Here is a 43886-nt window from a genome sequence, read left to right as displayed (position 1 = left end):
CAAGTACGCCGCCTTTCTGGCCACCAATACCCTCTCCGTGATTGATACGGGCGTGCTGGCCCATCAGATACCGGGCGGCATGATTTCCAATCTGATCAGTCAGTTAAAAGAAATGAAGGCCCTCGACCGTCTCCAGGAAGTATATGATGAAATCCCGCGCACCCGCAAGGAATCCGGGACCGTGCCGCTCGTGACCCCGACTTCCCAGATCGTGGGTGTGCAGGCCGTCATGAATGTCCTCTACGGCAGATACAAGATGGTCACGACGCAATTCAAGGACCTGATGTACGGTCTCTACGGCCAGACTCCCACACCCATAGACCCCGAGGTGCAGAAAAAGGTGCTCAAGGGCTACAAAAAGGGACAAACCCCCGTTACGGGCCGTCCGGCAGACTATATCGCCCCGGAACTCGAAGATGCCAGAAAGAAATTAGGAGACTTGGCCAAAACGGATGAAGACTTGCTTATCTACGCCCTCTATCCGGCCACGGGTGAGCAATTTTTGAGACGGAAATACGGGCGGGAGGAAAAGTCGGCGACCGACACACCATAACTATAAAGATATACATGGGCGCAGCCTGCTGTGCCCCTTTCCATACCCCATCCTGAAGCTACAGGCTTTTTGTAGTCGTTAAGAGATTGCTCTGGGCTGTTTCGGCATGGGTTCCGCTTACGGTGTCATCCGTTCTGCGGCCTGGGAATCGGCTCCGGCTTTCGGGTAGCCTCGATGACGGGCTCGGCCAATAACGATGCAATGGCTGCGGATGGATTTCGTTTCAATCACGCCGGCGGCATTCCGGCCGGCATCACGAGCGGGCAGCCCTTAGTCATCAGGGTGGCCAGCAAACCCATCCCCTCCATCGGCAAGGTTCAGAAACCATTGATATATCAGGTCAGGCCAGAGAGATCAGCGTCAAGGGAAGGCACGATGTGGCAACGATCCCGCGCATCGTGCCCGTCTGCGAAGCGATGGTGGATATAGTGCTTGCTGATCATCTGTTGAGACAGAAAGCGATAGAGGGATGAAGAAAATTCAGATTGGCATTATCGGCGGCACGCGGGACATGGGTAAATGGTTCGCCGATTATTTGACGGCTCAGGGATATCGAGGTGTTGCAGCAAGGCGCCAGCCGTCCCTGGCCGTCGGGGCACGGCAAGCCGTGCCCCGATTCAAAGCCAGGATCAGTCTAATTTGATGGCGTCTCTTGTTTTCTGCTTTCTTTTGCTATCCTTTTCGTCAAACTCCTTCATGCAGCTGCTCTCTTTCCCTTGGATCATAGAACATTCCAGGTAATTGGCAATTTCCACAACGCAGCCTCTTATGGCCTTCGCGGTGGGAGTTTTTGCCTTTTCGCCGATATTTCCGGAGAAGAAGCTCAGGTTCAGACCCAGCCGCATGCCCGTGGATTCGGAGGTGGCTTCAACGGTTCTCACATCGGCGATTTCGCCGGTGTTCGTATCCATCACCTTTAAGTCAACGGCCATATAGGCCTTGCCCTTGTTGCCGCCGACGGAAACTCCCATCAGGGAAAACCCGGCATCCTTGCCGCCCGTATTCTCTTCAAAAGAGGTTACGGTTGCTGAGATGAGCCACCGGGCGCCTGTCAGCTTGCCGATCTCCGGGGCGGTCTCTTTCCGTACCAGGCCGGAAGCACCCAGCTTCTGTTCGCTGACGACGCCTTCCAGTTCCTTCCGTTCGACGATGGTAAAGGATTTCGTGCTGGCCAGTTCAGCGATCAGCATATCCTGGAGCTCCGACCCCATGCCGCCATGCCACCAGCCCGCATGGGTGTTGTTCGTGAACCGCAGCACGCCGATCCGGGGTTTTTCGGCTGCCAGAGTGCCGGAAATAACAACAAAGGTGAGTAAAAATACAATCAGCGCCATCATTCTTTTCTTCATGAACCATACCTCCTTATATCAAAGCTCAATAGAAATCATTTATTTTTAAGCTGTGCTTTTAATTTTTCCTGATTTTTAATCGCCTCGGTAACTCTGACAAGAGCCAAGGTAATATCGTCATCAGGCTTTCCGAGCAATTTATCAGCCTTTTTATACAGCGGCAGCGCCGCAACAACATCACCCCTGCTTTCGGCGCATACGCCTAAATTATAGGTAATAGACGCCGAATTGGACGCAATTGTATCCGCCTCTCCCCATAGTTCACAGGCGGCGTCTAATCGTTTTTTCCCCGCGTAATCAATCCCCAGTTTCAGCTTGTCCTTTGCCGCAGATGAACTTATGCCATCCGTTGAACTCATTAATTTTATTTCGCGGACAACATAATAGGGGGCAATATCTTTACGAAATTCAGCTTTAGCCATGGTTATTGACTGCCCTATCAGCTCACTGCCGGCTTTCGCCGGTGTGCCATCGGTACATCCGTTTGATGTTGCTGAGCCATTAATATCACGGGTATAAATTATTTTTCCGGTTTGCACTTCAATTAACTTCGGAGTGAAGGCAAAATAGCCGGATCTCTTGACGCAATCGACATTCCATTTCCTCCAATGGAGACATGCACCCTGGGAGCAATTTCCTTTAGCATCGCAATTCTGCGCGTACCGTGTACATTCTTGCCTTGTTTCTGTATATGGGCCTTCCGTGGAATTATTTTGCGTAACGGCGCCTGTATATACGCCTTGAGCGCCGATCAGTTTGCCAACCTCGGCTGCGGTGTTGGCATCAACCATGCCGCTTTGACCCAATTTCATTTCTTTCATTATCTTATCCAAGGCATTCCTATCAACCAATGTGAAGTAATTTTTCCCGTCTATGCTTATACTGCCCAAAACACCCTCCACTTCCGATGTGATCTGCTGTCCCCCCTTACCGCTAAATGGCAGTACCGCAACTGTTTTTGTGAGTGACGCCTCATGATATGCGGCAGGCTGAAGCATGGTGATCGGTATCTTTGTCGCGCAGCCGTTAATCAATAGAAAAACACCGATAAGAAAGATAATTTTTCCGGAAATATATGAACGCTGTAATCGAATCATTGCCATAGCACCCTCCTGATTAATATTTCTGACATTATTTTTGGTAACTTACGGTTAATGAATAGGGTGAAAAATTGCTGACGGTAAAATTACCCTTTTGTTTAATGCTATTGGCCAGATAGAGCGTATTTTCCGGATATTTTACGGTAAATTCACCCATGCCCGTTTCCTCCACTCCTGATACCCAGACAATGTTCTGCAGGAGGCTTTTTATGTCCATGTTCGTATCGCTGTCCGTAACGCCGGCTACCTTGACCCGGATGCTCTTGACATTACTCTGGGTAAACTGGGCCAACTTGTCGAGAATCTTCGGAGTTACCTTTTCCGTCAGGCTGGTCATGCCCTTGGCCGTCGCGTCTTCCACGTTGCCCGCCAGGCCTTTGCCCTCTTCAACTCCGGACGTAATGATTTCCATGTTGCCGGTTTTGCTGCTTTTTGCCACGATCCGGTAGTTCAGCCGGACGGTAACGTTATTGAAAGGCATGGCGATACCATAGCCGATGTCTTCGCCTTTTCTCGTCGAGACGGTATAGTCTATACTGCCGATGATGATGATGTTGGACAGGAACTTGTACATCATGCTGCGTACGGCCAAGGTGCTGCCGCTTTTTACCGCCCTTTCTATCTCCGCAGCGTCCATGGTCTGGGTGGGAGCAACGTCAGTCACTGTGTAGCCCTGTCCGATGATTTTATCAATCAGGGTTTCCGAGAGGATATTGGTCTCCTGGTACTCATCTACCCCTCTACCGGCGCGTGGTTTCCGCGCTGGTATGAAAAGCGCGACGGAACTATTCAGCGCTAAACTGGACACCGCCTGTTCGGCCTTGGCCGGTTCGACACAGGCGTTTATGTTCACAGTAAGAGTCTCACCCTTACTCGCCTCGTTTAAGACTTTATAACTTCTTACCACTCCGGCAACTTGTGTTTTCATTACGTCTTCGACGAGTATAAAGTTCTGCACAAAACTCTGGGCCTTAACGGCGGTGCCTACCACCTGCTCAATCGCCGCCCACTTGGCCCGGGCCACGGCTTCCATCTTGGCCGAAGGGACGTCGCTTTTGATGATCAGGGCTTCGCCCTGCGTGTTGACACACTTCTCCGCAGCATGTGCAATTGCGGAGGTTAAAACCAGCACGACCAGGACCAAAATCACTTCTTTAAGTTTGCCCATCAGCATCTCTCCTTTCTATGTCTCCCCACTCTTTCCAAGATAGCCGAAAAATTCTCAAAAGTAAAATTATATCTCCATATTTTCTGGAAGTTTCCCAGCGGGGCAGGAATTACTTGCCGACGCAGAAGCGGGAGAATATCTCCTGCAGGATTTCTTCGTTTGTCGTTCTGGCGACGATTTCACTCAGGCTGGTTAGGGCGTCGCGGAGGTCTATAGCCACAAGTTCGGGGGGAAGATTATTTTTGGCGCCTTCCCTGGCCTGAGATAGAAAGGCGACTGTTCTCTCCAGGGCGGTTTTATGGCGGATATTGGCAATCATGACCTCCGTATGCCGGTTGCCGGAAACGCCAAGGACGATGCGGTGAATAGCCTCTTTAAGCTGATCCAGGCCGTCACCGTATTTGGCCGATATGCGTAAAACATCTACTTCCGGCAGTATCGCCCGGACTTGTTGCATATCCAGCATCTGGGGAAGGTCATTCTTGTTAACCACCAACAGGAGGTTGTGGCCAAGAAGCCCAGCCATGATCGTTCGATCTTCCTCGGTCAGGCCGGCGCTGCCGTCTATGATCACTAAAACCAGATCGGCGGTGGCAAGTTTTTCCCGCACCAGTGCGATGCCTTCCGCTTCGATGATGTTCTCAGCGGCCCTGAGGCCGGCAGTGTCGGTAAGCTTTACCGCCAACCCGTTGATATTGATGAATTCCTCGATAAAGTCGCGGGTGGTGCCGGGCAAGTGTGTGACGATGGCCCTCTTTTCACCCAAAAGGCTGTTCAGGAGGCTCGATTTGCCCACATTTGGTTTGCCGGCGATCACTACGTCAACGCCGTCGCGGACGATCTTCCCCTGCTCATATGTTGCCAGCAGGGTTTGCAGCTTTCCGATGATACTGGTGAGGGTGTCGGCTGCACAGGCCAGGATATTATAATCACTGGAGATTTCGTCGGCAGGGAAGTCAAGGGCCGCTTCCAGTCCGGCCAGCGCTGCGACAAGCTGCCCGCGCAGATCGTCAATTGTTTTCGACAGCCGACCCTTGAGATGGGATAAGGCCAACTCGCTCCCCCGCCGGGTTTTAGCCATGATTAGATCCTGCACGGCTTCCGCCTGCGCCAGATCGAGACGATTATTCAGGAAAGCCCGTTTCGTAAACTCACCGGGCGCAGCCGGACGACAGCCGGCGGCAATTACAGCGCTGAAGACGGATTGCAGAATGAAGTATCCGCCGTGGCAATGTATTTCCAGCGTGTCTTCGCCTGTGTAGGAGTGGGGGTTTTTCATCAGGGTGAGAAGCACTTCATCAAGCAGCTCGCCAGAGTCAGGGGCGATAATATCCCCATGATAAAGACGTCGGCTCTCGAAATTATTCAATTGTTTTCGTGGTTTGAAGAGCAAACGGGCGACGGCCTCCGCCTGGGAACCACTGACGCGGATGATCCCGATGCCCCCCGTGCCGAGCGGGGTTGCGATAGCCGCGATAGTATCTTCCAAGGCGACGTCAATCCTTATTTGCCGGCACGATGATGATTTTTCGATATTCGCCTTCGCCCCGGCTCTTGGTGGTAATGCCCAAATCATCCTGCAAGGCCATATGGATAATGCGACGATTGTGGGCGTTTAGATAGTTAAGAGTTACCGCTTTCCTGGTCTTTTTTACCTTCTCGCCAATCTTGGCGGCGAGCTCGGTCAGTGATTCTTCCCGCCGCTGACGATAAGATTCCGTATCTACGATGATCATCTTCCGGCCATTCCCGGACTTATGCACCGCCTTGTTGACGATGTATTGCAGGGCGTCAAGATTCTGTCCGCGCCGACCGATCAGCAGTCCATCGCCATTACCCGTGATGTTGAGGATGATTTTCTCTCCTGTTTCCAGGGTTGTTACCGGGCAATCAAGGTTCATGTGGGACAGGATGCCCTCGAGGATCGTCTTGGCGCGGGCGGCCGTCTTACCTTCGGTTAGTTCTGTTTCCGGGAAAGGTGCGGCGGGAGACTTAGGGGATGAATCTGCCGGCATTTTCGCCGCTTTAACCGGAGACGGGGTTTCCGATCTCACCGCGGGGCTGTTCAGCTCCTCCTCCAGGGACAGCAAGGAGGCCTTGATCTTTGCTTTTTTGCCTCCCAGCAGACCGAGAAATCCGGAAGTTCCTTCCGCAATAATTTCTATGTTAAGTTTCCCGCGGGAAACCTGCCATTCATTACAGGCCCTCTCGATGGCTTCATCTATTGTTTTACCTTCAAATTCCAGTACTTGCATATCATTGCCTCGTCCCGTTTCAGGCGGGTTGCTTATTGATGTAATATTGCTGCCCGATGCTGATAATATTGTTGAATAACCAGTAGATTACCAGTCCGGAGGGGAAATTCAAAAACATCACCGTAAAAATGATCGGCATGAAAAGCATTATTTTGGCCTGCATCGGATCGCCCGCCGGAGGCGTCATCTTCTGTTGCACAAACATGGTGGCCCCCATGATGATCGGGGTAATGTAATAGGGATCTTTAGCGGAGAGATCCTGTATCCACCAGATCAAGGGGGAGTGACGCAGTTCGATGGCAAAAAGAAGCGTCTTGTAGAGGCCGAAAAAAACGGGGATCTGGATAACCATCGGGAGACAGCCGCCCAGGGGGTTAACTTTGTGAGACTTGTAAAGGGCCATCATCTCCTGGCTGATGCGGGCCTTATCGTCTTTATATTTTTCGCGCATTTCGGCTATTTTGGGTTGCAGCTTTTGCATTTCTTTCATGGACCGATAGCTCTTGTTGCCCAGCGGCCAGAAAATAATTTTGATAATTAACGTCAGCAGGATAATGGCGATCCCGTAATTATGGATGAAGTTATTATAGATAAACTTAAGGGAGATCAAAAGGGGCATGGCGAGCCACTTGAGCCAATCGCCGAAGTCAATGGCGTTTTCCAGCCCCGCGTTACTGGCCGAAAGGAGACTGTGGTCCTTGGGGCCCAGATAAAGGGAGTAGCTGTTAGATCCCGTTTGCCCCGGCGGTATGAGGGTTTTTGGCGATTTCAGAGTCACGCTGACAGTATTCTGGGCATCCTTGGTCAGAGATAGCGTGGTCAGGGAAGGGGTCTGGGGAATCATTGCGGCGATGAAATATTTAGTTTCAAATCCTCCCCAGGAAACATCAGGTCCCATGGTCTTGGAGGACGCCATTTTCTTAAGATCTTCGCGCTCAATATTTTTAGCCACCATGGAAACCGGTCCGTCATGGCCATATTCATCCGGTTTGGCATTCTGATCTATGAGTTCGTGCCAGTTGAGGCTGGTCACCTGGTTTACCGCGTTGTTCGTCAGGTTGGTGGTCCTTACTTCCAGGTCGAAATTATACTTTCCGCGATGAAACCGGTATATCTTTTCGACCTTAAGGAGACCGGGATATTCCAGGGTAAATATTAATTGTCCGCCCTCGTCGGGGTTCTGGGCGGCGTTTGCCGCCCCCCGGGCTTCATAAAGAGCATTATCGGGAATGTTGAAATCGGACCCGCCAAAGGAGACGGTGAGTGGGGCGGGAAGGTCGGCTCTAGTCTTTACCAGTTCGATAAGCTTGGCATTTTTATCAATGCTGGTCCGGTATTTTTTCAACTGGAACGATTTTAAGGCGGCGCCGCGGGTGGAAAAGACGGCGCTGTATTCGTCCGTTTCCAGGGGAATATTTTTATCATCAATACCTTGCCGCTGTTGCAGGGAAACGATGCCTGCGGGCACCGCGTTTATTGAAGTTGCGGCGCGACTGGCCACCACATTGATCGTCCCTTTATCGGCGACGGTTGCGGCCTGTTCTTGAGTCGCTGCCGGTTTCTTGGGCGGCGGCGGGGGTTTAACGAAAAAGGCCTGGTAAATATACAAGACCGCAAATGACAGAGCGATGGCGAGAATACTCTTTTTATCCATTATATTAAACTCCTCCGATTTTTATTGACTGGCTCCTCAAGTAGTTGCCAAATTTATTTCACTGGATCGTAACCACCGGGATGGAAGGGGTGACAACGAAAAATACGTCGGGCGGAGAAAAGCAACCCCTTGAGCGGGCCATGGCGTCTGATCGCAGTGATGGCATATTCGGAACAGGTAGGATAAAAACGGCAACAAGGTATTAGCAAGGGAGAAATACAGAGCTGGTAAACCCTTATAGAGCAGATGAAAATCCTGCCTGCTATCCTGGTAATCATTCTCTATTCGGTGACCTTAATTGGACACAAGGACTGCTAATTCCTTGCAAACATCCTGATAACTCAGGCGGGGCATGCCCTTTTTGCCGATGACGACGATGTCTCGAGAGGCGACCAGCCAGGTTTTATTCAACCGGAAGAACTCTCTTATCAGCCGTTTTATCCTGTTACGACGAACGGCATCACCGACCTTCTTGCTAACCGTTATTCCTAACCTTCCGTATCCCAACTCGTTTTTCTGAGCGACGATGGTGAAGTGGTGCGTGTAAGTCCTCGTCCCCTTTTGATATATTGACAAATATTCCAGTCTCTTGCGAATCTTCTCATCCGGGCGAAAGGCATTTATTCCCATGGTAACAAGAGCCTTTCCAAGAGCATAGAGGTTCTCTTTTTGCTTCTGTTGCGGCTAAACGGCCAGTTTCTTCCTGCCTTTGGCCCGTCGTCTGTTCAGGACCAGTCGTCCCCCTTTGGTGGCCATGCGCACGAGAAAGCCGTGCGTCCTTTTTCTTTTGGTATTGGAAAAATTCGTTAAATTCTTCTTCATATACTGCTCCCATCTAATTTTATGAGCTGCTTTAGAACATAGTCGCCATTAATTGTCAAGGTCGAAGTGGGGTCTTTAAATAACTTGCAAAGTATGCTCTAAGTAAATATGTATGGATAAAGCAATTGAGAACGTGATATGTACGCGCAGTTACGATGTGCCTGATGCGGATAGTCGTGTTAGAGACGTACCTGATCTATAATAAACTAATAAAAATTAATATGTTACTATTCAGGGGGTAGAAATGAAAAACAGGAAATATTTTTTTGAGGTGTTGTTTTTGTGCTTGCTGTTGATTATGCAACTCGCAGCTTGTGGCAAAGGAGGGGATGATGCCGCTCCGGCGCCGACGCCGGGGACGCCTTTCATAACTTCCGATCTATCCGGTACTTGGTACCTCTATGCGACGAATGGCGCCAGCGTCGGCGCTTCACCTGCAGAAAACATCGTGGCCGGGAATCTTAGGGGTAAGCTGATTCTTGACTCACTCGGACAGGTAGTCTTAGGAGGGTCTTTCACCCGCTCTAATAACCAATCAGCTAGTACCACGGGAGGATTATTCGGCATTGACAGCTCAGGAGTATTAAGCGGTAGTGCCACCACCAACCTGGGGGTCAATTTTTATGTCGGGTCCGGCAAGATGGATGCATCAAAGAATATAATGTTTTTTGTTCTCAGTACAAATTATGGGGAAGATGACCTGGTTGCGGCAATTCGACTAACGGGAGGTTTTTCATCTATAGATTTAGCCGCTACCTGGTATGTATTTAGTGCTGGCGGTGATCATGGTCTAATAACGGTGACTAACGCGAGCGATGGGATAAAGGCAACTATTGCTGAACCGGGGGGAAAGGGATTTTTTGCTATCGATGGCAACGGATTATTGAACGACACATACCCCGCTACAAGTTTAGTTGCCACGAGCCCCGGCACCGATCTTTCCTTAAAACAAGGTATGATGAACTACTATGATAAGGATATCATGTTTTTTGTTGCCGGTACCGATTCTTCTAATTTTGACCTGGTTACGGCAATTCGAGCGGGAGGAACTTTTACCGCCGCAGACTTGTCCGGCACGTGGTACATCAATGGCGCCAGCAGCAAAGGTACTGACAGCACTAAAAAGGCCACTCTCAGAGGCGCAATTACCTTCGACTCGTCGGGAAATGTAACGGGTGGCTCTTATACACGTTCGGATACGGGAGGGACGGTTTCCTTTACCGGGGGGACAGTCACTATTGACAATGCCGGGGTTTTAATTGTTGGTAGCGCCACTACAGACACAGATGGCATTATTAACTTCACTTCCGGAAAGATGAATGCAGCGAAGGGAAAGATGTCTCTTGCTGGTATTGCCAATATCAGCGGCGATAAAGATTTTCTTTTTTGTATAAAAGGCAATTAATTGGAGATGTTGGCTGTGATAAACAATAGCACGTTGAAGTGCAATAAGCTTTTCGAGGCGATGTATGGTTGCCTGTTAAGCGTGCTGCTGCTGCTGCTGCTTTCAGGTTGTGGGAGTGGCAGCGATAAGACATACAGCATTTCGGGCCGGATTACGTCCGCCGGGTCAGCGCTGGCCGGCGTAACGGTAATTCTGGCCGGTGACACTTCAATGAGCGTAACGACAGATTCAAATGGTTATTATGCCTTTAGCGGAGTGCCTGGCGGCACGTTCACGATAACGCCCACATTGACGGGATCACCTTTTCGCCCGCTATTCCGTCCTGCTTGGCTGAACGGCATTGACGGCACGGGATTCGATTTTGCTGTTCATTTTATTGGCAAGATGGCAACGGCGACCCACACGGTTTATACAAAGGACGACGGTACGGTTTGGGCATGGGGCAATAACAATAATGGGCAGCTGGGCGATGGGAGCGTAACGGCGAAAAACACCCCGGTGCAGATTAGCGGGCTGTCGGATATTATATCCGTTGCGGCGGGCTCCGGTCACACCGCGGCCCTGAAAAACGACGGCACAGTCTGGGCGTGGGGCAATAACAGCAATGGACAACTGGGTGATGGGAGCATGGCGTCAAGAAACACCCCGGCGCAGATAAACGGGTTGTCGAGTATGACGGCCATAGCGGCAGGAGATAGCCACACCGTGGCCCTGAAAAACGACGGCACGGTATGGGCATGGGGCAATAACATTAATGGCCAGTTGGGCGATGGGAGCACGACTCAAAGAAATACCCCGGTACAGGTAAGTGGGCTGACGAGTATAACAGCCATAGCGGCAGGTTCCGGTCACACCGTGGCGCTGAAAAACGACGGCACGGTCTGGGCGTGGGGGAATAATAGTAGTGGACAGCTGGGCGATGGCAGTGCGACGTTAAAAAAAAACCCGGTGCAGGTAATAGGACTCAGCGGAATGTCTATTGGAACGGTGACCGCCATCGCTGCCGGTTATGATCACACAGTGGTCTTGAAGAATGACGGCACGGTCTGGGCATGGGGGAATAATGCCACTGGTCAACTTGGCAACGGGAACATTCAGCCGAGCAGTACCCCGGTGCAGGTAAACGGACTTTCGGGGGTGACAGCCGTGGCCGCAGGCTTTGGCCACACTATGGCCCTGAAAAGCGATGGCACGGTCTGGACATGGGGAAATAACTACAAGGGTCAGCTTGGTAATGGCCTTACGAATGGTGTTGCGATTGACAGCGCCACCCCGGTAGCGGTAAGCGGCCTGTCGGGTGTGACGGATATTGCCGCTGGCTATGAAGGCTCGGTAGCCTTGAAGGGCGCCTTAACGGGTGACGGCACGGTCTGGGCATGGGGCAGCAATGTTTATGGTCAGCTTGGCAACGGGCTAACGGTTGATAGCGCCACCCCGGTGCGGACAAGTCTACCATAGCGGGCTTAAGATGAAAAGCAGGGTGAAAGGAGCTAACTTCCCGTCGAATAGGTGGCCAAGTAGTCAAGCCATTGTTTTTCTTCTATTTCTAAGTATGGCCGGCATTTTCTCCGTTCCGTCCTCATGGGCCGCAGATAACCTGGCTATTTGTTCCCCCGATCGGTCGGATTGCGAACGGCCTCAAGCGATTCCCGGCGCAGACCTGAAGCTGGACATGAGTTATCTAAAGGGATACGTCGGCGATACAGGCAAGATACTGACTTCTCCAGTGCGCTGGGATGACAGGGAGTGGTACACTGCGGCCTTGGTCTTGTCCGTGACAGCCGGCTTGTATGCCTATGATCAGGATCTCAAGGACTGGGTGCAGAGGCGGAGGAACAGGACCACCGACGACCTTGCCAAGGTATTCACACCTTTCGGCAATGGTCTGTATACTCTCCCGGCTGCCGGGTTTATTTATCTCTACGGGGAGGTACAGGAGAGCGAAAAAGCAAAACGGATCGGTCTGTTAGGAGCAGAAAGCATCGTTTTGGCCGGGGTCTTCACCGGGGTAGTCAAAATTGCCGGGCATAGGCATCGCCCGAATACGGGCGACCAGTATAACCGCTGGGACGGACCGGGATTATCAACTGATAACCTGTCTTTTCCTTCCGAGCATGTTAGCGCGGCCTTTGCCCTGGCAACGGTTGTTGCCGGAGAGAGTGACGGCCCCTATGTCGCTCCCGCGGCCTATGGGATGGCATCACTGGTGGCACTGGCTCGTGTGAATGACAACGAACATTGGAGTTCAGATGTCTTTCTTGGCGCCGCAGTTGGCTATTTTACCGCCCGCGCCGTTCTCCGTTATCACAAGAAAAAGAATAGCCCTTTGGCGCTGCTACCCGATGTCAGTGGCGACCGTTATGGGATTTTGATGTTATACCGATATTGAAATTAACTTGAGAGAGGGGGAATCGTGATCGCCTATCTGCAGAGACGGATAAGCAGTTTTGCTTGTGCCATCAAGGGCGCGGCGTTCTTGATCCGCTCTCAGCCCCACGCCCGGATCCATTTGGCGGCTACGGGGGCCGTGTTCGTCCTGGGACTCGCTCTCAATCTCCAGCGGCTGGAGTGGTGTCTCCTGATAATTGCCATCATAATTGTCTGGGTTGCCGAAGGGATGAATACTGCCCTGGAGGCCATCGCTGATGCCGTTCACCCTGCCCACCACCCGCTCATCGGTCGGGCGAAGGATGTTGCCGCCGCCGCGGTGCTGATTTCCGCCGTGGGAGCCGTTTTAATCGGAATTCTCATCTTCGGCAACCACGTCAAGGTCTGGTTCTAACGCGTAGGATAGGCAGCCACGACGATGATTGCGGTGGTCTCTGTCCCCGTGTTTTTCAGGCCGTGTCTGTCCCCGGCGGGAATCCAGACGGCGTCACCGGCCTTGACTTCCTGTTCGTCCTCACCCACTCTCATGAGACCGCCGCCGTACAGGATAAAGTATATCTCCTCCACGGGGTCAATATGCTCTTCCAGTTCATTACCGGATGGGACGACAGCGTAGGCAAAAAACTCCATGCTCTTGAGAAGGCTGCTCGTCAGCACCATCCTGGCCATGCCACCCCCATGGGCTATATAGGTTGTGGCGATGGCTTCCGGACCATTGATATTTCGGACAATCATATTCCCTCTTTCTTCCCGTTGATAGGTTAATTATAACTGCTTTCTATCAGAAAGCTACTCTTATCTTACTAAACACGCATAGGATGGCCGGGGAGGAGACATAATTATTATCTTTACCCTCCGGTTTATCCTATTGCCGGGCCGCCCCGCTCGCCCGTGCCGATGCGCACGCATTCACCCAGATCGAGCACGAAGATTTTGCCGTCGCCCATCTCACCCGTGTGCGCCCCTTTGGTGATGGCACCGATGGTTGGTTCGACGAAATCCTCGTTCACGGCGATTTCCAGTTTGACCTTTTTCAGCAGGGTACCCACCTCTTTGGCCCCGCGATAAATCTCCGTGACGCCTTTTTGTCTTCCCCGTCCCAGGACATTGGTGACGGTCAGTAAATTTACATCTATCTCCTCCAGGGCGTGGATCACTTCGTCAAGCTTATGGGGCTGAATTATCGCAATAATTAATTTCATGGTATTTTCCTCCTCCTATTCCAGTACCGTATAGGCCGATTCATTGTGCTGCGTCAAATCGAGACCGATAAGCTCGTCTTTTCTCTCCACCCTCATGCCGACCAGGGCATCTATGAGCTTGAAGAGTACCCAGGTAACTGCCACCGCGTAGGTTGCCGCGACAATTACGAGCAATACCTGAACGAGAAACTGATGCAGGCCACCAAAAAAGAGTCCGTCGGCGCCGACTGCGTTAATAGCTTTTTCGGCGAATAGCCCCGTGGCAATCGTCCCCCAGATGCCGCCGACACCGTGTACGCCGAAGACATCGAGGGCATCATCATATCCGAAACGGGCCTTTATCCGGGTAATGGCAAAGAAACAGAAAACGCTGACTATGATGCCGATGAAGATGGCGTTCAGCGGAGAAACGAAACCGCAGGCAGGGGTAATTGCTACCATGCCGGCCACGGCGCCCGTTACGGTGCCGAGCAGTGTGGGCGCTCCATGCTTGTGCCATTCGATGATGGCCCAGGTAAGGCCGGCGGCGGCGGTGGCCGTATTGGTAGTGACGAAGGCATTGGCGGCGAGGCCGTTGGCGGCCAACGCGCTGCCGGCGTTGAATCCGAACCACCCAAACCATAACATGCCCGCTCCCATAACCGTCCAGGGCAGATTATGCGGTCGGTAGCCCTGCTTATCGGAACCGATTCTTTTGCCGATCAAGATACACATGACCAGCGCGGAAACGCCGGAACTGACGTGGACGACAATTCCGCCGGCAAAATCCAGGCCTCCCAGGTCGCGCAGCCACCCGCCTGTGCCCCATACCCAATGGGCAAGGGGATCGTAGACCAGTGTTGACCAAAGGATGGTAAATAAGAGAAAAGCAGAAAACTTGATCCTTTCCGCAAAGGCCCCGATTATCAGCGCGGGGGTGATAATCGCGAACATGGCCTGAAAGATCATAAAAACCTGGTGGGGTATCGTGGCGGCGTAGTCCGCATTGGGTTGCCCGCCCACACCCTGGAGGCCAAGCCAGGCCAGGCCTCCGATGATGCCGAGGCCAGTATCGGGTCCAAAAGCCAGCGAATAGCCGTAAAGAACCCATTGCAGGCTGATCACGCACATGATGATGAAGCACTGCATGATGATGGACAGGACATTTTTCCTTCTCGCCAGGCCTCCGTAGAAAAAGGCCAGCCCCACGGTCATCAGCAGAACGAGCGCGCTCGAGATTAAAACCCATGCTGTATCACCTGAATTCATAATTATTTCCTCCCCTGGAATTGTTTGCTTTCAATGAGCAAATAGGATGCCAGATTACATATATTAGTAAATTATTGAATATATTATATATTTATAAATAGGTTGTTTATTTTAGGCGAATAAAAGAAACAATTTTGTATCGCAATTTGTTTTTTAAACTAAATTGTAGATAGAGATTTGTTTTGACAACATAGCTGAATTTCAGCATAGTGCAAAGACTTATAATGACTCGGTGGGCGTTAGGCTATCCGGACAAAAATATTAAATTAACTTAGGAAAAGGGGAAAACATGTCAGAAAACAGAGGTATCGAGGCAATCATCAAGACCAACAAGGGCGTTATCCGCTTGCAGCTTTTTGCAGATAAGGCACCGCTTACGGTGGCCAATTTTGTCAATCTGGTCCAGCGCGGGTTCTATAACAACCTTAAATTCCATCGCGTTATCAGCGACTTCATGATTCAGGGCGGATGTCCGCAGGGCACCGGAACCGGTGGACCGGGCTACAAGTTCCGCGACGAGTTCAGCCCGGGACTGCGCCACGACAGACCGGGCATATTATCCATGGCCAATTCCGGCCCGAACACCAATGGCAGTCAATTCTTTATTACCCATGTGCCCACGCCCTGGCTCGACGGCCACCACTCGGTGTTTGGGGCGATTGTCGGGGAGGAGGACATGCAGGTGGTAAACAGCATCTCCCAGAATGACCGCATTGACGGCATTACGATTGATGGTGACGTAGCGCCGCTTCTGGCCGCATTTAAGCCCGATCTGACCGCTTGGAACGATAAGCTGAACAAAAGTTGACGATATTACGCGATTTTATGCTCGAAATACTTGACCACGACTGATTTATAATTTATAAGTGAGCGACTCTTTCTGGAGGGGATGAAAATGATTGTTCGCTTCTGGGGCGCGCGCGGGTCTATCCCCGTTTCCGGCAGGGAATATTTGAAGTACGGTGGAGACACCACCTGTTTGGAAATCAGGACCAAGGATGATGAAATAATCGTTATTGACGCTGGTTCCGGCATTCGTAGATTGGGAAACCGCTTGATAGCCGAAAACCGTAATCATTTCGCCTTGCTTTTTACTCACGCCCATTGGGACCATCTCATGGGATTTCCTTTTTTCAAACCGATCTATGTGGCCGGGACGAGTATTGCCGTGTACGGGTGTCCCTTTGTCCAGACTTCAATCAAGCAAATGATTGCCAACATCATGCTCCCTCCCTATTTTCCCGTTGATTTTTCCGATCTTAAAGCTGACATTAATTACCATGAAACCTGCGATACAATTTTTACGCATCAGGCCGTGCAAGTAACCACGATTTCCCTGAGTCATCCCAATCAAGGCATCGGCTACAAATTTTTCGAAAATGGGAAAAACTTTATCTTCCTTACGGATAACGAACTTGGTCATCGGCACCCGGGCGGCTTGGCCTATGAAGATTACGTTGCCTTTTCTTATAAGGCCGATGTCCTTGTTCATGATGCGGAATATCGGGAGGAGGATTACCGGATAACCAGAGGCTGGGGGCATTCCGTCTATAAGCAGGCCTTGCAATTGGCGATTGATGCCCAGGTAACAAAATTTGGTTTATTCCATCATAACCAGGAAAGATCTGATGCCGCCGTAGACGAAATCGTGGCGGATTGTCGTCGGATCGTCAAGGAACAAAGGGCTTCGCTGGAGTGCTTTGCCGTACACCAGGACATGGAGCTCTCCATATAACTCTCTTATGACAGGCTTTCTTTTTCACCAGCAGGACTATATCCGCTGCTTCTACGGGACAGCCTTGATCATCATGGCGGCGGTCTGCTTTGTCATCAAGCAGGTGGCCGAGGCAATCAGTCAAACCTTTCATCGTCCCGGCGACATGGTGGCACGCTACGGGGGAGAGGAATTTGCCGTGATCATGTCCGGGACGGGCCTTCACGACGCCCTTGCCATGGCCCAGGCGGTTCGCGCCGCCGTGGAGGCATTGGGCATTCCCCACGGCAGTTCTACAGTTGTCCCGGTGGTCACCTTGAGCCTGGGTGTCGCCACCATCAAACCGCAAAAGGAAATGAGTTTCGACGTGCTGGTGGCCGCAGCCGACCAAGCCCTTTACCATGCCAAGAGCAGGGGGCGCAATCAGGTGCAGATAAGCGTCGTTTGAAACATAATGGTCAGATGCGTCCGTAATCGTCAGCCAGCCGTTCGATATCGTCTTCTCCGAAATAATCTCCCGTCTGGATCTCGATAAAGGCCATATCCTCTGAGCCCTGGTTCCGGATACGATGCCAGGCGCCACGGGTAATATCAATGGCCTGACCGGTTGCCAGATTGAGATCTGCCCCGTCCAGGGTAACGACGCCGGTGCCGTGGAGGACGAACCAGTGTTCGGCGCGTCTTTGATGGCGTTGCAGGCTTAAACGCTGACCGGGATAAACGACGATCCGCTTTACCTTGTGATCAGCTTCGTCGGACAGCACCTCATAAAACCCCCAGGGACGGCAGTCTTTTTCCATTTTTCTTTCCTCATTTTTATAAGTCGAATTCAGCCAGGATGATTGTATGGTCGGATGGTTTTTCCGCCAGCCTCGGCTTCAGATCAATGGAGCAGCCCAGCGATCTTTCCGCCAGGGGCCGCGTGGCCAGGATATGGTCAATCCGCCAACCCAATCCTCGGGCGACCGAACCGGCGACGCGGTAGTCAAAAAAAGTGTATTGTCCCGGCTGGTCGGGGTGATGCTTCCGGAAAATGTCCAAGAGGCCCCATGCTTTAACATCGGCAAAGGCGTCCCACACCTCGGGCGTGAAACAGACATGGCCCAGAAGCCTTTTGGGGTCGTGGACATCAATGGCTTCCGGCGCCACGTTTAAATCGCCGCACCAGATGAGCGGGGTGTCCGGCGAACCCGATTTTTCCAGGAAAGCCCGCAGACGTCGGAACCATTCCAGCTTGTAGGCAAAATGCGGGCTCTCCTTGTCCCGGCCTTGGGGGACGTAGGTGTTCAGGACTGTAACCCTTGGGAAAGTGCAGCTTATCAGGCGTTCTCCATCCGCCGGGCCGCTATCGTCAAAACCGCAGGACACCGCCTCAGGCGCCAGCAGGGAAGCTATCGCCACGCCATTGTATTGCTTTGTGCCGCGGAACGTAACATGATAGCCGCACTTCTCAAATTCTTCAGCAGGAAATTTTGCGTCCTCCACTTTTGTCTCCTGCATGCAGAACACATCGGGATGATTCTGCAGCAGCCAGGGGATAACTACATGCAGACGTGAACGTAAGGAGTTAACATTGTAGGTGGCGATCTTAAAAGTTCCCAAGGGCTACCTCGCAGGCGATAGGGACTCAGCTACCTCCCCAATCGTCCCTAAGATTTTTGGTACGGGTCTGCAATAGCATGAACAAAGTAATTATTTCAAGCCTTATGCTCCGGATCAATCTGCCCTGCCGAATTATCTTGACAAGCTTGTCCGGTAAAACTTATCCTCACCGTCGTCTGGAGTGCCCGAGGTGGTGCATGCATCGGAGCCAGGTATAATAAATTGATGTCAGGCAAAAACTACGTGGATAAAACTACTAACCAAAATATTGATATTGATCCTGCTTTCCAGCAACTCTGCGATCTTGTCGGTCGCGGGGAGAGAAAAATAGTCATTGGCGGTCTCCAGTCGGCGGCCAAGGCCTTCATCCTCGCCCGGTTTTTCCGCCGGATGGCGCAACCCTTGTTCGTGATCAGTCCGACGGAAAAAGAAGCCCTCGCAGTCCATCAGGATTTGGCCTTCTTTCTGGGTGAGGAGCAATTATTTTATTATCCTCCCTGGGATGTACGCTCCACGGACATGTTTTCTTTTCAGGCCGACGACTCGCTGCGGCGGATGGAGCTATTAGGTCATCTTTCCCGGAAAAAAACAGCCGTATTTGTTCTGCCTCTCCAGGCGCTCATGCAAATGGTTTTGCCGGTGCGGGCCTGGTTTGATTACGTGGAGACAATAGCGCTGGGGGACATGCGGGACAGAGATCAACTCGTGGAGAAGTTAATTGCGGGGGGATACAAGCGGGTCTCACTGGTGGAGGGAAAAGGGGAATTCGGCGTGCGCGGCAGCGTCCTGGACATCTTCCCAACGACGGCAGCAAATCCCCTGCGACTGGAATTTCTGGGGGACGAACTGGAATCTATCCGCATTTTTTCTACCGCTACACAGCGTTCGGCCGGAGAATTATGCGATTTTACACTCTTCCCGGCCGCGGAAATCATCCTTACCGCCGCCGCTAAGCAGTTGGCGGTGGCCAATATCAGGCGCCGAGCAAATGAGCTGGAACTTTCGGCGCTGATAAAAAATCGGCTCGTGGAGGCCGTGGCCGATGGCTTTTCCTCATCCATAAATCCTTTGTTTTTGCCGCTTTTCTACGCCTCCGCCGATCAGGACGGGGCAGGCCGGGAAGAATTGCCAGGGGTATTATTTGATTACCTGCCCCCGGGCGCCTGTCTAATTATGGATGATTACTTCGCCTTGCAGCAGGCGGAAGTCGCAATTGAAAATGAAATGGATCGCCTCCTGTTAAAAGCCGACCGGGAAGAATCATTTTACCTCGAAAAAAAATCATCTTATCTGCTCGCCGGTGATCTGTGGGCGCACTTGGCAGATTATCCGCAAATATTCATTGACGGCATTCATCCCGGCGGCAGTGGCGGGGGGGAGGGTGTGCCTTGCCGGGAGGTAAAGTTTATTTCGGAAAGGAATACGCTTGACCGCACTGACTGGAAGCTGCATGCCGCAGCCGAGGCCGGTCCCCTGGGCTTTCTGGTGGAGCATCTGAAAAAGCATGTGGCAGAAGGGGCGCTCGTGGTTTTCTTGTGCCTCGGGGCGGAAGAGGCGCAGCGCATGGCCCATCTGCTCTCCCAGCATGACCTGACGGTAAGTTGCGACGGTGCTGCGGCTTCGTTCTGGACTGGGGACAGTACGCATGGGAACAGATTTGAAATCAGCCCCCTTCCCCCGCATCATGGTCAGGGAAAAGTAATCATCTTAGACGGCAAACTGTCGGGCGGTTTTCATTTGCCGGCCTGGAAATTAGTCGTGCTGACGGAAGAGGAGCTCTTCGGCAGAAAGATTGCCCGGCGCAAGACCAGACCTCTCCGGGAGGGATATTTCCTCCAGTCGTTCGGCGAGCTTAATGACGGCGATTATGCCGTCCACACGGAGCACGGCGTCGGCCTCTACCGGGGCCTGCAAAAACTCAGCATCAACGGGCTGGAAAACGACTTTCTCGTGCTTTCGTATCAGGGCGGCGATAAGCTGTATATCCCCGTCTATCGTCTCGACGTCCTCCAGAGATATATAGGTCCCAGCGGTTACCTGCCGCAGTTGGACAAGCTGGGCGGCAATTCCTGGGAGGCGGTCAAAGAGAAAATCAAGAAGTCCGTGCGCGAAATGGCCGAGGAACTCGCCGCCATCTACGGTGCGCGGCAGGTGCTGGAAGGGCATTCTTTCTCCCTGCCCGGCGGATTGTATGATGAATTTTGCACGGGTTTTGAATTTGAAGAGACGCCGGATCAGGCCAAGGCGATCGAAGATATGGAGGCCGACCTGGCGGATGCCAAACCCATGGACCGCCTGATTTGCGGCGATGCGGGTTTCGGCAAGACGGAGGTGGCGATCCGGGCAGCATTTCTGGTTGCCATGGAAGGAAAGCAGGTGGCCGTGCTGGTTCCTACGACCATCCTGGCCGAACAGCACTATCAGACTTTTTCCCGGCGATTAAAGGACTGGCCGATTCGCGTGGAGGTCATAAACCGCTTTAAGACCAAGGCGGAACAGCAAAAAATCGTGGCGGCGCTCAAGGAAGGGGCGGTGGACATTGTGCTCGGCACCCATCGCCTTTTACAGCGGGATATTGACTTCAAGGATCTGGGCCTGGTAGTTATAGACGAGGAACAGCAGTTCGGAGTAGCCCACAAGGAAAAACTCAAGAAGCTCCGCACCCTTGTGGATGTGCTGACCCTGACGGCGACTCCCATTCCGCGCACCCTCCATTTATCCATGGCCGGTATCCGCGATCTGACCGTCATCAACACCCCTCCGGAAGATCGTCTGCCCATTAAAACCTATCTTATGGAATTTGACGAAGAAGTGATCAAGGGGGCGATTGAGGCGGAACTGGCGCGCGGGGGGCAGGTTTTCTTCCTGCATGACCGCGTGCGATCCATATATACGATGGCGCGTTTGGTGGAAAAAATTGTCCCGGCAGCGAGGGTCAGCGTCGTGCACGGTCGCATGAAACCGCAGGAAATTGAGGCGGTGATGACCGGGTTTGTCCGGGGTGATAACGATGTCCTGGTATGCACGACGATCATCGGCGCCGGCCTCGATATTCCCACGGCCAATACCATCATTATCAATCGCGCCGACCGGTTCGGGCTCGCGCAACTTTACCAGATCAAGGGCCGGGTAGGCCGGGCGAAGGAAGAGGGGCAGGCATATTTGCTGATTCCCCAAGGCATGATGCTTTCCAGCGACGCCCGCCGCAGACTGCAGGCGATCATGGATTTTTCTGAACACGGGTCCGGCTTCCGCATCTCCTACCAGGATCTGGAGATCCGCGGCGGCGGGAATATCCTGGGGGCCTCCCAATCAGGCCAAATGTCGGCGGTAGGTTATGAGCTCTACACGGAACTGATGGAACAGACCTTGCGGGAGGTCAAGGGGCAGGAGATACAAAAGGAGGAGCGGAAGCCGGAAATCCACCTGGGGGTGGCGGCCTTCATCCCGGAAGAATATATGGCCGATATGCGCCAGCGTCTGATTACCTATAAAAGATTGTCCATGGCGGAGACGGACGCCGAGCTGGGCGCGATCAAAGAGGAACTTGCTGATTGTTACGGATTTATTCCTGCTCAGGTGAGCAATCTGTTGGAGGTGCTGGGCATAAAAAATCTTCTGCAACAGTTGCGTGGTAAAAAGATGGGCTATGATAACAAAAATATGATAGTTTCTTTCCATCAGGAGAGCAATGTGGATCCGGCCCGGATTCTTAAACTGGCCCGGGAAAAATGGCCGGCGCTCAGGTTGACGCGCGACCTGCAATTATATATTCCCCTGCCCGATCTTAAGGAAAATGAGATATTGAGGGAAGCGAAGGGGATACTAAGGCAGTTGAATGCGGGGCAAAGGACGGCTTAAATCTTTTTGTCATTCTGGGCTTGACCAGGAATCTGAGAGTTTTTTATGTAATTCTGGATATCGGCTCGCGTGCCCTTTAGGGTATTCGCCGGTAGGAGGGGGTAGCGTGAAGAAATTTATAAGTTTATGGTTCCTGGCGGTAATCCTGGCTGCGTCATCGCTGCAGGCCGAATCTGTGGATAGGATTGTGGCCGTGGTCAATGAAGATATTATTATCCTGTCGGAATTGAACACTGCCTTCGAGCCTTACCGGAAGAGAATTGAAGACACATACAAGGGGGCGGAGCGGGATACGGCCCTCGCCGAATCCAGGAAAGCTTTCCTGAACAGGCTTATTGACGCCAGTCTAATTGAACAGGAAGCGAGAAAAAACGGCATTTCCGTCAAGGACGAAGAGGTGACGGCGGCGATCAAGGATATGGCTGACCGCAGGAACGTCGCCTTGGATGATTTAGCCAAAGAGCTGGCGAAGGAAGGCTTATCATTAAGCGCTTACAAGAAAGACGTCCGGGAGCAGATGGTCCGGATGCGTCTCTTAAGGCGGGAGATTAAATCCAGATTGATGGTGACGGATCAAGAGATAGGCGAATATTATCGCGTTCATCGCAGCGATTATGAAGGCCGGGAAGCGGTTCGCATCCAGCAGATTTTACTCACTTTGCCCAAAGACGCAGGGGGTGAGGCCAGGGAAAAGATGAGAAAGGCGGCCGAAGAGATAAGCGGGCGGCTGAAGAACGGCGAACCTTTCGAGATCCTGGCGGCCAGTATTGCCTCGGGACCAGCCGCCGGCGGCGGTGATTTGGGCTTTATCGAGAGGGGGATGGTGCTTCCGGAAGTGGAAAAAGCCGCTTTTGCTCTGGATAAAGGCGCGGTCAGCGGCATCATTGAGTCCCCGGCCGGTTTTCATATCATCAGGGCGCTCGACAAGCGGGGTGGCGGTCTCAAGCCGATCGAGGAGGTGCGCGAAGAGATTCAGGGACGCATTGAAGAACAGAAGATGATGAAAAAATTCGATGAATGGCTGGCCGCGCTGCGCAAAAAGTCGCTGATCGAAATCAAACTTTGATCATCTCCCTGATCCCCGTACTATTGTTCTTGAAGAATGCTATAGGTCATAAAGCCGCCTGACAAATTATATACTTCTTCATAACCTTTCTGCATCAAAATTCTCACGGCCACATAGGAACGAATGCCCACGCCGCAGTATACGGCGATCTTACTGCCCTGCGGCGCCTCGCCGAGCCGTGCCCGCAAATCATCCAGGGGGATATTAACGGCGCCGCTGACCATACCACGCTGGCACTCTTCGGCCGTTCTCACGTCGAGCAGGAAAACATCGTCGCCCATCGAGGCAATCTTGTTCCAATTTATCGTTTTCACTTTGCCCGACAACACATTTTCTGCCACAAACCCGGCCATGTTCACTGCGTCCTTGGCGGAGGAATAGGGTGGTGCATAACAATGCTCGTAACTTGTCAAATCATAAACCGTACCTTGCTTTGAGATGTAAGCCGAGATCACGTCAATGCTCCTGTCCACACCTTCCAAACCTGCCGCCTGCGCCCCCAGAATTTTGCCGTCGGTCGGCGAGAAAAGAAGTTTGAGAGTAATGGCGGAAGCGCCGGGATAATAGCCGGCGTGGCTGCCGGGATGAATGATTACCGATTCATAAGGTATCTGTTCGGCATCCAGCACTTTGGCCGTAAGGCCGGTAACGGCCACCGTCACGGCAAATATTTTTACTGCCGCCGTACCTAACGTACCGTAATATTTTTTGTTATTTCCTTCGACAATATTATCCGCCACCATTCTGCCCTGTTTGTTAGCCGGACCGGCAAGGGCCGCAACATATTTCTTACCCGTCAGGGGGTTCATAAATTCTATGGCGTCGCCGATGGCATAGATATCTTCATCGGATGTCTGCAGGAATTCGTTGACACTGATCCCCCGGCCGACAGCCAAACCAGCTTCCGTGGCCAGCTTTGTTTCCGGCCTTACCCCCACGGCAAAGATGACCAAATCCGTCACAATTTCCCGTCCACTTGTCAGTAAGGTAACAACTTTACCGGCGTTATCGGCAAAGGATTTTACACCGTTAGACAAACAAAGTGCTATTCCTCTTTCTCGCAGATTTTTATGGATCAGGGCGGCAATTTCCATATCCGCAGTATTCATTACCTGCGGCAGGGCCTCGGCAAGGGTTATCTGAAGTCCTGCCTCCGCCAGATTTTCGGCCATTTCCAATCCGATGGGGCCGCCTCCGACGACAAGCGCGGTTTTAGGTTTATTGTTCTCAAGGAAATCCCGAATTTTATCGGTATCGCCGAGCGTGCGCAACGTGAAGATTTTTTCGTGCTCTATCCCCGGCAATGGGGGCCGCAATGGTTCTGCGCCGGGTGCCAAAATCAGCTTATCATAGCTCTCCTCGTAGATCCGTTCTGAGGCTAAATCCTTTACCATTATTTTTTTTGCTGCCCGATTAAGGGACAGAACCTCATGAGCTACGCGCACATCAACTTGGAATTGCTTGGAAAAAGCGGCGGGAGTCTGTATTATCAGTGCCGCCCGGTCTTTGATTACACCGCCAATGTAGTAAGGCAGGCCGCAATTGGCAAAGGAGATATATTCCCCTTTTTCAAAGACAATAATTTCCGCTTCCTCAGCAAGACGCCGCAGTCTGGCAGCGGCGGACATGCCGCCGGCGACGCCACCTACAATAATTATTTTCCGAGCAATACGCTTATGGCCCAGCATCATTATTCTCCTCCACCTGTTTTCATTTCCGGCAACAGGGGTAATGGAAATAATTGCGGATGTCAATAGTAACGTTTCTGGCCACCCAGTCAGTTAAAATATCCATTGACAAGCAAAAATAGCCCCCCTATACTTCGATCCCTTACAAGCAATGTCTCAGCCAATTTGTCATCGTCGTTATGAGTGAAGATTTTCTTAAGCCACTGGTCCAAACATCCGGGAATTATCCCGGCACTGCAAATGAGATTGAGCAAAATGTCAGATAATAGCAAAAAAGGGGCCGATTTTTATATCTGGTTCGATACGGAATATTCAGACCTCGATCTGGAGAGGGCGCAACTGCTTCAAGTTTCCGCTTTGATTACGGATGCTTCATTGCGACGCGTTGTTCCTCAGGTAAATGATGTAATATTGCCCGTCCGGCTGCTGATGGGTGAAAAACCGAGCCCATGGGTCGAGCAAAATCTCCCGGACCTGGTTATTGCATGTCGCTCTGAATTGGCAGTAGATCTTGCCGAAGCGGACAACCAGCTTGCCGCCTATGTAGATGCGGTTGTCGGTCCTCCGGCAGCGAACGAAAGGGAGAGGCCTTTCCTGGCAGGTAACAGCATCCATGCCGACTGGTGGCTGGTGCACCACTTTCTCCCCCGTTTCCGGAGCAGGCTCCATTACCGCCATCTTGATGTAACCTCCTTCAAGTTGGAATGGCAGCGGATCCACCCTGATATTGAATTTGAAAAAGAGAATTCGGATATCGTCCGAAAATATTTTCCCGAGGCGGTTCTGCCGGCTGCGGGAACCCGTCACGATGCCTACTATGACCTGCAGGCTTCCATCGCGGAGCTGGCTTTTTACCGGCGCCATTTTTTAAGACAGGAAAATATCGAACCTCGATCAATGGGATGATTTCTACATTACTAATTATGCGGCAAATACAGGCCCGTTATAAGGATGAAGAACCTGATGTTTCCTGAATATCCTCCAACATCGGAACTTCTTCTTGCTGGAGTTCTTTTACATGCGGTGTATCCCAGCCAACCACAGATCCGGATTTTATTTTAGAGAAATAAGGAGAAAGTGTAGTCCCCGGCATGGTTCTTACGTTATCTCCAATCTGTATTGGTCCAATTCCGGTGCCTGAGGCCAATTTACAATTGCTGCCTATTTCAATCAGTCCATAGCGGAATTTACCATTGCCTTCATAAATATGAACCGTAAGCCGGCTCAACGCCCCCAGGAGAGTATTATCAGCGATAAAAATCAGCTCCGGACGGAAGTGGTCAAACCAGACCATCTGCATTATTTCCGTACCTTTCCCAATATGCACACCCATCCAGCGGCAAAATATGTTTTTCCGGGGAGTTCCTTTCAGCAGGTAAGATACGATGCCCTGAAATACAAGCAAAACTCTCCTGCCGAACGGAAGGTTAAGGACTCGCCAATTGATCGCATTCGGTTCTTCCGGAGACCCCAGCCCGGAAATTGTATAGTGCCTTCTTACGGGGCGAAAAAACTTTTCTAAATTTTCCCTCCCTTCCTTTGTTTGGGGATTTAACATCTGCACGGCAACTCCCTTGCCGCCGGAGGTTTTACTGATAAATATCGAACGGTTATTTTTCGCTCCCAGTTTTATGGCACGCTCAATAATTTCTATCGTCACTAATTTAATCACCTCTTCGGGAGATTTATTCCGGTACTTTTTCATTTGATCCTTTCCAATGATATTATCCCGCTTATCTGACTCCGGGGGCATTGTATGCCAATTCACGAATAGTTGCCAGCGAATTACGCAGAAAGCGCTGTGGGATAGTAACCACAACTCAGACTCTTCTTGATAAATTGAATAGCGTGTCAGCCTCGGGTTTTTATTTGAAAAATCGGTACGTTCGCATTGATAGTTTGTTGTTCTTGTGTTACTCTCATCACATGCTGAAAGGCAGAATCCTTTTAGATCATGGGAGGATACCAATGAACCAACCGATCCGCATGACACGCGGCATGCGTTTAAATAATATCGAGGCAATGCTTTTTGATTTTGAGGGAACCTTGGTAGACTTTCAGTGGCAGCTTTCCGCAGCGGTTGCAGAAACCCTGAAAATGCTCTGGAATATGGGTTTTGCCAAAGACCGGGTTCTTAGCAGAAGATATTCCACCCTGATGACAGAAGCCATGCAGGTAGCAACTGAAATAGGATTACCGCCGACTCAGGTGCAGGAGAAAATCGGTTGTGTATATGACCGGTATGATGAAGATGCGCTGACACGTTGGGCTCTGCGACCAGACGTAAAGGATTTCCTTACGGCGATTAAGGCTAAAGGGATTCGCACCGGTCTGGTAAGCAACGTGGGGGGTAAAACACTTACCAGGGCTTTGTCAAAACTCGGTCTGGCAGAATTTTTCGATGTCGCCCTTAGCCGTAACGATGTTCTAAATCTTAAACCCAACCCGGACGGATTGAATCTGGCGATAGGGAGGTTGGGGATAAGTAAGGATAATAGTATTTTTCTGGGCGACAGCCTGGATGACATTAATGCGGCCAGAAACGCGGGCATCAGGGTAATGATTATTACAGATGGTGAAAATGTAAGAGAAGATATCCTGGCGGCAAAACCGGATCATGTGATTCAAAGTTATAAAGAACTTCTTCTAAGTGAGCTATGTTGAAACTTTTTGGTTGGAGCGGGCATTGACTATTGGCATCGGGGCAACGCAGATTATATTTTAGTTATCGGAAGTTAGAGAGCCTCCCGCCTTCTCTGCTGATTCCATACCGCCAGAATAGTGTTGCAGCGATATCCATAATATGATAGAATGCCCCATTAAAATAAATTTATCCGGGACTCGAGGTAAAAAATGTTCAATGTAGGTGATTTAGCGGTATATCCGGCACAGGGTGTAGGGGTTATTGAGGCCATTGAATACCGCGAGGTTATGGGATCTAATCAGAGGTTTTACATCATGCAGATATTAGGCAATGGTATGAAAATTATGATCCCTACCGACAGCGCCGCTTCAGTCGGTTTGAGAGAAATCATTCCGGCGGAAGAAATTCCTAAAGTCTATGCCATCCTTAGAAACAAGAACGTAAATATTGATCGGCAGACGTGGAACAAGCGCTATCGGGACTACCTGGAAAAAATCAAGACGGGATCGGTATTTGAGATAGCGAGCGTTCTACGTGATCTTTTTATTTTGAAGATTGACAAAAACCTCTCTTTCGGTGAAAGGAAAATGATGGACACCGCTAAAAACCTCCTGGTAAAAGAGATTTCTGTAGCCAGCAAATCTGCAGAGACAAAGATAGAGCAGGATTTGCAGACAATTTTTTCTGTTCAATAATTATTTTTTTAGCCGTTATAACGATTCTTTGACAATTAAATAAGGTGTTTTATCCCGTAAATAGTTTGTTACCTTAAACAATCGCCATATTCCCGGTATATGTGGGCAACAAAGGCGTAATTGAGGCCGGAGAAGGGGGGTGATTTAATTGATTGTGAGGTTACTCTTAAGTCTGGCATGTTCTGTGAGCAGCTACTTTATAGTTGACAGCTATTTTGGATTTCCACGGTCGCTGTTGGGATTTATTTCAGGATTACTGATTGCATTACTTGTCATGAAGATCGAGCAAGCCATTAATAAGATTCCTCTGAAAAATATATTTGGTGGCGTAGTTGGTATGATTGTTGGTTTGCTGATTGCCTTTTTATTGGCTTATGGCCTCAGTTTTGTAAGCAATATTATGGAAAAGCAGCAGGTCGTCCCTTGGATATACGCCTTGCTTACCGGTGTGATGGGCTATCTGGGACTTGTTCTGGGAGCAAAGAAAATAGAAGAATTCAACATATTGTTGTCGGGGCAGGCGAATGAGGGACATGATGTCCGCATCCTTGACACCAGCGTAATCATAGATGGCAGAATTGCAGATATTTGTGACGCCGGCTTTATCCAGGGCACTTTAATGGTACCGCGTTTTGTGCTGGAAGAATTGCAGTATATTGCTGATTCCTCGGATTCTATAAAACGGTCGCGTGGGCGCCGTGGTCTTGATGTTTTAAACCGCATGCAGAAAAGCTCAGGCATCAATATTGAGGTTTCCGAGCATGATTTTCCTAAAATCAAGGCTGTTGATGCGAAGCTGGTGGCGCTGGCTAAGAAACTGTGCGGCAACATTGTTACCAATGACTTCAACTTGAATAAAGTTGCCGAACTGCAGGGAGTCAGAATATTAAATGTCAATCAACTTGCCAATGCCATGAAACCCGTGGTACTACCGGGCGAGATGATGACAGTCAAGATTATCAAGGACGGTAAAGAACCGGGTCAAGGGGTTGCATATCTTGATGACGGCACCATGATAATTGTAGACAATGCCCAGAGGCAGCAAGGGGACAGTGTCGTTGTCACTGTTACCAGCGTACTTCAGACCACCGCCGGTCGCATGATCTTTTCCGAATTCAAAGAGGTCGCTTCCGAGCGGGAAGCATTTGCCATAAATAATAGCAAAAAATAACTATATAAGCCCGGAAGGCTGCATGAGCGCCGGGCTTTTTCTTTTAATTCAGGGTAGAAATGAAAACTTTGGCCATTATACCTGCCGGGGGATCGGGAACGCGGATGGGTGGCGATATTCCGAAACAATATCTAATGTTGGGCGGGCTTCCCATCCTTGTGCATACCTTAATGGCATTCCAGCAAGCATCGCTGGTAGATGACATTTATCTTGTTCTGCCTGAGGAAGATGTGAAAGCGGCGCCGCAAAAGATTTTGTCTCCGTACCATCTTACCAAGGTGAACCGGGTTCTGACCGGGGGAGAGCGACGTCAGGACTCGGTTAAAAGGGGGGTTGATCTTATCGGTTCAGATCACGATCTGGTGGTTATTCACGATGGTGTCAGACCTTTTATTTCCCCGGCAACAATAAATGCAGCCATAAAAGAGGCTGCCCGTTCTCAAGCGGTAACGGTAGGCCTGCCCGTAACGGATACGATCAAGAAGGTTGACGGCCATAGACGCGTATCCGCAACGGTCAACCGTGACCAGTTGTGGTTGACTCAGACACCGCAGGTTTTTTTGGCTTCTTTGCTGAAGAAGGCATACGAGTCGGCTTACGCTGACAATTATTACGGTACCGATGATGCCGCCCTGGTAGAACGCATTGGGGAAAAAGTAACAATGATAATCGGATCTTACGATAATATAAAAATAACGACGGCTGTTGACCTGGAGTGGGGTGAGCTAATTCTAAAGACGAGGCAGGGCAGAAACGCGGTAAGCAGCCAGGAAGCGCAATCTGGTGATATAGGAAGGTGCGTAAAATGAGGATCGGTTTCGGCTATGATAGTCACAGACTGGTCAGCGGCAGAAAGCTAATCCTCGGAGGGGTTGAAATACCCCATGATAAAGGCTCGTGGGGGCATTCCGATGCCGACGCGCTGGTCCATGCCATTTGTGACGCCATTCTGGGCGCTATCGGCGAAGGAGATATCGGTCGGCATTTTCCTGATAATGACGAGAATTATAAAGACATATCGAGCCTCATCCTTCTACAGGCGGTGGTCTTCTTGGCTGACAAAAAGGCTTTCCTGCTCCATAACGTTGATTGTACCATCGTTTTGGAGCGACCGAAATTAATGGGCCATATAAGTGCGATGGCAGCTAATATGGCCACAATTCTACGTATTGCACCGGAGATGGTGAATATCAAGGCCAAAACCAATGAAGGCATGGGTTTAGTAGGATTGGGCGAAGGCGTTGCCGCCTTCGCCGTGGTGACGGTTAAGGAGAAGCGCGGTTGAATATCGCCAGACCAAGAGTCAGATTTGCCCCGTCTCCGACGGGAGAACTCCATGTGGGCAATGCCCGGACGGCTCTTTTTAACTGGCTGTTTGCCAGGCAGCATGGTGGTTATTTCATCCTCCGGATCGAAGATACCGATCAATTGAGAACCACAAAAACCTTCGAACAAAATCTTCTTGATGACTTACGGTGGCTCGGCATTGACTGGGACGAAGGGCCGGAGATAGGAGGTCCCTTTGCCCCCTACCACCAGACGGAGCGCCTGGGAATCTATAATTCTCATTTGTCTGAGCTGATTGCGTTAGGAAAGGTATATCCTTGTTACTGTTCGGAAGAGGAACTGGCGGCCGAAAGGGCAAGCCTGGTCGCTCGCCGGATGATGCCGAGATATATGGGGAAATGCCGTAATTTGACTAAGGAAGATCGTAAGATACGTGAAGATGAGGGAAGACGGCCGGCCTGGCGTTTCAGGGTGGAGGACGGCCCCATCGAATTTGCCGACATGATCCGCGGCGCCATGAAGTTCGATGGCCGCGCTCTGGGCGATTTTATCATCGTTCGTTCCAACGGGTTGCCAGCTTATAATTTTGCCGTGGTTATTGATGACCATCTCATGAATATCAGTCATGTCATCAGGGGCGAGGATCATCTGTCCAATACGGCGGTGCAGATACTGCTTTACCGTGCCTGGGGTTTTTCCTGCCCCGTTTTTGCTCACCATTCCCTTATCCTGGGCAAGGACCGGACAAAATTAAGCAAGCGACACGGCTCTGTATCTGTTCGGGAATTCAGAAGTCGCGGCTATTTGCCGGAAGTTCTTATAAATTATCTTGCTTTAATGGGCAATTCCTTTGGGGAGGGCCGTGAAGTATTTGATATATCAGAAATCATAAAGATATTTAGCATCGTTAATACGGGTAAGAGCGCGGCCATATTTGACGAAGACAAACTTAGCTGGCTGAACGGCATTTATATAAAAAAATGTCCTCCGGAAATATTATCTGAATTGTTACTGCCATTTATGCGCGAAGCGGGCTATGAGGGCGACCATGATCCCGGCTACCCGCCGGTTTCAGCAATTGCCGCCGCCGTCCAAGGAAATCTTCGCACTTTGTCGGAAATAAAAGACTATCTGCCAATCTTTAATAATGAAAAATACGAATTATCTCCGGCGGCGAATGCTTTGTTGGAGGGCGAAGAGGCCCGGCGGATCGTCGGGCAATTTTATGAAAGTCTTAATTCCAGGGAATGTCCGGAAAAGAATTATTACGAATGGGCCATTAATAGTGTACAGCTATCTACCTCCATGAAAGGCCGCACGCTCTTTTTGCCTATCCGCTGTGCCCTTACCGGTTGCACCCAGGGACCGGAGTTGGATAAATTAGTGGCTGTTTTAGGTAAGCCAGCCGTCATAAAAAGGCTTTTGAAGTCGCTGCACCGGGATTAAATCTGCCCTCAACTTTTACAAAGGTATATTGCCATGCTTCTTTTTCGGTCTGGCTTCTGACTTGTCTTTAAGTGCTTCCAGCAGCTCGGCGACCCTTTTTCTCGTCTCGCGTGGGGCGATGATTTCGTCTATAATTCCCATCCCGGCGGAGAAATACGGATTATTAAACTGTTTCTCATACGCATTAATCAACTCCTGCCGCTTGGCTCCCGGATCAGCGGCTGAGGAAATTTCACGATTGTAAATGATGTTGCAGGCTCCCTCTGCGCCCATCACCGCAATCTCTGCTGTCGGCCAGGCCATGACGTAATCGGCGCCCAATTGTTTACTGCACATGCCGATATAGGCGCCCCCGTAATCCTTGCGGATAACGACGGTTATCTTGGGGACAGTGGCTTCTGAATAAGCGTGCAGGAGTTTCGCGCCGTGACTGATAATCCCCGACCATTCCTGGCGTGTTCCCGGCATATAACCAGGAACATCGGCGAAGGTTAAGAGAGGGATATTAAAGGCATCGCAAAAACGGATAAAACGTGAGGCCTTGTCGGACGCATTAACATCCAGGACGCCGGCGCCATATTGGGGGTTGTTGGCAATAACACCGACCGGGCGGCCCATCATTCTGATAAAAGCCACCATGAGATTCTTGGCCCAAAGTTCGTGAAGTTCGAAAATTTCATTATTGTCGGCGACACACATGATAACATTTTTCATATCGTAAGCCTGGTTTGACCTGTCGGGGATAATCGTGTCCAGGTCGGGGCATTCCCGGAGGGCATTGTCCTGGCAGGTAACGGTCGGCAGGGGACTGTGACAGTTGTCGGGCACATAGGAAAGCAGCGTCTTGATTTTTTCAATGCAGTCCTGATCACTTACGGCCACGAAGTGACAAACGCCGCTTTTGGTGGCGTGGACCAGGGCGCCACCTAACTCCTCGTGGGTAACGTCCTCGCCAATGACGGATTTTACCACTGCCGGTCCGGTGGCGTACATGTAACTGCTGCCTTTAACCATGAAAACCCAGTCCGTAAGAGCCGGCGAGTAAACGGCGCCTCCGGCGGCAGGTCCCATAATAGCGGTAATCTGGGGAATATAACCCGATCCCAGAACGTTGCGGTAGAAGATGCCGCCGCAACCATCCAACGAGGGTACGCCTTCCTGAATGCGCGCCCCTCCGGAATCGTTCAGCGCAATAAACGGTTTCCCGGCGGCTATGGCCATATCCATGACTTTCCATATTTTTTTGGCGTGCATTTCACCGAGACTTCCGCCCGCGCTCGTGAAATCCTGAGCGGCAGCAAAAACGATCCGTCCATTGACCTTGCCAAACCCGGTTATTACGCCATCGCCAGGGATTTCTTTTTTTTCCATACCGAAGAGAGTTGAATGGTGTTTAACGAAAAGCTGTGATTCCTGAAAGGTCTCGGCGTCGAAGAGTACATCGAGTCTTTCACGGGCGGAAAGCTTCCCCAGTTCATGCTGCCGCTGGATCATGTTTTCTCCGCCCATGGTCATCAATTTATCTCTCGTTATTTCAAACTCTCTAATTTTCTTTTCCGTGGGGACTGGCAATTCTTTTTCCATAAAAGCACAAACTCCCATTTGATTAAAAGCAGGTATTGTTTTGCTTGAACGTTACTTAATAAGGTTCATAATTTCAAGATATTTATTGCCCTGGAGCTACCAACCATACTTTAATGTCTGGAATTTATCATATTTTCGTATTGACCGGATTGAAAAGGTGAGATATACTGGCGGTGCAAAAATGAATTCTGTAGGAGGGGCTATGCTGTTTATTGACCAGATCAACATCAAAGGTAAAAGAGTTCTTTTTCGGTTTGATTTTAATGTTCCCCTGGATAGCAGTTTAAATATCACCGACGATATCAGAATCCGCGCTGTCCTCCCCACGATAAATTATGCCCTCGACGAAGGAGCTAGAGTTATCATCATGTCCCATCTGGGCAGGCCGAAGGGTAAGGTGACTCCCGAATTCAGCCTGGCCCCCGTGGCGAAACGATTGTCGCGGCTCTTAGACAAAGAAGTCCGCCTGGCCAACGATTGCATAGGCGCTGCTGTGGCAGAGTTAGTGGACGGACTAAAGCCGGGGAGCGTCCTGCTGATGGAAAACCTGAGATTTCATGCGGAGGAAGAGGCTAATGATCCAGGCTTCGCCCAGGAATTGGCCAAGTTTGCCGATGTGTATATTGATGATGCCTTTGGCAATGCTCACCGGCGTCATGCCTCGAATGTCGGTATCACAAAGTTTGTCAAGGATTGCGGGGCCGGCTTTCTGATTAAAAAAGAACTCAACTATTTGATTAAGGCGGTTGACAGCCCCATCCGGCCTTTTGTTGCCATTGCCGGCGGTTCCAAGGTTTCGGGCAAGCTGCAGGCATTGCTGCATCTCATCAACAAGGTGGATAAGTTGATTATCGGCGGCGGGATGGCCTTTACTTTTCTGAAAGCGCTCGGTTATGAGGTGGGAAAGTCGCTCGTTGAAGACGATCTGTTGGAGACGGCACGGGATGTGATGGATCGGGCAAAAGTTTTAAAGGTCAAATTTTACCTGCCGGTGGATTGTGTCATTGCCGAGGCAAAAAGTGCCGAGGCGGAAACTAAAATTGTACCTGTTCAAGAGATCAATCCCAACTGGATGGGTCTGGACATCGGTCCGGCTACCATCACGCTTTTTACGGAAGCCTTGAGTAATGCCAAAACGATTGTGTGGAATGGTCCCATGGGCGTTTTTGAAATTGATGCCTTCAGCAGAGGCACGACCGCCCTCACGCACAGCCTGGCAAATTCGTATGCCACAACCATCGTCGGAGGCGGGGATACGGATGTGGCTATTAACAGGACGGGTGAAAGCGACCGGATTACCTATATTTCCACAGGAGGTGGAGCGTCCATGGAACTGTTGGGCGGGAAGAAGCTGCCGGCGATTGAAGCCCTGGACGGCAAGGGTTGAAGTGCGTAATCTGAAGATGGTCGTGGAATATGATGGCGCCGGTTATCACGGGTGGCAAAGGCAGCGGGACCCTGCTACTGTTCAGCAGGTTCTGGAAGACATTGTCTTTCGCATCACAAGGGAGAGGGTGGCCATTTTCGGTTCAGGCAGGACAGATGCGGGCGTTCATGCCCTCAAACAGACCGCGCATTTTAAAACCAGCTCCGGCATCAGTGCCTCAAATCTTTTGGCGGGCATGAACAGCCTTTTACCGGGCGATATTGTCGTTAAAGAACTTCAGGAAGTATCCGAATCTTTCCATGCCCGTTTCGATGCCAAGAGCAAAGTCTATATGTATCAGATATTTAACAGTCCAACCCGATCGGCGCTGTACCGCAAATATGCCTGGTATGTCCGTACTCCGCTTAATTTAATGGAGATGGAAAAGGGGCTCTCTGTTCTTAAGGGGCGGCATGACTTTACGGCTTTTTGCGGCAAAAAGGTAGGCGATTACAATTGCATCAGAACTGTTACAGATGTGCGACTGGAAAAAATGACTTCGGGAATTATCAATATTTACCTGGAAGCCGATGGGTTCTTAAGATATATGGTAAGGTCATTGGTGGGTACGCTGGTTGAAGTGGGCCGAGGGAAGAGAACCCCGGAAGAATTATTAAACGTTTTGCAGGCCAAAGAACGTAGAAGCGCCGGTATAACCGCGCCGCCGCAGGGATTATTTCTGGTGGAGGTGAAGTATTAAACAAGATTTTTTTGCAATTTAAAAGGAGGCCAAAATGAATTTAGTTGAGCGTGTCAAAGGGATTTTGCTTCAACCTCAAAAGGAATGGGAGGTCATTTCCGGCGAGACCACAAATACAGCGGAGCTGTATAAAAACTATATCATCCCGCTGGCCGCAATTGGTCCGGTGGCTTCGATCATCGGGATGACGATTATTGGTATCAGCATGCCATTTATCGGAACATACCGGCTTCCACTCACAAGCTCCCTCAGTTCCGCTGTTGTCCAGTATGTTCTCAACCTGGTGGGGGTATATATACTGGCCTTGATAATAGACTACCTCGCTCCCCAATTTGCCGGAACAAAGGATTTCAATCAGTCTCTCAAGCTGGCGGCGTACTCCTATACCGCAGGCTGGGTGACCGGGGTGTTTGCCATCATTCCCGCCTTAAGCCCCCTCATGATTCTGGGGCTTTATGGTTTATATCTGATTTACACGGGCATTCCGATTCTCATGAAGTCCCCCAAGGAGAAAGCATTAGGATATACAGCTGCCGTCGTTATCGCCGCTATCATCATTGCCGTGGTCATTGGCTTTGCGTCGCGCATCTTCATCTCCTCCCCTGTGTCGGGCCCTGTGCCGAGCGCCAGTATGCAGAAAGCCACCGAAAAGGCCGTTAGAGATATGGGCGAAGCTGCCAGGAAGATGGAGGATCTTTCCAAAGTGCCTCAGGGGGGAGCGATGACTGCCGAACAACAGAAACAGATAGAAGAGGCGGCCAAGCAGATGCAGGAAGCAATGAAGGGTCAGATCCCCGGACAGGAGAAAAAATAGTTTTCCTGGTTCTGGCATCGAGAAAATTGCTTGACGAACAGTAAAAAATTGTGTAGGGGAAAGCACCGCTTGGATCCGACAGACGGACTGGGACGGAGGTGAGTTTTGGGTATATAGTTGAATGTACAAGCCTCCTGTCTGCGACAGGGGGCTTTTTTTATAGGGTAAATGATGAAAATAATTCAATCGGTAAAAGAAATGCAGGCCTTTTCCCGGCAGCTCCGGCAAGCAGGCCAAACGATCTCCTTTGTTCCTACCATGGGTTATCTGCACGCAGGGCACTTGCATCTGCTGCGGGAAGGAAGACAAAGGGAAGACTGCCTGGTGCTGAGCATATACGTCAACCCGATCCAGTTTGGTGTGGGAGAAGATTTCGAAAAATACCCCCGGGATTTTGACAAAGACTCGCAAATGGCTGCCAGTGTTGGCACAGACGTCATCTTTTGTCCAGCCGGCAGCGATATGTATCCTGAACATTATCAGACTTTTATAAATTTGGAAGAAGTGACGCAAAATCTTTGTGGGCTAACGAGGCAAGGCCACTTCCGTGGTGTGGCCACAGTCTGCTGCAAGCTGTTCAACATAGTCAAACCCCAGGTGGCGATTTTCGGCAAGAAAGATTTTCAGCAGTTGGTGGTTATCCGGCGGATGGTGGAAGACCTGAACCTGGATCTGGAAATCATCGGAATGCCCACCGTAAGGGAAGTGGATGGTCTCGCTATGAGTTCCAGAAATACCTATTTGCAGGAAAAGGAAAGAGAGGCGGCGCTCAGTTTAAGCCAATCACTCCTGTTGGCAAAACGGTTGTATGATGACGGCGAGCGTGATGCCGCCAGGATATTGCAGGCGGTGAGGAATCGCCTGGCGAAGAATCCATTGATACAGCTTGAATATGCTAAAATATGCAGTATTTTAACTCTTCGAGACCTGGCGCAATTGGGAGAGGAAGCTTTATTAGCCTTGGCGGTGAAGATCGGCAGAACGAGGCTGATTGATAATCATGTCTTCGGTGAACCACTTAATATTGCCCTTTTTTAAAAATAAAGGATGGAAACCATGCAAAGATTTATGCTCAAATCAAAACTACACCGTGCTACCGTTACCGATGCCGACCTGCATTATGAGGGGAGTATCTCCATTGACGAAGGGCTTATGGAAGCCGCGGAAATTATACCTTATGAAAAGGTGGCCATTTACGATATATCCAATGGAGAGCGATTTTCAACCTACGCCATCAAGGGACAAAGGGGCAGCGGGGTAATATGTTTGAACGGTGCTGCGGCCAGGAAAGTTTCCCGGGGCGATCTGATCATCATTGCTACCTACATCCTCCTGGATGATGCGGAAGCAAAACGCTGGTCTCCAACATGTATCCTTCTGGATGAACAAAACAGAATAAAGAAGCAAAAATAGCGGAAAAAGCAGAAGATAAGTGTTGTAAAACTAAAATCTTTTTGTTAAGCATCAGCCCGCTTTAACGCCGCTCAAATGATTTTTGGAGTTCGTTAGTATTGAAAAGGAATTTAAAGAGTATATTTTTTACCGGCCTGGCTGTGGTCATGCCGGTAGGATTGACGATTTACATCTTCATCTTTCTCATTGAAATGATGGATAGCCTTGTGCTGATCGTTCCCGATCGGTATCAACCGGACGTTTTTCTGCCCTTCCACATACCGGGCCTGGGCGTTATCGTTACGGTGGCCTTGATTCTTCTGTGTGGTCTGATTGCTAAGAGTTATTTCGGCAACAAGATAGTGAAGATGGGCGAAGGCTTGCTTGATAAAATACCCTTCATCAGAAGCATATATCAAGCCATAAAGCAGATCGCGGACACCATGTTCGCTGATCGCAGCGCCAGTTTCAAAAAAGTTGTTATGTTCCATTTTCCGAGTAAAAACACCTATTCCGTTGGATTCATTACCGGTATTATCGAAGGGGAAATCAGTGCCAAGGTGGGCAACAATGCTCAATACGTAAGTGTTTTTATGCCTACCGCGCCCAATCCGACGACGGGGTTGTACATGATCATGCCGGAAGATGAACTTATCTATCTGGATATGTCAGTTGAAGAGGCCTTCACTCTCATTATTTCAGCGGGCATAGTGACGCCCACGGAGCGAAAAGCTATTATATAAAAATTGTCTTAAGAAAGCTGTTTATAGGAGGTTAAATGCAGATTACATCGGAAAGTGTCAAGGTCGGGCATCCGGACGTGGTGGCGGATCACATTGCCGCCAACATTATTGCTGATATTTTGCTGGAAGAGAAAAAAACCGGCATGACCATTGACAACATGCCGCACTGTGGGGTGGAGGTATTTTTAGGAAAGGGGCTCTGTGTTGTGGGCGGCGAAGTTTCCACACGCGTATACGTGGATGTGGACAAGTGCGTCCGCAATGTCGTGCTGACACTGGGCTATAATGATCCCATTCTGGGCCTGGACGGAAGTTCCATGGGCATCTTGAATACGATTATTCCCCAGTCCTGCGACATCAATATTGGTACGCGGGCGGAACTCGGCCTGTATAAGGAAATCGGCGCCGGCGACCAGGGGATCATCTATGGATTTGCCTGCAACGAAACACCGGAATTGCTTCCCCTGCCCTATGTGCTCGTAAACAATATGATGCGGGCTTTTGAAAATTGCAGGAATCCCATCTTTGCCCCGGACGGTAAGGGGCAGGTGACAGTGGACTACAACGATCAGGGAAAGCCTGTCCGCGTGGCGAAGGTACTGATGTCGAATGCCATTGATTACAGACGAGTGGCTGACGATGCCAGGGCCGGCGTTGCCGATCAGGCCAGACGCATAGCCATGGCTTCCCTCGGTAAATGGGTGGATGAGAAAACGGCCTTCTTCTTTAATCCCACCGGGGAATGGCAGTCGGTAAATTCATGCAGTGCGGCCGATTCCGGCATTACGGGTCGCAAATTAGTGGTTCAATTTTATGGCGGCTATCCGGGCGCGCAGTTGGGCGGCGGTGCGGTTGTAAATAAATCGCCTGAAAAGGTAGATTGTTCGGCAGCCTTCGGTTCGCGCTACGTGGCCAAGAACATTGTCGCTGCCGGTTTGGCGACCAAATGTTCCGTACAGCTCTCTTACGCGATCGGTATCGCCAAGCCCTTTTCCATCTATGTAAGCACCTTTGGCACCGGCAGTATTTCGGATAACAAGATTGCCGCCCTTATCGAGACGCTCTTTGATTTGACGCCCCGGGGGATGATGGAGCGCTTTGATCTGCTCAATCCCGACATCTACCGGAAACTGCCCCGGACGCTTTTCATGGACGATTACCCTTGGGAAAAGACGGATATGGTTGCCAAACTCAAGGCAGGAGCCAGCGCCTAAAATATTGAAATCATACGCACAGGAGAAAGTTTAAATGAAGGAAATTGACAAAGCGCTAAAATATCAGGTCGCCGATATTTCTCTGGCCGAATGGGGCCGCAAGGAACTTGATATGGCTGAAAATGAAATGCCTGGTTTGATGGCCGTGAGGAAAAAGTATGGTTTTTCAAAGCCATTGGCGGGATTGAAAGTAATGGGTAGCCTGCACATGACTATCCAGACCGCCATGCTGATAGAAACCTTGCAGGAACTGGGGGCAGATATCCGGTGGGCATCCTGCAATATTTTTTCTACCCAGGACCATGCCGCTGCTGCCATAGCGAAGGCCAATTCCGCCGGCGTATTTGCCTGGAAGGGCGAAACCCTCGAAGATTACTGGTGGTGTACGGAGCAGGCGCTTACCTGGCCGGACGGCTCGGGGCCTGATTTGATTGTGGACGATGGTGGTGACGCCACCTTGTTAGTGCATCAGGGCATAAAGGTGGAAAAAGATCCCTCCCTTCTGGAAAAGTCTTATGACAACAAGGAGTTCCAGGTAATCATGGACCGCCTCAAGCTGAGTTTCAGTCGTGATCCCAAGCGTTGGCAAAAGGTAGGCGCCGGCATCCGCGGCGTTTCCGAAGAGACGACGACGGGGGTGCATCGCCTCTATCAGATGGCCCAGGCCGGTGAGCTGCTTTTCCCCGCCATTAATGTGAACGATTCGGTCACAAAATCCAAATTCGATAATCTTTACGGCTGTCGGGAGTCGCTTGTGGACGGCATCAAGCGGGCCACGGATGTCATGGTGGCCGGCAAGATGGTTGTCGTCTGCGGTTACGGCGATGTCGGCAAGGGCTGCGCCCAGTCCATGCGGGGGCTCGGGGCCAGAGTCATCATCACGGAAATAGACCCTATCTGTGCCTTGCAGGCGGCCATGGAAGGATATGAAGTCAAGACTATGGCCGATGTCGTCGACGCCGGTGACATTTTCGTGACGGCCACGGGCTGCTGTGATGTCATAACAGGCGCTGATATGGAAAGAATGAAAAATGAGGCAATTGTTTGCAACATCGGCCATTTCGACAGCGAAATTGACATGCACTACCTGGAAACCAATCGGGGCTGCAAAAAGACGAATATCAAGCCGCAGGTTGATAAATGGCTCTTTAAATCAGGACGCTCCATCATCGTGCTGGCGGAGGGCAGACTTGTCAATCTGGGCTGTGCAACGGGACATTCCAGCTTTGTGATGAGCACCAGTTTTACTAATCAATGCCTCGCCCAGATAGAATTGGCCACCAAAAAATTGCTGCCCGCAGTCTATACGTTGCCCAAGAAACTCGACGAGGAGGTGGCCAGTATGCATCTGGAGCGACTGGATGTAAGGCTATCTACGCTGACTCAGAAGCAGGCTGATTATCTTTGCATACCTGTGGAGGGTCCTTTCAAGCCTGATTACTACCGGTATTAGAACGAATAAGAAGAAATTAATATTTTTGCAGCAGGGTTATTTTTTAGACTGCTTTTTCGCTTTTATTCAAGAACAGCGCTCCGACTGCTCCTCCCAAAGCTACCAGGGCGGCCAGCACGAAGGAGGAGAAAAAAGTGCCCGACGCGTCGGCTAATCTGCCGGCCACGTAGGGCGCCAGGGCCTGACCAATGCTAAAGACAACGGTGACCGCTCCCACGGCTGCCGGCGCCAGGCGCGCCCCGACGATGTCGCCGGAAAAAGCGGCGACAATGGAAGGAATACTCCAGGCGGAGATGCCGAAGGCCAGGGCGGAGACATAAAAACCAATTACGCTGGTGGAGTAAGCAAAAGTGGCAAAGGACAGGGTGTGCAGGCAAAAGACGATGCAAAGCGCAGCACGGCGCCCGATCAGGTCGGAAATGCCCCCCCCGATAAAGCCGCTGGCCATACTCACGAAGCCCACGAGCGACCAGATTCGGCCGGCCTCGGCCTGGCTGAGATTACCCGCTTTAATCACGTGCGCGGGGAAAAAAGTGGCGTAGACAATATAAGAAAAGCCGAAGGCAAAGTAAACCAGCCCCAGTTGCCATAGGGCCGGGTTCTTGTACACCTTCCCCCAGTCCAAAGGAATGGTGGTGGTTTTGTTGCCCTGTTCCCGGGCGGGCGCCGTCGTGAATACTGCCGCTTCTGTTCCGCAGGGGGAGAGATTTTTCTCTGCGGGTGTGTCTTTCAACAGCAATTGGCAAATCAAGGTGATCACCAGTGACAGGGCGGCCAGATAATACCAAGCCCAGCGCCAGCCGTCGGCGCCGTAAGCCTTGATTACTTCGGGCAGGAAGATACCAGTCGCCAATACTCCCAAACCGGAACCGGACACGAGAATACCTGCGGCCAGTCCCCGTCGCCGCGTGGAAAACCAGGCCGAGGCCAGGCCCATGATAGGCACGTTGGCGCCCGCACTACCGACCCCTGTGAAAATTCTGGCGGCCAGGGTGCCATAAAATCCTCCTGCCATGCCGGTCAGCATCAGAGTAATCGTCATGAAAACCAAAGAGAGAACGATCACAATTTTAGTGCCATAGCGCGACGCAAGAAAACCTCCAAACAGTGAAAAACAGAGGTAACCTGCCAGGTTGCCGGTTCCCAAAAGCCCCATTTGCCCGTAGTTAAGCTCCAGAGCATCTTTCATGGCCGGCAGGATCACGGCATAACTGAAACGCCCGAGCCCCAGGGAGGCCATAACCCCGATGACCCCGGCGCCCACAATGACCCAGGCGTAGTGCAATTTTGGTTTATGCAAAGCGGTTGCTCCTCTGTTTATTGAATATCATTTAAAAGAAAGTACACCCGTCAAAATTACCCAATGCTCTCCTTCAGGAAGCTATATACCCCTTAAATGAAAAGAATATCCACTGCCAGGATTTAACATCTTTCAATCAGAACTCGGTAGACTGCCCCTTTCTGTCTTTGCGGCAATGCCTTCAAATTGACTGATCTGAATCGCCCCATCGGGAAATATTGCGGTGATCTCCAAGCCGCCTCCCATGGCATCGGCATATTCAACGCCCCATGCCATGTGGTGGATATAATCTCCATGGCATATCAAGTCAACTTTTTTTACATTTAATAATCGGGGGGCATAGTACAGACTACCAGCAGGTCAATGCCTTTAATTGGTATTATGTCCTCGGAATTCCCTGAATTCTCCCGCCCCCCTTCGTCCAAAATCATATTGCCGGCACAGAAACCGATCCTCGTGAAATTTCAAAAAATTTGAACCGTTCCCTCCCCCCTACCTGGCCGTAACAAAATATATTCGGTGGACTTTTCCGTCGTGTTGATGATAGACAACCGAGAGGCGCAAGTGGGCGGGGGTGTGGACAACTTCCCGCTATCGGTAAAATGTGACCTTGACAAATTGCCTGATTTCAAGCGGGAATAAAGTGAAGTAGCCAAATTTACCGATCTCGCGGGACAAGTTACGACATGAAACATATTTATATAAAAGTTCAAAATCTTTACATCGCGTCGTACCCAGGTAAACAAAACATGAGTGTTAGCTATAATGGAATAAGGCAATGACAGCATCAAAGACAATGCAGGTGGAAGATAAATGCACCCCACTATTTTTTAGAAAGATACCTGTCTCAATTGAGAGAGGTGCCGGCGTCCAAGTATGGGATGAAGCAGGGAACAGGTATATAGACTTCACCTCGGGCTGGGGGGTGACATGCCTTGGTCA

46 protein-coding genes and 1 pseudogene are annotated in these 43886 nt (G+C 50.7%); 28 read left to right on the top strand and 19 right to left on the bottom strand.

From position 1 onward, the window contains the following. The 4 genes and pseudogenes from NT140_12280 to NT140_12265 all read left to right on the top strand — a co-directional run. A partial coding sequence (locus NT140_12280) for a pyruvate carboxylase (protein ID MCX5832641.1) occupies positions 1-553 on the top strand: 553 nt, incomplete at its 5' end. Between the two features lie 174 nt (positions 554-727). Further along, positions 728-862 (top strand): annotated as a pseudogene (locus NT140_12275) (chorismate synthase). 44 nt (positions 863-906) lie between these two features. Continuing rightward, the gene (locus NT140_12270; GenBank protein MCX5832640.1) at positions 907-1026 is read left to right on the top strand and encodes a chorismate synthase; all 120 of its coding nucleotides are present in this window, start codon (positions 907-909) and stop codon (positions 1024-1026) included. Further along, positions 1023-1196: a hypothetical protein gene (locus NT140_12265; GenBank protein ID MCX5832639.1), complete on the top strand. Its 174-nt coding sequence runs from the start codon at positions 1023-1025 to the stop codon at positions 1194-1196. Before NT140_12270 ends, NT140_12265 begins: the two co-directional genes overlap by 4 nt. Here the strand turns inward: NT140_12265 and NT140_12260 are convergent. From NT140_12260 to rpmH, 9 genes are all read right to left on the bottom strand, one after another. Continuing rightward, a complete protein-coding gene (locus NT140_12260; protein ID MCX5832638.1) occupies positions 1183-1902 on the bottom strand; it encodes a CsgG/HfaB family protein in 720 nt (239 codons plus the stop codon). The two genes, NT140_12265 and NT140_12260, sit on opposite strands and share 14 nt — an antisense overlap. A gap of 35 nt (positions 1903-1937) precedes the next feature. Then, positions 1938-3005 (bottom strand): hypothetical protein, encoded by a 1068-nt coding sequence (locus NT140_12255; protein MCX5832637.1) that lies wholly within the window; start codon positions 3003-3005, stop codon positions 1938-1940. A 28-nt stretch (positions 3006-3033) separates the two neighbouring features. Continuing rightward, complete coding sequence (locus NT140_12250; GenBank protein ID MCX5832636.1) at positions 3034-4170, bottom strand: hypothetical protein; 1137 nt, start codon at positions 4168-4170, stop codon at positions 3034-3036. Between the two features lie 109 nt (positions 4171-4279). Further along, positions 4280-5659 (bottom strand): tRNA uridine-5-carboxymethylaminomethyl(34) synthesis GTPase MnmE, encoded by a 1380-nt coding sequence (mnmE, locus tag NT140_12245; protein MCX5832635.1) that lies wholly within the window; start codon positions 5657-5659, stop codon positions 4280-4282. 7 nt (positions 5660-5666) lie between these two features. Continuing rightward, positions 5667-6425, bottom strand: a complete 759-nt coding sequence (locus NT140_12240; protein MCX5832634.1) for a protein jag — start codon at positions 6423-6425, stop codon at positions 5667-5669. 19 nt (positions 6426-6444) lie between these two features. Continuing rightward, positions 6445-8079: a membrane protein insertase YidC gene (gene yidC / locus NT140_12235; protein MCX5832633.1), complete on the bottom strand. Its 1635-nt coding sequence runs from the start codon at positions 8077-8079 to the stop codon at positions 6445-6447. A gap of 53 nt (positions 8080-8132) precedes the next feature. After that, positions 8133-8357 carry a membrane protein insertion efficiency factor YidD gene (gene yidD, locus NT140_12230; protein ID MCX5832632.1) on the bottom strand — a complete coding sequence of 75 codons (225 nt, stop codon included), beginning with the start codon at positions 8355-8357 and terminating at the stop codon, positions 8133-8135. A gap of 16 nt (positions 8358-8373) precedes the next feature. Beyond that, positions 8374-8709 (bottom strand): ribonuclease P protein component, encoded by a 336-nt coding sequence (gene rnpA / locus NT140_12225; protein MCX5832631.1) that lies wholly within the window; start codon positions 8707-8709, stop codon positions 8374-8376. 54 nt (positions 8710-8763) lie between these two features. Then, positions 8764-8901 carry a 50S ribosomal protein L34 gene (rpmH, locus tag NT140_12220; protein ID MCX5832630.1) on the bottom strand — a complete coding sequence of 46 codons (138 nt, stop codon included), beginning with the start codon at positions 8899-8901 and terminating at the stop codon, positions 8764-8766. 244 nt (positions 8902-9145) lie between these two features. Between rpmH and NT140_12215 the strand changes: the two genes are divergently transcribed. The 4 genes from NT140_12215 to NT140_12200 are packed head-to-tail and all read left to right on the top strand — an operon-like array spanning position 9146 to position 13088. Further along, positions 9146-10306 (top strand): hypothetical protein, encoded by a 1161-nt coding sequence (locus NT140_12215; GenBank protein MCX5832629.1) that lies wholly within the window; start codon positions 9146-9148, stop codon positions 10304-10306. Positions 10307-10321: 15 nt separating this feature from the next. Further along, positions 10322-11764, top strand: a complete 1443-nt coding sequence (locus NT140_12210) for a carboxypeptidase regulatory-like domain-containing protein (GenBank protein ID MCX5832628.1) — start codon at positions 10322-10324, stop codon at positions 11762-11764. A 10-nt stretch (positions 11765-11774) separates the two neighbouring features. Continuing rightward, entirely contained in the window at positions 11775-12695 is a 921-nt protein-coding gene (locus NT140_12205) for a phosphatase PAP2 family protein (GenBank protein MCX5832627.1), read from the top strand. A gap of 24 nt (positions 12696-12719) precedes the next feature. Beyond that, positions 12720-13088 (top strand): diacylglycerol kinase family protein, encoded by a 369-nt coding sequence (locus tag NT140_12200; GenBank protein ID MCX5832626.1) that lies wholly within the window; start codon positions 12720-12722, stop codon positions 13086-13088. On the opposite strand, the gene NT140_12195 is transcribed toward NT140_12200, so the two are convergent. The 3 genes from NT140_12195 to NT140_12185 all read right to left on the bottom strand — a co-directional run bounded on the left by NT140_12195 (position 13085) and on the right by NT140_12185 (position 15144). Next, the gene (locus tag NT140_12195) at positions 13085-13429 is read right to left on the bottom strand and encodes a cupin domain-containing protein (protein MCX5832625.1); all 345 of its coding nucleotides are present in this window, start codon (positions 13427-13429) and stop codon (positions 13085-13087) included. The two genes, NT140_12200 and NT140_12195, sit on opposite strands and share 4 nt — an antisense overlap. A gap of 125 nt (positions 13430-13554) precedes the next feature. Further along, complete coding sequence (locus NT140_12190; protein MCX5832624.1) at positions 13555-13896, bottom strand: P-II family nitrogen regulator; 342 nt, start codon at positions 13894-13896, stop codon at positions 13555-13557. Positions 13897-13911: 15 nt separating this feature from the next. Next, positions 13912-15144, bottom strand: coding sequence for an ammonium transporter (locus NT140_12185; GenBank protein MCX5832623.1), 1233 nt, complete (start codon positions 15142-15144; stop codon positions 13912-13914). Positions 15145-15433: 289 nt separating this feature from the next. On the opposite strand from NT140_12185, the gene NT140_12180 reads away from it, so the two are divergent. The 3 genes from NT140_12180 to NT140_12170 all read left to right on the top strand — a co-directional run bounded on the left by NT140_12180 (position 15434) and on the right by NT140_12170 (position 17306). After that, the gene (locus tag NT140_12180; GenBank protein MCX5832622.1) at positions 15434-15952 is read left to right on the top strand and encodes a peptidylprolyl isomerase; all 519 of its coding nucleotides are present in this window, start codon (positions 15434-15436) and stop codon (positions 15950-15952) included. A gap of 87 nt (positions 15953-16039) precedes the next feature. After that, positions 16040-16879, top strand: coding sequence for an MBL fold metallo-hydrolase (locus tag NT140_12175; GenBank protein ID MCX5832621.1), 840 nt, complete (start codon positions 16040-16042; stop codon positions 16877-16879). Between the two features lie 7 nt (positions 16880-16886). Beyond that, positions 16887-17306 carry a GGDEF domain-containing protein gene (locus NT140_12170; protein ID MCX5832620.1) on the top strand — a complete coding sequence of 140 codons (420 nt, stop codon included), beginning with the start codon at positions 16887-16889 and terminating at the stop codon, positions 17304-17306. A 10-nt stretch (positions 17307-17316) separates the two neighbouring features. On the opposite strand, the gene NT140_12165 is transcribed toward NT140_12170, so the two are convergent. Then, positions 17317-17658 carry a phosphomannose isomerase type II C-terminal cupin domain gene (locus tag NT140_12165; protein ID MCX5832619.1) on the bottom strand — a complete coding sequence of 114 codons (342 nt, stop codon included), beginning with the start codon at positions 17656-17658 and terminating at the stop codon, positions 17317-17319. Between the two features lie 16 nt (positions 17659-17674). Further along, positions 17675-18460 carry an exodeoxyribonuclease III gene (gene xth / locus NT140_12160; GenBank protein ID MCX5832618.1) on the bottom strand — a complete coding sequence of 262 codons (786 nt, stop codon included), beginning with the start codon at positions 18458-18460 and terminating at the stop codon, positions 17675-17677. Positions 18461-18685: 225 nt separating this feature from the next. Between xth and mfd the strand changes: the two genes are divergently transcribed. Together mfd and NT140_12150 are read left to right on the top strand one after the other, a co-directional pair. Continuing rightward, positions 18686-22321 (top strand): transcription-repair coupling factor, encoded by a 3636-nt coding sequence (mfd, locus tag NT140_12155; GenBank protein ID MCX5832617.1) that lies wholly within the window; start codon positions 18686-18688, stop codon positions 22319-22321. Between the two features lie 106 nt (positions 22322-22427). Beyond that, positions 22428-23387 (top strand): peptidylprolyl isomerase, encoded by a 960-nt coding sequence (locus NT140_12150; GenBank protein MCX5832616.1) that lies wholly within the window; start codon positions 22428-22430, stop codon positions 23385-23387. Between the two features lie 20 nt (positions 23388-23407). Here NT140_12150 and NT140_12145 read toward each other — a convergent pair whose 3' ends face one another. Beyond that, on the bottom strand, positions 23408-25078 hold the full coding sequence (locus NT140_12145) for an FAD-dependent oxidoreductase (GenBank protein MCX5832615.1): 1671 nt from the start codon (positions 25076-25078) through the stop codon (positions 23408-23410). Between the two features lie 252 nt (positions 25079-25330). Between NT140_12145 and NT140_12140 the strand changes: the two genes are divergently transcribed. Next, a complete protein-coding gene (locus tag NT140_12140) occupies positions 25331-25981 on the top strand; it encodes a hypothetical protein (protein ID MCX5832614.1) in 651 nt (216 codons plus the stop codon). Between the two features lie 37 nt (positions 25982-26018). Here NT140_12140 and NT140_12135 read toward each other — a convergent pair whose 3' ends face one another. Beyond that, positions 26019-27044, bottom strand: coding sequence for a hypothetical protein (locus tag NT140_12135; GenBank protein ID MCX5832613.1), 1026 nt, complete (start codon positions 27042-27044; stop codon positions 26019-26021). On the opposite strand from NT140_12135, the gene NT140_12130 reads away from it, so the two are divergent. The 6 genes from NT140_12130 to gltX all read left to right on the top strand — a co-directional run bounded on the left by NT140_12130 (position 27044) and on the right by gltX (position 32318). Next, positions 27044-27739 carry an HAD family hydrolase gene (locus NT140_12130; protein ID MCX5832612.1) on the top strand — a complete coding sequence of 232 codons (696 nt, stop codon included), beginning with the start codon at positions 27044-27046 and terminating at the stop codon, positions 27737-27739. The two genes, NT140_12135 and NT140_12130, sit on opposite strands and share 1 nt — an antisense overlap. A gap of 189 nt (positions 27740-27928) precedes the next feature. After that, positions 27929-28414 (top strand): CarD family transcriptional regulator, encoded by a 486-nt coding sequence (locus tag NT140_12125; protein MCX5832611.1) that lies wholly within the window; start codon positions 27929-27931, stop codon positions 28412-28414. A 184-nt stretch (positions 28415-28598) separates the two neighbouring features. Then, entirely contained in the window at positions 28599-29585 is a 987-nt protein-coding gene (locus tag NT140_12120) for a TRAM domain-containing protein (GenBank protein ID MCX5832610.1), read from the top strand. Between the two features lie 59 nt (positions 29586-29644). Beyond that, positions 29645-30394, top strand: a complete 750-nt coding sequence (ispD, locus tag NT140_12115; GenBank protein MCX5832609.1) for a 2-C-methyl-D-erythritol 4-phosphate cytidylyltransferase — start codon at positions 29645-29647, stop codon at positions 30392-30394. Next, positions 30391-30870, top strand: a complete 480-nt coding sequence (gene ispF, locus NT140_12110) for a 2-C-methyl-D-erythritol 2,4-cyclodiphosphate synthase (protein MCX5832608.1) — start codon at positions 30391-30393, stop codon at positions 30868-30870. Before ispD ends, ispF begins: the two co-directional genes overlap by 4 nt. Beyond that, positions 30867-32318, top strand: a complete 1452-nt coding sequence (gene gltX, locus NT140_12105; GenBank protein MCX5832607.1) for a glutamate--tRNA ligase — start codon at positions 30867-30869, stop codon at positions 32316-32318. The genes ispF and gltX overlap by 4 nt, the downstream gene beginning before the upstream one ends. Positions 32319-32333: 15 nt before the next feature. On the opposite strand, the gene NT140_12100 is transcribed toward gltX, so the two are convergent. Continuing rightward, positions 32334-33902, bottom strand: coding sequence for an acyl-CoA carboxylase subunit beta (locus NT140_12100; protein ID MCX5832606.1), 1569 nt, complete (start codon positions 33900-33902; stop codon positions 32334-32336). Between the two features lie 202 nt (positions 33903-34104). Between NT140_12100 and NT140_12095 the strand changes: the two genes are divergently transcribed. From NT140_12095 to ahcY, 8 genes are all read left to right on the top strand, one after another. Further along, the gene (locus tag NT140_12095; GenBank protein ID MCX5832605.1) at positions 34105-35289 is read left to right on the top strand and encodes a phosphoglycerate kinase; all 1185 of its coding nucleotides are present in this window, start codon (positions 34105-34107) and stop codon (positions 35287-35289) included. After that, a complete protein-coding gene (gene truA / locus NT140_12090) occupies positions 35264-36028 on the top strand; it encodes a tRNA pseudouridine(38-40) synthase TruA (protein ID MCX5832604.1) in 765 nt (254 codons plus the stop codon). Before NT140_12095 ends, truA begins: the two co-directional genes overlap by 26 nt. Positions 36029-36062: 34 nt before the next feature. Beyond that, positions 36063-36842, top strand: a complete 780-nt coding sequence (locus NT140_12085; GenBank protein ID MCX5832603.1) for a Yip1 family protein — start codon at positions 36063-36065, stop codon at positions 36840-36842. A 171-nt stretch (positions 36843-37013) separates the two neighbouring features. Further along, on the top strand, positions 37014-37880 hold the full coding sequence (gene panC, locus NT140_12080; GenBank protein MCX5832602.1) for a pantoate--beta-alanine ligase: 867 nt from the start codon (positions 37014-37016) through the stop codon (positions 37878-37880). Between the two features lie 18 nt (positions 37881-37898). Then, positions 37899-38255 carry an aspartate 1-decarboxylase gene (locus tag NT140_12075; protein ID MCX5832601.1) on the top strand — a complete coding sequence of 119 codons (357 nt, stop codon included), beginning with the start codon at positions 37899-37901 and terminating at the stop codon, positions 38253-38255. 98 nt (positions 38256-38353) lie between these two features. Next, the gene (locus tag NT140_12070) at positions 38354-38977 is read left to right on the top strand and encodes a DUF502 domain-containing protein (protein ID MCX5832600.1); all 624 of its coding nucleotides are present in this window, start codon (positions 38354-38356) and stop codon (positions 38975-38977) included. Between the two features lie 35 nt (positions 38978-39012). Beyond that, positions 39013-40191: a methionine adenosyltransferase gene (gene metK, locus NT140_12065; protein MCX5832599.1), complete on the top strand. Its 1179-nt coding sequence runs from the start codon at positions 39013-39015 to the stop codon at positions 40189-40191. A gap of 34 nt (positions 40192-40225) precedes the next feature. Next, positions 40226-41644: an adenosylhomocysteinase gene (ahcY, locus tag NT140_12060; protein MCX5832598.1), complete on the top strand. Its 1419-nt coding sequence runs from the start codon at positions 40226-40228 to the stop codon at positions 41642-41644. 43 nt (positions 41645-41687) lie between these two features. On the opposite strand, the gene NT140_12055 is transcribed toward ahcY, so the two are convergent. Next, positions 41688-42944 (bottom strand): YbfB/YjiJ family MFS transporter, encoded by a 1257-nt coding sequence (locus NT140_12055; GenBank protein MCX5832597.1) that lies wholly within the window; start codon positions 42942-42944, stop codon positions 41688-41690. 132 nt (positions 42945-43076) lie between these two features. Next, positions 43077-43220: a hypothetical protein gene (locus tag NT140_12050; protein ID MCX5832596.1), complete on the bottom strand. Its 144-nt coding sequence runs from the start codon at positions 43218-43220 to the stop codon at positions 43077-43079. Between the last annotated feature and the right edge of the window lie 666 nt (positions 43221-43886).

It is taken from the genome of Deltaproteobacteria bacterium, from assembly GCA_026388415.1.
In the GTDB taxonomy this organism is placed as follows: Bacteria; Desulfobacterota; Syntrophia; order Syntrophales; family JACQWR01; genus JAPLJV01.
The sequence above is the reverse complement of the archived record's forward strand: the minus strand, read 5'-3'. Positions and strand labels throughout refer to the sequence as shown.

Excerpts from the sequence above, each read along its gene's own strand:
- NT140_12265 (MCX5832639.1), top strand. The coding sequence starts at position 1,023 with ATGAAGAAAATTCAGATTGGCATTATCGGCGGCACGCGGGACATGGGT.
- NT140_12260 (MCX5832638.1), bottom strand. The coding sequence starts at position 1,902 with ATGAAGAAAAGAATGATGGCGCTGATTGTATTTTTACTCACCTTTGTT.
- NT140_12255 (MCX5832637.1), bottom strand. The coding sequence starts at position 3,005 with ATGGCAATGATTCGATTACAGCGTTCATATATTTCCGGAAAAATTATC.
- NT140_12250 (MCX5832636.1), bottom strand. The coding sequence starts at position 4,170 with ATGGGCAAACTTAAAGAAGTGATTTTGGTCCTGGTCGTGCTGGTTTTA.
- NT140_12240 (MCX5832634.1), bottom strand. The coding sequence starts at position 6,425 with ATGCAAGTACTGGAATTTGAAGGTAAAACAATAGATGAAGCCATCGAG.
- yidC (MCX5832633.1), bottom strand. The coding sequence starts at position 8,079 with ATGGATAAAAAGAGTATTCTCGCCATCGCTCTGTCATTTGCGGTCTTG.
- yidD (MCX5832632.1), bottom strand. The coding sequence starts at position 8,357 with ATGATTACCAGGATAGCAGGCAGGATTTTCATCTGCTCTATAAGGGTT.
- rnpA (MCX5832631.1), bottom strand. The coding sequence starts at position 8,709 with ATGGGAATAAATGCCTTTCGCCCGGATGAGAAGATTCGCAAGAGACTG.
- rpmH (MCX5832630.1), bottom strand. The coding sequence starts at position 8,901 with ATGAAGAAGAATTTAACGAATTTTTCCAATACCAAAAGAAAAAGGACG.
- NT140_12215 (MCX5832629.1), top strand. The coding sequence starts at position 9,146 with ATGAAAAACAGGAAATATTTTTTTGAGGTGTTGTTTTTGTGCTTGCTG.
- NT140_12205 (MCX5832627.1), top strand. The coding sequence starts at position 11,775 with ATGAAAAGCAGGGTGAAAGGAGCTAACTTCCCGTCGAATAGGTGGCCA.
- NT140_12195 (MCX5832625.1), bottom strand. The coding sequence starts at position 13,429 with ATGATTGTCCGAAATATCAATGGTCCGGAAGCCATCGCCACAACCTAT.
- NT140_12190 (MCX5832624.1), bottom strand. The coding sequence starts at position 13,896 with ATGAAATTAATTATTGCGATAATTCAGCCCCATAAGCTTGACGAAGTG.
- NT140_12185 (MCX5832623.1), bottom strand. The coding sequence starts at position 15,144 with ATGAATTCAGGTGATACAGCATGGGTTTTAATCTCGAGCGCGCTCGTT.
- NT140_12180 (MCX5832622.1), top strand. The coding sequence starts at position 15,434 with ATGTCAGAAAACAGAGGTATCGAGGCAATCATCAAGACCAACAAGGGC.
- NT140_12175 (MCX5832621.1), top strand. The coding sequence starts at position 16,040 with ATGATTGTTCGCTTCTGGGGCGCGCGCGGGTCTATCCCCGTTTCCGGC.
- NT140_12170 (MCX5832620.1), top strand. The coding sequence starts at position 16,887 with ATGACAGGCTTTCTTTTTCACCAGCAGGACTATATCCGCTGCTTCTAC.
- NT140_12165 (MCX5832619.1), bottom strand. The coding sequence starts at position 17,658 with ATGGAAAAAGACTGCCGTCCCTGGGGGTTTTATGAGGTGCTGTCCGAC.
- mfd (MCX5832617.1), top strand. The coding sequence starts at position 18,686 with ATGTCAGGCAAAAACTACGTGGATAAAACTACTAACCAAAATATTGAT.
- NT140_12145 (MCX5832615.1), bottom strand. The coding sequence starts at position 25,078 with ATGATGCTGGGCCATAAGCGTATTGCTCGGAAAATAATTATTGTAGGT.
- NT140_12140 (MCX5832614.1), top strand. The coding sequence starts at position 25,331 with ATGTCAGATAATAGCAAAAAAGGGGCCGATTTTTATATCTGGTTCGAT.
- NT140_12130 (MCX5832612.1), top strand. The coding sequence starts at position 27,044 with ATGAACCAACCGATCCGCATGACACGCGGCATGCGTTTAAATAATATC.
- NT140_12125 (MCX5832611.1), top strand. The coding sequence starts at position 27,929 with ATGTTCAATGTAGGTGATTTAGCGGTATATCCGGCACAGGGTGTAGGG.
- ispD (MCX5832609.1), top strand. The coding sequence starts at position 29,645 with ATGAAAACTTTGGCCATTATACCTGCCGGGGGATCGGGAACGCGGATG.
- ispF (MCX5832608.1), top strand. The coding sequence starts at position 30,391 with ATGAGGATCGGTTTCGGCTATGATAGTCACAGACTGGTCAGCGGCAGA.
- NT140_12100 (MCX5832606.1), bottom strand. The coding sequence starts at position 33,902 with ATGGAAAAAGAATTGCCAGTCCCCACGGAAAAGAAAATTAGAGAGTTT.
- NT140_12095 (MCX5832605.1), top strand. The coding sequence starts at position 34,105 with ATGCTGTTTATTGACCAGATCAACATCAAAGGTAAAAGAGTTCTTTTT.
- NT140_12085 (MCX5832603.1), top strand. The coding sequence starts at position 36,063 with ATGAATTTAGTTGAGCGTGTCAAAGGGATTTTGCTTCAACCTCAAAAG.
- panC (MCX5832602.1), top strand. The coding sequence starts at position 37,014 with ATGAAAATAATTCAATCGGTAAAAGAAATGCAGGCCTTTTCCCGGCAG.
- NT140_12075 (MCX5832601.1), top strand. The coding sequence starts at position 37,899 with ATGCAAAGATTTATGCTCAAATCAAAACTACACCGTGCTACCGTTACC.
- metK (MCX5832599.1), top strand. The coding sequence starts at position 39,013 with ATGCAGATTACATCGGAAAGTGTCAAGGTCGGGCATCCGGACGTGGTG.
- ahcY (MCX5832598.1), top strand. The coding sequence starts at position 40,226 with ATGAAGGAAATTGACAAAGCGCTAAAATATCAGGTCGCCGATATTTCT.
- NT140_12050 (MCX5832596.1), bottom strand. The coding sequence starts at position 43,220 with ATGGCATGGGGCGTTGAATATGCCGATGCCATGGGAGGCGGCTTGGAG.